Annotated in this window: 49 protein-coding genes and 6 tRNA genes (1 of these 55 running past the window's edge); 28 read left to right on the forward strand and 27 right to left on the reverse strand. The window is 37.9% G+C overall.

The features are described 5' to 3' along the window. From rsmH to ACE3RB_RS06720, 16 genes are all read left to right on the forward strand, one after another. Nucleotides 1–892: 16S rRNA (cytosine(1402)-N(4))-methyltransferase RsmH (gene rsmH, locus ACE3RB_RS06645; protein WP_374463516.1), on the forward strand; the 892-nt coding region annotated here is incomplete at its 5' end. A 98-nt stretch (nucleotides 893–990) separates the two neighbouring features. Next, complete coding sequence (locus ACE3RB_RS06650) at nucleotides 991–1,356, forward strand: FtsL-like putative cell division protein (RefSeq protein ID WP_002981890.1); 366 nt, start codon at nucleotides 991–993, stop codon at nucleotides 1,354–1,356. Then, nucleotides 1,340–3,331, forward strand: coding sequence for a penicillin-binding transpeptidase domain-containing protein (locus tag ACE3RB_RS06655; RefSeq protein ID WP_374463517.1), 1,992 nt, complete (start codon nucleotides 1,340–1,342; stop codon nucleotides 3,329–3,331). The genes ACE3RB_RS06650 and ACE3RB_RS06655 overlap by 17 nt, the downstream gene beginning before the upstream one ends. 57 nt (nucleotides 3,332–3,388) lie before the next feature. After that, nucleotides 3,389–4,849 carry a UDP-N-acetylmuramoyl-L-alanyl-D-glutamate--2,6-diaminopimelate ligase gene (locus ACE3RB_RS06660; RefSeq protein WP_374463518.1) on the forward strand — a complete coding sequence of 487 codons (1,461 nt, stop codon included), beginning with the start codon at nucleotides 3,389–3,391 and terminating at the stop codon, nucleotides 4,847–4,849. 67 nt (nucleotides 4,850–4,916) lie between these two features. Next, complete coding sequence (gene mraY, locus ACE3RB_RS06665; RefSeq protein ID WP_002981893.1) at nucleotides 4,917–6,158, forward strand: phospho-N-acetylmuramoyl-pentapeptide-transferase; 1,242 nt, start codon at nucleotides 4,917–4,919, stop codon at nucleotides 6,156–6,158. Between the two features lie 86 nt (nucleotides 6,159–6,244). Continuing rightward, nucleotides 6,245–7,570: a UDP-N-acetylmuramoyl-L-alanine--D-glutamate ligase gene (gene murD, locus ACE3RB_RS06670; protein WP_374463519.1), complete on the forward strand. Its 1,326-nt coding sequence runs from the start codon at nucleotides 6,245–6,247 to the stop codon at nucleotides 7,568–7,570. Nucleotides 7,571–7,639: 69 nt separating this feature from the next. After that, entirely contained in the window at nucleotides 7,640–8,893 is a 1,254-nt protein-coding gene (locus ACE3RB_RS06675; protein ID WP_374463520.1) for an FtsW/RodA/SpoVE family cell cycle protein, read from the forward strand. 1 nt (nucleotide 8,894) lies between these two features. Beyond that, complete coding sequence (gene murG / locus ACE3RB_RS06680; protein ID WP_374463521.1) at nucleotides 8,895–9,989, forward strand: undecaprenyldiphospho-muramoylpentapeptide beta-N-acetylglucosaminyltransferase; 1,095 nt, start codon at nucleotides 8,895–8,897, stop codon at nucleotides 9,987–9,989. A 102-nt stretch (nucleotides 9,990–10,091) separates the two neighbouring features. After that, nucleotides 10,092–10,385, forward strand: coding sequence for a GIY-YIG nuclease family protein (locus ACE3RB_RS06685; protein ID WP_374463522.1), 294 nt, complete (start codon nucleotides 10,092–10,094; stop codon nucleotides 10,383–10,385). A 199-nt stretch (nucleotides 10,386–10,584) separates the two neighbouring features. Then, nucleotides 10,585–11,943, forward strand: coding sequence for a UDP-N-acetylmuramate--L-alanine ligase (gene murC / locus ACE3RB_RS06690; RefSeq protein ID WP_374463523.1), 1,359 nt, complete (start codon nucleotides 10,585–10,587; stop codon nucleotides 11,941–11,943). A 28-nt stretch (nucleotides 11,944–11,971) separates the two neighbouring features. Further along, nucleotides 11,972–12,970, forward strand: coding sequence for a cell division protein FtsQ/DivIB (locus ACE3RB_RS06695; protein ID WP_374463524.1), 999 nt, complete (start codon nucleotides 11,972–11,974; stop codon nucleotides 12,968–12,970). Between the two features lie 38 nt (nucleotides 12,971–13,008). Further along, nucleotides 13,009–14,391 (forward strand): cell division protein FtsA, encoded by a 1,383-nt coding sequence (gene ftsA / locus ACE3RB_RS06700; protein ID WP_374463525.1) that lies wholly within the window; start codon nucleotides 13,009–13,011, stop codon nucleotides 14,389–14,391. A gap of 90 nt (nucleotides 14,392–14,481) precedes the next feature. After that, complete coding sequence (gene ftsZ, locus ACE3RB_RS06705) at nucleotides 14,482–16,389, forward strand: cell division protein FtsZ (RefSeq protein WP_374463526.1); 1,908 nt, start codon at nucleotides 14,482–14,484, stop codon at nucleotides 16,387–16,389. Between the two features lie 172 nt (nucleotides 16,390–16,561). Then, nucleotides 16,562–17,008: a GatB/YqeY domain-containing protein gene (locus ACE3RB_RS06710; RefSeq protein ID WP_374463527.1), complete on the forward strand. Its 447-nt coding sequence runs from the start codon at nucleotides 16,562–16,564 to the stop codon at nucleotides 17,006–17,008. Nucleotides 17,009–17,462: 454 nt separating this feature from the next. Next, entirely contained in the window at nucleotides 17,463–17,873 is a 411-nt protein-coding gene (locus ACE3RB_RS06715) for a BrxA/BrxB family bacilliredoxin (RefSeq protein ID WP_002981903.1), read from the forward strand. A 105-nt stretch (nucleotides 17,874–17,978) separates the two neighbouring features. Further along, nucleotides 17,979–19,493: a GH3 auxin-responsive promoter family protein gene (locus ACE3RB_RS06720; RefSeq protein ID WP_374463528.1), complete on the forward strand. Its 1,515-nt coding sequence runs from the start codon at nucleotides 17,979–17,981 to the stop codon at nucleotides 19,491–19,493. Nucleotides 19,494–19,558: 65 nt separating this feature from the next. On the opposite strand, the gene ACE3RB_RS06725 is transcribed toward ACE3RB_RS06720, so the two are convergent. From ACE3RB_RS06725 to ACE3RB_RS06770, 10 genes are all read right to left on the reverse strand, one after another. Beyond that, a complete protein-coding gene (locus ACE3RB_RS06725) occupies nucleotides 19,559–19,969 on the reverse strand; it encodes a hypothetical protein (RefSeq protein WP_374463529.1) in 411 nt (136 codons plus the stop codon). Nucleotides 19,970–19,998: 29 nt separating this feature from the next. Continuing rightward, nucleotides 19,999–20,361, reverse strand: a complete 363-nt coding sequence (locus tag ACE3RB_RS06730) for a hypothetical protein (protein ID WP_233333263.1) — start codon at nucleotides 20,359–20,361, stop codon at nucleotides 19,999–20,001. Nucleotides 20,362–20,365: 4 nt separating this feature from the next. Further along, nucleotides 20,366–21,337: an endonuclease/exonuclease/phosphatase family protein gene (locus ACE3RB_RS06735; RefSeq protein WP_374463530.1), complete on the reverse strand. Its 972-nt coding sequence runs from the start codon at nucleotides 21,335–21,337 to the stop codon at nucleotides 20,366–20,368. 75 nt (nucleotides 21,338–21,412) lie between these two features. Beyond that, nucleotides 21,413–22,402: an endonuclease/exonuclease/phosphatase family protein gene (locus ACE3RB_RS06740; RefSeq protein WP_374463531.1), complete on the reverse strand. Its 990-nt coding sequence runs from the start codon at nucleotides 22,400–22,402 to the stop codon at nucleotides 21,413–21,415. Between the two features lie 9 nt (nucleotides 22,403–22,411). After that, nucleotides 22,412–23,140 (reverse strand): rhomboid family intramembrane serine protease, encoded by a 729-nt coding sequence (locus ACE3RB_RS06745; RefSeq protein ID WP_002981910.1) that lies wholly within the window; start codon nucleotides 23,138–23,140, stop codon nucleotides 22,412–22,414. A 5-nt stretch (nucleotides 23,141–23,145) separates the two neighbouring features. After that, the gene (gene mutL, locus ACE3RB_RS06750; protein WP_374463532.1) at nucleotides 23,146–24,939 is read right to left on the reverse strand and encodes a DNA mismatch repair endonuclease MutL; all 1,794 of its coding nucleotides are present in this window, start codon (nucleotides 24,937–24,939) and stop codon (nucleotides 23,146–23,148) included. 317 nt (nucleotides 24,940–25,256) lie between these two features. Continuing rightward, nucleotides 25,257–26,084: a YoaK family protein gene (locus ACE3RB_RS06755; protein ID WP_374463533.1), complete on the reverse strand. Its 828-nt coding sequence runs from the start codon at nucleotides 26,082–26,084 to the stop codon at nucleotides 25,257–25,259. A gap of 34 nt (nucleotides 26,085–26,118) precedes the next feature. Next, nucleotides 26,119–26,613, reverse strand: a complete 495-nt coding sequence (locus tag ACE3RB_RS06760; RefSeq protein ID WP_374463534.1) for a hypothetical protein — start codon at nucleotides 26,611–26,613, stop codon at nucleotides 26,119–26,121. Nucleotides 26,614–26,835: 222 nt separating this feature from the next. Next, on the reverse strand, nucleotides 26,836–28,248 hold the full coding sequence (locus ACE3RB_RS06765) for a sensor histidine kinase (RefSeq protein ID WP_374463535.1): 1,413 nt from the start codon (nucleotides 28,246–28,248) through the stop codon (nucleotides 26,836–26,838). Between the two features lie 3 nt (nucleotides 28,249–28,251). Next, complete coding sequence (locus tag ACE3RB_RS06770) at nucleotides 28,252–28,959, reverse strand: response regulator transcription factor (RefSeq protein WP_374463536.1); 708 nt, start codon at nucleotides 28,957–28,959, stop codon at nucleotides 28,252–28,254. 237 nt (nucleotides 28,960–29,196) lie between these two features. On the opposite strand from ACE3RB_RS06770, the gene ACE3RB_RS06775 reads away from it, so the two are divergent. The 6 genes from ACE3RB_RS06775 to ACE3RB_RS06800 all read left to right on the forward strand — a co-directional run bounded on the left by ACE3RB_RS06775 (nucleotide 29,197) and on the right by ACE3RB_RS06800 (nucleotide 38,546). Next, entirely contained in the window at nucleotides 29,197–29,766 is a 570-nt protein-coding gene (locus ACE3RB_RS06775; protein ID WP_232722720.1) for a helix-turn-helix domain-containing protein, read from the forward strand. A gap of 542 nt (nucleotides 29,767–30,308) precedes the next feature. Continuing rightward, on the forward strand, nucleotides 30,309–33,134 hold the full coding sequence (locus ACE3RB_RS06780; RefSeq protein WP_374463537.1) for a TonB-dependent receptor: 2,826 nt from the start codon (nucleotides 30,309–30,311) through the stop codon (nucleotides 33,132–33,134). A gap of 9 nt (nucleotides 33,135–33,143) precedes the next feature. Continuing rightward, nucleotides 33,144–34,448, forward strand: coding sequence for a DUF5690 family protein (locus ACE3RB_RS06785; protein ID WP_374463538.1), 1,305 nt, complete (start codon nucleotides 33,144–33,146; stop codon nucleotides 34,446–34,448). An 11-nt stretch (nucleotides 34,449–34,459) separates the two neighbouring features. Then, nucleotides 34,460–35,614, forward strand: coding sequence for a TIGR03364 family FAD-dependent oxidoreductase (locus ACE3RB_RS06790; RefSeq protein ID WP_374463539.1), 1,155 nt, complete (start codon nucleotides 34,460–34,462; stop codon nucleotides 35,612–35,614). Nucleotides 35,615–35,621: 7 nt separating this feature from the next. Continuing rightward, the gene (locus ACE3RB_RS06795) at nucleotides 35,622–36,290 is read left to right on the forward strand and encodes an HAD-IA family hydrolase (protein ID WP_374463540.1); all 669 of its coding nucleotides are present in this window, start codon (nucleotides 35,622–35,624) and stop codon (nucleotides 36,288–36,290) included. A gap of 402 nt (nucleotides 36,291–36,692) precedes the next feature. Further along, nucleotides 36,693–38,546, forward strand: coding sequence for an alkaline phosphatase family protein (locus ACE3RB_RS06800; protein WP_374463541.1), 1,854 nt, complete (start codon nucleotides 36,693–36,695; stop codon nucleotides 38,544–38,546). A gap of 72 nt (nucleotides 38,547–38,618) precedes the next feature. Here the strand turns inward: ACE3RB_RS06800 and ACE3RB_RS06805 are convergent, their stop codons facing one another. Next, nucleotides 38,619–39,104: a GNAT family N-acetyltransferase gene (locus ACE3RB_RS06805; RefSeq protein ID WP_374463542.1), complete on the reverse strand. Its 486-nt coding sequence runs from the start codon at nucleotides 39,102–39,104 to the stop codon at nucleotides 38,619–38,621. A 14-nt stretch (nucleotides 39,105–39,118) separates the two neighbouring features. Beyond that, entirely contained in the window at nucleotides 39,119–40,384 is a 1,266-nt protein-coding gene (locus tag ACE3RB_RS06810) for a PLP-dependent aminotransferase family protein (protein ID WP_374463543.1), read from the reverse strand. A gap of 19 nt (nucleotides 40,385–40,403) precedes the next feature. Here ACE3RB_RS06810 and ACE3RB_RS06815 point away from each other — a divergent pair, with 19 nt between their 5' ends. Then, nucleotides 40,404–40,976, forward strand: a complete 573-nt coding sequence (locus ACE3RB_RS06815) for a helix-turn-helix domain-containing protein (protein WP_374463544.1) — start codon at nucleotides 40,404–40,406, stop codon at nucleotides 40,974–40,976. A gap of 89 nt (nucleotides 40,977–41,065) precedes the next feature. Here ACE3RB_RS06815 and ACE3RB_RS06820 read toward each other — a convergent pair. From ACE3RB_RS06820 to ACE3RB_RS06845, 6 genes are all read right to left on the reverse strand, one after another. Then, a tRNA-Leu gene (locus ACE3RB_RS06820) sits at nucleotides 41,066–41,149 on the reverse strand. Between the two features lie 6 nt (nucleotides 41,150–41,155). Beyond that, nucleotides 41,156–41,231 (reverse strand) — tRNA-Gly (locus tag ACE3RB_RS06825). A 4-nt stretch (nucleotides 41,232–41,235) separates the two neighbouring features. Continuing rightward, nucleotides 41,236–41,317: transfer RNA gene (locus tag ACE3RB_RS06830), tRNA-Leu, on the reverse strand. A gap of 120 nt (nucleotides 41,318–41,437) precedes the next feature. Next, a tRNA-Leu gene (locus ACE3RB_RS06835) sits at nucleotides 41,438–41,521 on the reverse strand. Nucleotides 41,522–41,527: 6 nt separating this feature from the next. Beyond that, nucleotides 41,528–41,603: transfer RNA gene (locus ACE3RB_RS06840), tRNA-Gly, on the reverse strand. Nucleotides 41,604–41,607: 4 nt separating this feature from the next. Further along, a tRNA-Leu gene (locus ACE3RB_RS06845) sits at nucleotides 41,608–41,689 on the reverse strand. A gap of 180 nt (nucleotides 41,690–41,869) precedes the next feature. Here ACE3RB_RS06845 and ACE3RB_RS06850 point away from each other — a divergent pair. From ACE3RB_RS06850 to ACE3RB_RS06865, 4 genes are read left to right on the forward strand one after another with little or no spacing between them, the layout of a single operon-like run. After that, nucleotides 41,870–42,247 (forward strand): DUF3127 domain-containing protein, encoded by a 378-nt coding sequence (locus ACE3RB_RS06850; protein ID WP_041461994.1) that lies wholly within the window; start codon nucleotides 41,870–41,872, stop codon nucleotides 42,245–42,247. Nucleotides 42,248–42,305: 58 nt separating this feature from the next. After that, entirely contained in the window at nucleotides 42,306–42,959 is a 654-nt protein-coding gene (gene aat / locus ACE3RB_RS06855; RefSeq protein WP_374463545.1) for a leucyl/phenylalanyl-tRNA--protein transferase, read from the forward strand. Further along, nucleotides 42,946–43,824, forward strand: coding sequence for a DMT family transporter (locus ACE3RB_RS06860; protein ID WP_374463546.1), 879 nt, complete (start codon nucleotides 42,946–42,948; stop codon nucleotides 43,822–43,824). The genes aat and ACE3RB_RS06860 overlap by 14 nt, the downstream gene beginning before the upstream one ends. Before the next feature lie 48 nt (nucleotides 43,825–43,872). Further along, nucleotides 43,873–44,736, forward strand: coding sequence for a hypothetical protein (locus tag ACE3RB_RS06865; protein ID WP_374463547.1), 864 nt, complete (start codon nucleotides 43,873–43,875; stop codon nucleotides 44,734–44,736). Nucleotides 44,737–44,782: 46 nt separating this feature from the next. On the opposite strand, the gene ACE3RB_RS06870 is transcribed toward ACE3RB_RS06865, so the two are convergent. From ACE3RB_RS06870 to ACE3RB_RS06905, 8 genes are all read right to left on the reverse strand, one after another. Continuing rightward, on the reverse strand, nucleotides 44,783–46,165 hold the full coding sequence (locus ACE3RB_RS06870) for a tetratricopeptide repeat protein (RefSeq protein ID WP_002981950.1): 1,383 nt from the start codon (nucleotides 46,163–46,165) through the stop codon (nucleotides 44,783–44,785). Between the two features lie 207 nt (nucleotides 46,166–46,372). Then, the gene (locus tag ACE3RB_RS06875) at nucleotides 46,373–47,341 is read right to left on the reverse strand and encodes a zinc-binding alcohol dehydrogenase family protein (protein ID WP_374463548.1); all 969 of its coding nucleotides are present in this window, start codon (nucleotides 47,339–47,341) and stop codon (nucleotides 46,373–46,375) included. A gap of 327 nt (nucleotides 47,342–47,668) precedes the next feature. Further along, the gene (locus tag ACE3RB_RS06880; protein ID WP_374463549.1) at nucleotides 47,669–48,277 is read right to left on the reverse strand and encodes a Crp/Fnr family transcriptional regulator; all 609 of its coding nucleotides are present in this window, start codon (nucleotides 48,275–48,277) and stop codon (nucleotides 47,669–47,671) included. A 19-nt stretch (nucleotides 48,278–48,296) separates the two neighbouring features. Further along, a complete protein-coding gene (gene glmM / locus ACE3RB_RS06885) occupies nucleotides 48,297–49,679 on the reverse strand; it encodes a phosphoglucosamine mutase (protein ID WP_374463550.1) in 1,383 nt (460 codons plus the stop codon). A 63-nt stretch (nucleotides 49,680–49,742) separates the two neighbouring features. Further along, nucleotides 49,743–50,759 (reverse strand): DUF4421 family protein, encoded by a 1,017-nt coding sequence (locus ACE3RB_RS06890; RefSeq protein ID WP_374463551.1) that lies wholly within the window; start codon nucleotides 50,757–50,759, stop codon nucleotides 49,743–49,745. A gap of 217 nt (nucleotides 50,760–50,976) precedes the next feature. Beyond that, nucleotides 50,977–53,010, reverse strand: coding sequence for a ferrous iron transport protein B (feoB, locus tag ACE3RB_RS06895; protein WP_374463552.1), 2,034 nt, complete (start codon nucleotides 53,008–53,010; stop codon nucleotides 50,977–50,979). Next, complete coding sequence (locus ACE3RB_RS06900; protein WP_332388798.1) at nucleotides 53,010–53,264, reverse strand: FeoA family protein; 255 nt, start codon at nucleotides 53,262–53,264, stop codon at nucleotides 53,010–53,012. The genes feoB and ACE3RB_RS06900 overlap by 1 nt, the downstream gene beginning before the upstream one ends. A gap of 132 nt (nucleotides 53,265–53,396) precedes the next feature. After that, nucleotides 53,397–54,296 carry a GLPGLI family protein gene (locus ACE3RB_RS06905; RefSeq protein ID WP_374463553.1) on the reverse strand — a complete coding sequence of 300 codons (900 nt, stop codon included), beginning with the start codon at nucleotides 54,294–54,296 and terminating at the stop codon, nucleotides 53,397–53,399. Between the two features lie 181 nt (nucleotides 54,297–54,477). Between ACE3RB_RS06905 and ACE3RB_RS06910 the strand changes: the two genes are divergently transcribed. Further along, complete coding sequence (locus ACE3RB_RS06910; protein ID WP_374463554.1) at nucleotides 54,478–54,975, forward strand: DinB family protein; 498 nt, start codon at nucleotides 54,478–54,480, stop codon at nucleotides 54,973–54,975. Nucleotides 54,976–55,030: 55 nt separating this feature from the next. On the opposite strand, the gene ACE3RB_RS06915 is transcribed toward ACE3RB_RS06910, so the two are convergent. After that, nucleotides 55,031–57,671, reverse strand: the 3' portion of a protein-coding gene (locus ACE3RB_RS06915) for a hypothetical protein (protein ID WP_374463555.1). The gene runs 71 nt beyond the window's last position; the window shows 2,641 of its 2,712 coding nt (coding positions 72–2,712); the start codon falls outside the window, past its right edge; the stop codon is at nucleotides 55,031–55,033.

Genomic DNA, 57,671 nt, shown 5'->3' on the forward strand with positions numbered 1-57,671 from the left:
GTATCATAACCCCGTTTTGTTGAAGCAGAGTGTTGATGATTTGGTGACGAATCCTGACGGAATATACGTGGACTGCACCTTTGGAGGAGGAGGCCATTCAAGAGAAATCCTGAGCCGGCTTTCCGATAAAGGAAGATTGTTCAGTTTTGATCAGGATCTGGATGCACTTAAAAATACAATTGATGATCCGCGTTTTACATTGGTTAATCAGAATTTCAGATTCCTGGAAAACTCATTGCTGATGTATGGTGTATCACAGGTAGACGGTGTTCTGGCAGACTTAGGGGTGTCTTCCCATCAGTTTGATGAGGCAGACAGAGGCTTCTCAACAAGAAGTAATGCTCCTTTGGACATGAGAATGAATGTAATGCAGAATCTTGATGCCAAAAGAGTAATCAATGAATATGAAGAAGAAGAGCTTGCCGATCTTTTTTATCACTATGGAGAATTAAGAGAAGCAAGAAAGCTGGCGAGAGAAATTGTTCATCACAGAAAAACAAAAAGTATAGAAACTACGGAAGATCTGAAAAAATTGTTCAGCTACATTCCGCCTCACAAGGTTAATAAATTCTATGCACAGCTTTTTCAGGCGATAAGAATTGAGGTGAACCAGGAGCTTGAAGTATTGAAAGAAATGCTGGTTCAGGCTTACAATGTTTTGAAACCTGAAGGAAGATTAGTCGTTATTTCCTACCACTCTCTGGAAGACCGCCTGGTGAAAAGATTCCTGAAAAACGGAATGTTCGAGGGAGAGCCGGAAAGAGATATCTACGGAAATTATAAAAAGGCATTCGAATTGGTCAAGAGTAAAGCGATCATCCCTGATGACAAAGAGATCGAAGAAAACTCAAGAGCCAGAAGCGCCAAGATGAGAACAGGAATTAAAGTATAAAATGTGAATGAGTGAATCGTCAATAGTGAATCATTAAGCAAATAAAATTAACTATTGATACAAAGTAAATTCACTGCAAAGCAAATTGACATAATAAATTGGCAAAGAGAACAACAAATCGCCCCCAGAAAAGACTCACTTTTATAGACATTATAAAAGGAAACTTTCTGAACCGTGATGAGATCAAAATACATTACAAGTATTTTCTCCTGCTGTTTGTTCTGATGATGGCCATGATTTATACCAACCATCTCGTCAATAAAAAAATTAAAATTGTAAACGCCTTAAAGGAAGAAACAGAAGAATATAAATCGAGAAATGCTTACGCTCAAAGTAAGCTGATCAAAGTAAAAATGGAATCAGAGCTGGGGAAAGAGGTTGCACGGGATTCATTAATGACCCTGGAAAATCACCCTCACAAATTGCTAATAAAACTGGATAGTACAGATGCAAAAGCAAAATGAATACGACAATAAACGTAAAAAAACGTTACGATGGGGCTACCTCTTTGCAGTGGTAGCTTTGTGCGTGTTTGTTATGTTCTTGGCAAGGATTGTGATCCTTCAGAATACCAATGTCCAGGAAATTAAAGATGATTACATTAATAAAAACTATCGTGAAGCCACTTTAAAGGCTGCCCGCGGTAATCTTTTTGCTTCCGACGGTTCTATCCTCGCTACAACTGTAATGCGTTATGACATTTATCTTGACTTCAAGACGATGAAAGATACAGTGTACTCCAACAACATCGGAGCATTGACTGATTCCCTGAGTAAAATGTTCGGGAAACCGAGAAGTGAATTCAGACAGAAGTTTGACGAGCAGAAGAAAAAGAAAAACCAGTACTACACTTTGGTAAAAGGGCTTGATTTTGACCAGTATGACAGAATCAGAAAGTTCCCGATCTTCAAAAGAGGTAAAAATAAAGGAGGATTTATCGTTGACCGGAACTATAAAAGAGAACTGGCTACTTCAGAAATCGGAGCCGGCACCATCGGTATGGATAACGGCGAGCTTAAATCCGGACTGGAAGGTGCTTTTTCAAAATATCTGACAGGTACTGACGGAAAAAGACTGGAACAAAGAATTAACTCTTCCCAGTGGAAACCGATTGATTTCTGGAAAGTTCAGGAACCGGTAGATGGTGAAGATGTTTACACCACTTTAGACCTTAGAATTCAGGACATTGCACACTCGGCTCTTGAGAAGCAGTTAATTAATTTTGAAGCAAAACACGGTACCGTTATCGTCATGGAAGTTGAAACCGGAAAAGTACGTGCTCTTGTTAATTTAAGAAGAACTGAGTCTGGTGATTATGAAGATTCTTACAACTATGCCCTGAAAGATAATATTGAACCCGGATCTACCTTTAAAACCATTTCCCTGCTGGCAGCAATGGATGACGGATTTATTGATGAAAATACCACTGTAAATGTAGGAAACGGAGTATGGGTGTATGCAAAGCAGAGAATTTCTGACGGTCATGGTGGAGGAACATATGATATCAGTGATGTTTTAGCCAAATCAAGCAACGTAGGAACTTCGAAGCTGATCACAAAATATTATGCGGATAAACCACAGATTTTCCTTGATCACCTGAAACGCTGGAAATTATTCGACAAAATGGACATCGAACTTCCCGGTATTACAAAACCAAAAATTGTTACTCCGGAAAACAAAAGATGGAACGCAGCAACCCTTGCCTCTATTTCGTACGGATATTCTTCCAATATCAACCTGCTTCAATTAACAACATTCTACAATGGGGTTGCTAACGGAGGAAAAATGCTTAAGCCTCTATTCATTGATAAAATCATGAAAGACGGAAAAGTGATGTATCAGGCAAAACCGGAAGTAATGGTCAACAAAATGGCCTCTGAAAAAGCCATTAAAATGATGACCAGTGCTTTAACCAAAGCTGTAGAAAAAGGAACAGGACGAAGCATTTTTACACCTAACCTGAAAATGGCAGGGAAAACAGGAACGGCAAGATTTGAGTACTGGCTGCCCGGCCCTATGAAATACCGTGCATCATTCGCAGGCTTCTATCCGGCAGACGCACCCAAATACACCTGTTATGTAATGATCAGTGAACCGAATACGGCAAAAGGGTTTTACGGAGGTTCTGTTTCAGCACCGGTGTTTAAAGAAATTGCGGGAAAAACATTCCTGAAGACGCCGCAGAATATTGAAAAAGAAATGCTGGTAGACAAAAAGGTAAACCTGAGCAAAATGGTGGAACCTAATGTCAAAATAGCAGTAAACGATAAACAGATGCCTAATGTAGTAGGATTAATAGGGAAAAATGTGATCCCGCAATTGGAAAACTTAGGCTACCGTGTCGACTATAAAGGAGTAGGAAGAATTAAAGAACAATTCCCTCTGGAAGGCACAACGATCAGTAAAAACCAGAGAATTTATTTATCTCTGCAGAATTAAGAAACAAGCCCGAAAGGGCAATTTAAAACAAAATAAGGCAAAGCCTTATTGATAAAGATGATTATAACAGAAATAGTAAACAGAATCCCAGTACTGGAAATTCACGGAGATAACACCCGTGAAGTTACTGAATTGGTGATCGACAGCAGAAAAGTTACAGAAGGCTCTCTATATGTTGCAATGAGAGGAACAGTAGTGGATGGCCACTCATTCATCACATCTGCTATTGAAAAAGGAGCTGCAGCAGTTGTTTGCGAAGAACTCCCTGAAACATTGGCAGAAAATGTAACATATATCCTGGTAAAAGATTCATCTAAAGCCTTAGGACACCTCGCTTCCAATTACTATGGAAACCCTTCTCAGAAACTGAAACTGATAGGAGTTACGGGAACTAACGGAAAAACTTCTGTTTCTACCCTTCTTTTTGATGTTTTCAAAAACCTGGGCTATCCTGCTGCCTTACTTTCTACTGTTGAAATCAGAATCGGTGAAGAAATTATACCGGCAACCCACACTACGCCTGATGTGATTACCATCAACAGGATTTTAGCTGAAGCCGTAGAAAAAGGATGTGAATTTGCTTTCATGGAAGTAAGCTCACACGGGATTGCCCAGAACAGGATTGAAGGATTGCACTTCAAAGTGGCTGGTTTCACCAACCTTACTCATGATCATTTAGATTATCATAAAACATTCGAAGAATATTTAAAAACGAAAAAAAGATTCTTTGACGAATTAGAAGATACAGCTATTGCTATCACCAATGTGGATGATAAGAATGGCAATGTCATGCTTCAGAATACAAAGGCTAAAAAGAAGTCTTATGCTCTGAAAACCATGGCAGATTATCACGGAAAACTTTTAGAAGTGGATTTCAACGGAATGCTGCTGAATTTCAACGGAAAAGAATTCTGGACGACATTAACCGGGAAATTCAATGTATACAACTTGCTTCTTGTCTTTGGAATTGCTGCTGAACTAGGTTTTGAACAGGATGAAATTCTTCAGGCCATCAGTAAGTTAAAAAGAGTTTCCGGAAGATTTGAAACCTTCAAATCTGATGGGGGAATATTCTTTATCGTAGATTATGCGCATACTCCGGATGCATTGGAAAACATCCTGGACAGCATCAACGATATCAGAACGAAAAATGAAAGATTAATCACCGTGTTCGGCTGCGGAGGAGACAGAGATCATTCCAAAAGGCCTGAGATGGGAAATATTGCCACTAAAAAATCCACCTTGGCAATCATCACTTCAGACAATCCGAGAACGGAAGATCCGGCACAGATCATCAAAGAAATTGAAGCAGGCGTGGAACCACAGAACTTCAGCAAATACACTTCAATTCCGGACAGAAAAGAAGCCATAAAAATGGCGATAAAATTTGCAGAACCTAAAGATATCGTTTTGGTTGCCGGGAAAGGCCACGAAACCTATCAGGAGATCAATGGTGTGAAACATCATTTTGATGACAAAGAAGTAATTAATGAGCTCTGGAAATTAATGAGCAAATAAATTACAAATGATAATTGGTACGTAACGCTCATCAATTATCAATGATTATTTATTAACAATTGAAACTATGCTATACTATCTATACGAATATCTAACCAACCATGGAATTCACGTTCCGGGATTAGGAATGCTGAAATACATTTCCTTCCGTGCCGGAATGGCTGTACTATTCTCTCTGATTATTGCTCTTGTCTACGGAAAAAGAGTCATTAATTACCTGAGAACAAAACAAATGGGTGAATTGGTACGTGATCTTGGACTGGATGGGCAGAAACAGAAAGAAGGCACTCCTACCATGGGAGGGCTTATCATTATTCTGGCAACCATTATTCCGGTATTGCTGTTTACAAGGATTACCAATGTTTATATTGTCCTTCTGCTGGTTTCAATGTTATGGATGGGAGCAATCGGTTTCCTTGATGATTATTTAAAGAAAATCAAAAAAAATAAAGACGGCTTAAGTGGTAAATTTAAAATTGTAGGCCAGGTCGGATTAGGGCTAATTGTCGGAATTACAATGTACTTCCACCCGGACATCACCGTTAAAAGAAAATATGCAGATGCCAAGGTGGTTAACAGAAACAATGTAGAGCAAAACTTTATGCCTACAGAGAAAATTACCGTTTCCACCGTTCCTTTTGCAAAAAATAATGAATTCGACTACAGCGGAATTTTATTTTGGATGAATGACAAAGATGCCCATGAGTGGGCATGGGTTGTCTTTATTCCTATCGTAATCTTCATTGTAACAGCCGTTTCGAACGGAGCCAATATTACAGACGGGATTGATGGCCTTGCTGCAGGGACAAGTACCATTATACTGCTTACGCTGGCTCTTTTCGCTTACCTTTCCGGGAATATCATCTTTGCAGATTACCTCAATATCATGTTCCTGCCGAACATGGGGGAAACCACCATTTTTGCCGTGGCAATGGTAGGGGCTGTAATTGGCTTCTTCTGGTACAATACCTATCCTGCACAGGTTTTCATGGGAGATACGGGAAGCTTGATGCTTGGAGGAGTCATTGCCGTTTTGGCCATTATTTTAAGAAAAGAATTATTGATTCCGGTATTATGCGGAATATTCTTAATTGAAAACCTTTCTGTAATGCTTCAGGTAGTTGTTTTCAAATACAGAAAAAGAAAATACGGGCTGGAATACGCCCAAAATAACAGACTCTTCAAGATGTCACCGTTACACCATCATTATCAGAAAGAAGGATTCCACGAAAGCAAAATCGTGAACCGGATGATCATCATCGGAGTAATATTGGCTATTGTATGTCTGATCACATTAAAAATGAGATAAATTTTGTAAAAAGTAAAAAGTATTAATGTAAAGAGACACCAGATACATTGTACGTTTTACATTTTACATTTTACAAAAGAATGAATATGAAAATAGTTGTTTTAGGAGGTGGAGAAAGCGGATGCGGCGCTGCTTATTTGGCTAAAAAGAAAGGTCTGGAAGTATTTCTTTCAGATAAAGGAGCCATTAAGGATAACTATAAGCAGTTCCTTACCGATAATGAAATTGAATTTGAAGAAGGAAATCACGATGAAGAAAGAATTTTAAATGCTGACTGGATCGTAAAAAGCCCGGGAATTCCGAAAAAGGCAGAGATTATTAATAAAATTCATGAAAAAGGAATCAGACTTTCCTCTGAAATTGAATTTGCTTCTGAATTTACAGATGCAAAAATTATTGCCATTACCGGAAGCAACGGAAAAACAACTACAACTTCCCTGATCTATTATATCCTTAAAAATGACGGATTAAATGTAGGTTTAGGAGGAAATATCGGCTATAGCTTTGCCAAGCAGGTTGCAGATGAAAACCATGAATATTATGTACTGGAAGTAAGCTCTTTCCAGCTGGATGATATTCAGAATTTCAGACCTTATATCTCTTTATTGCTGAATCTGTCCCAGGATCACCTGGATCAGTACAACTACAACTATGAAGAGTATGCACTGGCAAAATTCAGAATCACTGAAAATCAGGAAAATGATAATTTCTTCATCTATAACAAAGATGATGAAATGAGTAAAAATCTCCTTGAAAAGCTTGAGATAAAGGCAAAAATGATTCCTTTCTCAACAAAAGAGAAATTACAGGAAGGAGGTTTTGTGAATGAAGATGAAATTGTGGTAAAAATGAAAGACGAATTCTCAATGAAAGTTGATGAATTGTCTTTGTTAGGAAATCATAACGTAGCCAACAGTTTAGCCGCATCAATTGCCGGTAAGATATTGGAAATCAACAATGAAAGCATCAGACATTCATTGATGACCTTTCAGGCCGTTGAACACAGATTAGAATTTGTTACTGAAATTGATGGAGTAAAATACATCAACGACAGTAAGGCTACCAACGTGAACGCTACCTACTATGCCTTGGAAAGCATGAAAACACCAACCGTATGGATTGTCGGTGGATTAGATAAAGGAAATGACTACACCGAAATTGAGGATTTAGTTAAAAGAAAAGTAAAGGCAATTGTCTGCCTTGGAGTTGATAATAAGAAGATCATAGATTTCTTTAAAGATAAAAAAGAATTTATTTATGACACTTCAAGCATGGAAGAAGCAGTGAGAATTTCAAAATCACTGGCTAAAAAAGGTGATACCGTTTTACTGTCTCCATGCTGTGCAAGCTTTGACCTGTTCAAAAGCTACGAAGACAGAGGACGCCAGTTTAAACAACAGGTATTAAAGTAAAAATGTAAAAGTATTAATGTATTAACGTATTAATTCATCAATTTCATCAATACATTTTTACATCAGTACATGAATACAATAATTATGGACGAACAGAACACAGAAAGCAGATTTGAATTTCTAAAGGGCGATAAAGTACTTTGGATGGTCATCCTTGTGATTTCCATCTTCTCTATTTTCCCTGTATACTCTGCGAGTTCAAATCTCGAATACATTGTCAATAACGGGACCACAACAGGCCACGTTATCAAACATATGTTCTTTGTAGTCTTAGGTTTGGGTATTATGAGACTGGTAGGAACCGTAAAATATGAATACATCGGAAAGCTCAGCAGCATTCTGCTCGGCCTGATGATTGTCCTATTAGTGGTTACGATGTTTACAGGCCAGACCATTGACGGAGCCAGTGCTTCCAGATGGCTGAAAATTCCCGGAACACCGATCTCCTTCCAGCCTTCATCATTTGCCTTTTTAATGTTAATCATCTATCTGTGCAGATATTTAACCAAAAAAATTACAAGAGAAAGACTTCCGATAGAGAATATCATGTATATCTTCGGACCTATCCTGCTTGTTTTTGTGTTGGTAGCCAAAGATAACGGTTCCACGGCGTTAATGATTTTAATGGTTTCTGTGATTGTTCTTGTGATAGGACAGCTTCACTGGAAATACATTGCAGGATTTATTTCCGCATCATTTGTAGCCATCGTATTCTTCTTATTGATTGCTTTAAATACCAACCTTATTGGAGGAAATCGTGTCCACACATGGATGAGCCGTATTGAAACATTTACATCCAGCAAAGCCAAAACAGCCGATGTGGACGATGAAAGTGTAAAAGCGAAAAATTACCAGGTAATGCAGGCCAAAGCAGCCATTGTGCATGGCGGAATTACCGGAATGGGACCAGGAAAAAGTGCATTGAAACAAATGCTTCCGCAATCTGCTTCTGACTTTATTTTCGCAGTCATTGTAGAAGAATATGGGCTGATAGGCGCAGCCTTTCTGATCAGTTTATACCTGATTATGATGATCAGGATCGTCATGATCGCCAGCAAGATGCCGGCATTTTTCGGATCGTTGCTCGTGCTCAGTCTCGGGGTAATGATCTTTATTCAGCTTTCGGTAAACATAGCCGTTGCAGTAAACCTGATTCCTGTAACAGGACAGCCGCTGCCTTTGATCAGTTATGGGGGAACCTCAATGCTGGTAACCTATTTACAGTTAGGTATTATTTTAAATATAAGCTCAAGGATCCAGATTTATGACGAAGAAGGAATGGGCAAAAAACAAAGTATAGCAGAAATAAACGATATCGCTTAAAATGGACAAAAAATTAAGAATATTATTATCAGGCGGAGGAACGGGAGGACATATCTTTCCTGCCATCGCTATTGCAGATGAGATCCGAAAAAGATTTCCTGATGCAGAATTTTTGTTCATTGGTGCCAACGGGAAAATGGAAATGGAAAAAGTTCCCCAGGCAGGCTATAAAATTGAGGGAATTGATATTGCCGGAATCGATAGAGGAAATCTGCTATCCAACCTGGGACTCCCTTTCAAGATTCTGAAAAGCTTATCAAAATCTAAAAGGATTATCAAAAACTTCGCGCCTGACTTTGCTGTAGGAACTGGAGGATTTGCCAGCGGACCCGCTCTTTATGAAGCCAGTAAAATGGGAATTCCGATTTTCATTCAGGAACAAAATGCTCACGCAGGAGTTACCAATAAAATCCTCAGCAAGAAAGCTAAAGCAGTCTTCACTGCTTATCCTAAAGTAGACGGCTTTCCCGCAGAGAAAATAAAATTCCTGGGAAATCCGATTCGTTCAACTATTATTTCAGGAATGCAGGAAACCGCTCAGGCAAAAGAGAAAATGGGACTGGATAAAGACAAACTTACCATTCTTTCAGTAGGTGGTTCTTTAGGATCCAGAACATTAAATAATGCATGGAAAGAAAACCTTGAAAATCTGAAAGAAAAAGGGTATCAGTTAATTTGGCAAACAGGAAAACTGGATTACAACGAATTATCATCCAGCCTTCAGCTCCCAGCTTCAATTCATCTGAAAGAATTTATTAAAGACATGGAACTGGCTTATTCTGCCGCTGATATTATTGTTTCCAGAGCCGGAGCTATTGCCATTTCAGAGCTGGCTGTAGCACAGAAACCGGTGCTTTTGGTACCTTTCCCTTTTGCAGCGGAAGACCATCAAACCAAAAACGCCATGAATCTGGTAGAAAAGAACGCAGCCAGAATGGTAAAAGACTCTGAAATGCAGGAAAAATTCTGGAATACATTATCAGAAATCTGCGAAAATGAAAATATGAGAAAAGAAATGTCTGACAATCTGAAATATTTTGCCAAGCCAAATGCGGCGAAAGAGATTGTAGATGAAATATTTAATGTGATAAAATAGAAAGGCTTCGACAAGCTCAGCCTGACATTAGTAAAATAAAACAGCTAGTATTAGAACTGTCACCCTGAGCTTGTCGAAGGGCCAGTAAGCAAACACAAATGAATGAAAATATATTATGTATACATTGTAAAATGTTCCGATAATTCTTACTATACAGGCTTTACCAATGATTTGGAAAGAAGAATTAACGAACATAATGACGGATTAAATCCTGAAAGTTACACGTATACAAGAAAACCTGTAGAACTTGTTTTCTACCATGAGTTTAATGATGTTAATCAAGCTATAAGCTTTGAAAAACAAGTTAAAGGCTGGAGTAGGAAAAAGAAGGAAGCAATAATAAATAATAACTGGGATTTATTACCCTTGTTATCAAAAAATAGGATGAAAGATTAGGGCTTCGACAAGCTCAGCCTGACATGAGTAAAATAAAACAGTTAGTATTAGAGCTGTCACCCTGAGCTTGTCGAAGGGGGTCACACCGCTAAAATATAATTTATTAACGGGGCATGGATGTTAGTTGATTAATGCCTTTATAAAATATTAGTAATAAAACTCTGAGCTGTTTCAGAAGTTATTAAAGATTAAAATATAAATGAACATTTTACAAACATATCAGACTTTTTACTTCGTCGGGATCGGAGGTATCGGGATGAGCGCACTGGCACGTTATTTCAACGCATCCGGAAAAAAAGTATTGGGATATGATAAAACCAATACCAAACTTACTCAGAACCTGATGAATGAAGGCATTGATATTGTTTTTGAAGACCTTATTGATGAAAGGATAACTTCCCTTCAGAAAGAAGATACATTGGTCATCTACACTCCGGCCATCAAAACACTCGGAATATTGGATTACTTCAACCAAAATCAGTTTGAAGTATTGAAACGAGCTAAGGTTTTAGGATTAATTACAGAAAATACAGACTGTATTGCCATTGCAGGCACTCATGGAAAGACAACAACGTCTACCCTTGTTGCCCATTTATGCAAAGAAGCAAACCTTCCTTTCTCATGCTTTTTAGGGGGCATTTCTGAAAACTTTAAATCCAACTTTCTGTACAATGGTTCCACTTATTCAGTAGTTGAAGCAGATGAATACGACAGAAGCTTCCTGAACCTTTCTCCGGACTGGGCAGTGGTTACCTCTACAGATGCCGACCACCTGGATATCTATGGAGATAAAAACCACATTGAAGAAGGATTCAGACAGTTTGCAGCCTTAGTACCTCAAGACCGTCAGCTTTTTGTAAGAAAAGGACTGGAAATCGGCAGAGGACATCAGACTTATGCAGTCAATGAGCCTGCAGATTATTACTCAGACAACCTACGTATGGATCATGATAAAATCTATTTTGATTTCCATACCCCAACTGAAACAGTAAAAGATTTTGTCTGGGAAATTCCTGGTATCCATAATGTGGAAAATGCTACTGCAGCACTGGCTATTCTGCATAATTTAGGAGCAGATTTTGATACGCTGAAAAAAGCAATTGCCAATTTTAAGGGAATTAAAAGAAGATATACCAAACATATTTATCAGAACGGTAAAATTTATATTGATGATTACGCTCACCATCCTACAGAAATCAATGCTGTAATGAGCTCAATCAGAACATTTTACCCTGACAAAAAACTTCTGGTAGCCTTCCAGCCACACCTTTTCAGCAGAACAAGAGATTTCGCAGACGGCTTTGCGGAAAGCTTAAGCAAGGCAGATGAACTTATCCTTCTTGATATTTATCCTGCAAGAGAACTGCAGGAAAATTTTGAAGGAATTACTTCAGACTGGCTGTTGGAAAAAGTAACATTAGATAAAAAAGAGGTATCGGCTTTATCCGATGCTTTTGAAAAAATAAAAGAAAAAGATTTTGATATCCTCCTTACGGTAGGGGCAGGAAATATAGATACCCTGTATGATCCTATTTGTGAATGGATACAAAAAGTTTGATGTAAGCGCTGCGTTCGCGAAGAAAAATATGAAAAATAAATACAGAATATTAAAAATTGTTGTCACTGTAATTATCTTAGGATTTTTACTGAGCTTCTCATTGAGGAGATTCAGCCGTGAGCAGATTACAGACAATAAGATTTCTGTAAAGATGAGTGAAAAAACACCGGTGTATTTTGTGGATGAAAAAGACATCAGGGAGATTGTAAAAAAAGAAAACCCGTCAGGAAAAGTTGGAGATCTTAATATTCCTGCTTTAGAAAAAAAGATTAATTCCTTACCGGCGGTAGACAGTGCCAATGTTTATCTGAACCTGAACGGAAAACTGAACCTGGATATCAAACAGAGAGTTCCGGTTTTCAGATTGAATAAAGATGGAAAAGACTTCTATGTGGATGAAAAAGGTATTGAATTCCCGATCTCAAGAACCTATTCGCATCCTTGTATGCTGGTCACAGGAAATGTACAACCGGATGAATATGAAAAGCTGGCGGAGCTGGTAGAAAAGATTGACAAAGATGATTTCAGTAAGAAATATTTTATCGGAATCTCAAAAAATAAAGACAGCTACAGCCTGCTTACAAGTGAAGGCAACTACAGAGTAGAAATCGGAGATCTTGATAATATTGATTTTAAAGTAAAAGGATTCAAAACCTTTGTGGAGAAATACCTGGTGTATCAGGATCCTCAGAAGTACAGCATGGTTTCTGTGAAATACCAGAATCAGATTGTCACCACTTTAAACCCGTATTTTAAAGAAAATGACAGTATTTTAAAAGCTGGAAAAATGGAACTGGCAAAAGCGCCTACCGTAGCTGCAGCCAAAAAGACGGAGGTTAAGCCCAAAACAGCGGAAGCAAAAAAGACCAGCTCACCCCCGGTAAGACCGCAAGAGAGTACAAAACCGAAAACACATACAAAGGAAACGAAAAAAGCAGAAAAAAAGCCCCCCGTCAAGGCACACAAAAGTAAAAATAGAATAAATCCGAAAGGACAATTATACACAAATAGGAGAATATCCTTATAGAAAAAAGGGAAAAGTAGAAAAAATCAAATCGATATAAAATGGAAAATCAAGAGTATTCAGTAGGTCTGGACATCGGGACAACGAAGATAGTCGCGATTGTCGGAAGAAGGAATGCACACGGGAAAATAGAAGTTCTCGGTGTAGGAAAAGCTAAAAGTCTTGGTGTTCATAAAGGTATTGTGAATAATATTTCACAGACCATTAATTCAATCAAGGCTGCAGTATCCGAAGCACAATCCAGTGCCGGAGTTCCTATCCGCAAAGTCACGGTAGGTATTGCAGGAAAACACATCCGTTCTCTGCAGCACTCCGATTATATTATGCGTGAACATCCTGATAAATTTATTACAGACGACGACATTGAAGCATTAAAAGATCAGGTAAAAAAGCTGGTTATGCTTCCCGGAGAAGAAATTATCCACGTACTTCCTCAAGAATATAAAGTGGATTCCGAGGGGGAAATTCAGGAACCTGTCGGAATGCATGGTAAGCGTTTAGAAGCCAACTTCCACGTTGTAGTGGGTCAGATGGGAAGCATCAGAAACATTGCAAGATGCGTTCGTGAAGCCGGATTAGAAATGGAAGCCCTTACTTTAGAGCCATTGGCCTCTTCAGAAGCGGTCCTTACAAAAGAAGAAAAAGAAGCCGGTGTGGCAATTGTTGACATTGGTGGTGGTACAACCGATATTGCGATCTTCAAAGATAATATCATCCGCCATACCTGCGTAATTCCATACGGGGGCGGAATTATTACCGAAGATATCAAAGAAGGATGCTCCATCATAGAGAAACATGCAGAACAACTGAAAGTAAAATTTGGTTCGGCTGTTCCCGAATTGGAAAAAGACAGTACTTTTGTAACAATTCCGGGTCTTCACGGAAGACCGGACAAAGAAATTTCTTTAAAAACTCTGGCGCAGATCATCAATGCAAGAGTAGAAGAAGTTCTTGAAATGGTAAATACGGAGCTGAAAGCATATGGTGCTTTTGAGCAAAAGAAAAAGCTTATTGCAGGAATCGTGCTTACCGGCGGGGGATCAAATTTAAAACACCTTCGTCAGCTTGCCAATTATACCACAGGTTTTGACAGCAGAATCGGTTTTGCGAATGAATATATCGCCAACGATAAAAATCAGTATCTGAAAGGCCCTGAATTTGCTACATCTATCGGATTGCTGATGGAAAGCTTAAAGATCAGGGACAAAAAGCAGAATATTGATGAAATAACAGAAGTTGTCACTGAACAGCCAAAACCGGAAGTTACTGCAGCACAGACAGAAGCCGTTCAACCTGTTCAGCAGGCAGCCCCGGTCATGGAGCAGCATTCTGAAAATGAAAGACAGGAAAACAGAAAAGCGAAGTTAACCTTCGGGCAGTCGCTTATGGAAAAAGTAAAAAAATTCTTTGAAGAAGTAGAGTAAATTATAAATGATGAGTGATAAGCGATAAACGATCTTTCCTTATCCATTATCATTAATCAATGACCAATTATAATTGTAAAAAGTATAGTTATGGAAAATATAGGTTCACAAGGATTTTCATTTGATTTACCAAAAGGAAATTCATCCATTATAAAAGTAATCGGTGTAGGGGGCGGTGGAAACAACGCTCTGAAGCATATGTACGAGAAAGGTATTCACGGTGTTGATTTCGTGATCTGTAATACAGATGCCCAGACTTTAGATAATAACCCGGTAGCCAATAAAGTTCAGTTGGGAACTTCTATCACAGAAGGTCTTGGAGCAGGTGCCGATCCTGAAGTTGGTGAGAAATCAGCCATCGAAAGTATTGAAGATATCAAAGCCGCTATGGGGCAGAACACAAAAATGGTGTTCATCACTGCCGGAATGGGTGGTGGTACAGGTACCGGAGCTGCTCCTGTCATTGCTAAAGTAGCAAAAGACATGGGTATTCTGACCGTAGGTATTGTTACCGTTCCTTTCAGTTTTGAAGGGAAAAGAAGACTAGAGCAGGCAGAAAACGGGCTTGATAAATTAAGAAACAATGTTGACTCGCTTATTGTGATCAACAATGATAAACTGAGACAGCAGTTCGGAAACCTTGGATTCAAACAGGGATTCTCAAAAGCCGATGAAGTATTAACCAATGCTGCCAAAGGGATGGCAGAAGTTATTACAGGTTACTTTGATGTAAACATTGACTTCAGAGACGCTAAATCTGTACTTCAGAATTCAGGTACGGCATTGATGTCTACAGGGATTGCTTCAGGTGAAAATAAAGCGGAAGAAGCAGTAAGAAAGGCATTAGACTCTCCGTTGCTGAACGACAATAAGATCACAGGAGCGAAAAACGTTCTTTTATTGATCAGAAGTGGTGCTGAAGAAGTTACCATGGATGAAATCGGTGTGATCATGGACCATATCCAGAAAGAGGCAGGAAACACAGCTGATATTATTTTCGGGGTAGGTGCTGATGAAGAATTGGGAGATGCGGTAAGTGTTCTTGTTATCGCAACAGGATTCTCTAACGATAATAAAAAATTTGCTGGTCCTACAGAGAAAATCAGAATCAGTCTTAATGACAGTTTAGAGGCTCCGAAAAATTCTCCTTTCAAAACAAGAGAAGAAAGAGAGTCTGCAACAGAAACGACACACGATTTTGGAGGAAAAAACCTTTTCAGGCTGGATGACGAAGACCACGACATCTCTTTCAATGTGAAGTCTACTGAAAAAAAAATGATCATTGAAGAAGAACAGCCAAGAACTGAAATAAAATTCTTTGATAAAGAAGAAGATACGGTAAATACTCCGGAGCAGAACTGGAGAAATGAAGAAGGCGGAGAAGAAGAATACAGCTTATTTTCCATTGATGAAGAGCATGATGACCCTAACGATCTTGAGATCCAGTCTTTCTCATTTGATTTTGAAAACAAAAAAGATGAGCCACAATCCGGAGCTCCCCTTACAAGCTCTTTTTCAGAGGAAAAACCAGTTGAATTCAGTTTCTTTGTAAATGAGCCTGTCAGAAACGAACCAAATACGGATTTCGGACAGCCAAAAGCGGAATTTAATACTCCAACAAACGCTGCTGTAGCTGAACCTGCTCAAAAGATTGAAACATTCTATCAGAAACAGGAAGAGCCTAAGGCTGAAACAAAACCAGCTTTTGAAAACAAAACTGAAACTCCGAAAACTGAAGAATCAGAATTCACTTTTGTGAATAAAACGATCGATCAGGAAAGAGTTATCGAAAGAAGAAATAAATTAAAAGAATTCAACTCCCGCTATCAAAGCTTTGACAGCACCAGTGAATTTGAATCTATCCCTGCTTTCAAAAGAAAAAATATTTCGATCGACGGAAACAATGCATCGGACCAGAATATCAATACATACCTGTCTGATAACAACGGTTCCATGCAGATCAGAGAAAACAGGTTTTTGAATAAAGACGTAGACTAAATTAACTTGAGAATGAAATAATTTGAGAATTTGAAAATTAACCAATTGTTAGAAATTAGGAATTCGGTGTATTGGCTGATTATTTTAATTAATATTATAAAGCTCAATCATTTACCATTACCTTTATCATTTTCAAATTATTTCATTTTAAAATTTTCAAATCATAATAACGATGAGTTTAGAAAATACAATAAACGAAGCTATAAAAACAGCAATGAGGGCTAAAGACAAAGTGGCTTTAGATTCTCTGCGTGCTGTAAAATCTCAGATATTACTGCTTAAAACTGAGGCCGTAGGAGCTGAAGTAACAGCAGAACAGGAAATTGCTATTCTTCAGAGAATGGTAAAACAGCGTAAGGATTCTTACGACCAGTTTACGGCACAGGGAAGAAATGACCTTGCTGAAGTGGAAGATGCTCAAATGAAAGTTATTGAGCAGTTTTTACCGAAACAGCTTTCTGCTGAAGAACTGGAAACAGAAATGAGAAACATTATTTCTGAAACCGGAGCTGAATCTGTCAAAGATTTAGGGAAGGTAATGGGAGTGGCATCAAAAGCGCTAGCCGGAAAATCTGACGGAAAAAGTATTTCCGAGATGGCTAAAAAGCTCCTTTCTTAATCGTGATGTGCGTTTGATTCAGAGTTTATTCTGAAGCCAGACAGTATACTTCACACCATAACTATAGGATATACAACCTTTGCATATCGATTTGATTAAAGAAGCCCTGAACTGTTCGGTTCAGGGCTTCATTTCTTTGGATATTAAAGTTTATCAGTCAGTTTGATTCTAAACTGAAAAAAGTGTTAAAATACTACCATATTTCAGACAGTGTTTAAGTGGTTGATTGCTTGAGGGAAAGCTTCTAAATGTTTTTTCACGGTCGTTTGTTTTTCAGAATCATTTCAAATTTAATAATAATATTTCATTATTCCTAGTCTTAATTCACTTTTTTTTGAATATTATTACATTATTAATATTTCATTAATTTTATATGACTAAACGACTGATAGTTTTTATATATTGAACAAACGCAAAGAATTGCTTAACTTTGTAGAGATAAAAAACAAAATATATGTATCCAACAGATTTAGTAATGCCTATGAAGGCAGAGCTTACAGATAAAGGTTTCCAGGATTTAACAACTCCGGCTCAGGTAGAAGAAGCTTTGAAGCAATCCGGAACCACATTATTGGTAATCAACTCCGTATGTGGTTGTGCTGCAGGTGCGGCAAGACCAGGAGTAGTATACTCTTTAACTGGAGATAAAAAACCAGATCATTTAACAACCGTATTCGCAGGATATGATACTGAGGCTGTGGTGGAAGCAAGAAAACACCTTGCACCATTCCCTCCAAGTTCTCCATGTGTAGCGCTTTTCAAAGATGGTGAATTGGTCCACATGTTAGAAAGACATCACATTGAAGGAAACCCTGCAGGTGCTATTGCTGCTAACCTTCAGGCTGCATACGATGAGTATTGTTAATAAACAATAAACTAAATATCAAACCGTTACAAATTTTGTAACGGTTTTTTTATTTAATCACGTAAAAAATTTTCTGAAAATTCAAATATCATTATATTTGTTGGAATGGCAACCAAAGCACTTTTCAATACCGTAGTCAACTGGTTTATCCGTCAAAGGATTGATCAGATACAGAATTTCATGGACCATCCCATTGAAACACAAAAAGGGATACTCTTCTCCCAGCTGTTTCATGCAGAGGACACGGAATATGGTAAATTATACGGATTCAATTCTATATCGAGCTATCAGGATTTTAAAAATAAAGTTCCCATTGTCACTTATGAAGAAATGGAACCTTATATTGAAAAAGCAAGACAAGGACATAAGGACGTAAGCTGGCCAGGCCTCATCAAGCATTTTGCCAAGTCATCCGGCACAACAAATGCCAGGAGCAAGTTTATTCCCATCTCTGCTGAAAGCCTTGAGTACTGCCACATGAAGGCAGGAAAGGACATGGTTTCCATTTATGCCAACAATCATCCGGAAAACCAGCTTTTTAACTATAAAAATTTACGTTTAGGCGGCAGCTCTGAGCTGTATGCAGATTTCAACACCAAATTTGGAGATTTATCTGCTATTTTAATTGATAACCTTCCGTTCTGGGTAGAGATTACCACAACTCCCAGCAAGAAGGTTTCTCTGATGGGAGAATGGGAAAGCAAGCTGAAAGCGATCACTTCCGAAGTTAAAAATGAAGACGTTGGAAGTATCCTTGGCGTACCAAGCTGGATGATGGTTCTTCTGCAAAGAGTATTGAAGGAAACCAATGTAGGAAGTATTTCCGAGCTATGGCCTAATCTGGAGGTGTTTTTTCACGGCGGAATCAGCTTCAAGCCCTACAGGGAGCAATACAGGCAGATCATCGGAAAAAACATCAATTACTACGAAATTTACAATGCTTCTGAAGGGTTCTTCGGGATCCAGGACAGATCAGACAGTGATGAGATGCTTCTGATGCTGGATTATGGTATATTTTATGAATTTATCCCGATGGATCAGTTCCATTTTTCAAATCCGAAGGTCGTAAGCCTGGAAGACGTGGAAGTAGGGAAAAATTATGCCATGGTCATTACCACCAACGGAGGGCTTTGGAGATACCTGATTGGTGACACCGTAGTCTTTACTTCAACCAACCCTTTCAGAATAAAAATAACAGGAAGAACAAAGCACTACATCAATGCTTTTGGAGAGGAACTCATGATTACCAATGTAGAATCTGCTCTTTCAAAGGCCTGTGAAGCTACAGGTGCACAAATCACCGATTTCACTGGAGCTCCTGTCTTTATGAAAGGAAATGAAGGCGGCGCCCATGAGTGGATTTTTGAATTCAGCCAGCATCCGGATAATCTGGACAACTTTATAGATGCCTTTGACAAGCATCTGAAAGCTATTAATTCAGATTATGAGGCAAAAAGGTACAATAACATGACTTTAAAAAGACCTATTGTACATATCGCCAAAGAAAACCTTTTCTATCAGTGGCTGGAGGCTAAAGGAAAGCTTGGCGGACAAAATAAGGTACCACGACTGAGCAATGACAGAGAATATATTGATCCGTTGCTGGAAATGAATAAATAAAGGAGAATGTTCATTTCATCCTTTCCATAATAAAAAAGCCGTCACTCACTGACGGCTTTCATTTTTTATTTGCTTAAGTCTTCTTTCACTTTCTTCGCTGCTTCCTCTACCTTTGAAGCTCCTTTTTTTGCTGCTTCTTTTGCATCTTTTCCTACTTTATCAGCTTCAGCCTTAATGTCCTGACCTGCTTTGTTAAGATCCTGTTTGGTCTTATCTGCAGTGGCATCAATTTTATCTTTCGCCTTTTGAGCAGCCTCGTCAATTTTATTCCCTGCTGCATCTACTTTAGTCTTTACATCTTCTTTAGCATTGTTGATCTTTGCTGTATCCACACCATTAGGGGTTTCTGTAACCGTAGTGGTTGTGGTTGTAACTGAACCGTCAGGATTTTCTACCTGTTCTGTTTTTGTTGTTGATTTTGTACATGCTACCGTGAATACTGAGATCACTACTGCAGCGAAAATTTGTTTTTTCATATTATTTATTTGTTTAATGTTTTTTGAATTTATTCTGATTTAGTCTCCTGGGCAGCCGGTTTTTCAGTTGCCTTCTGCTTCTTTTCTGCCTCTGCCTTTTTCTTTTCCTCCTCCAGCTTTGCTTTGTTTTCTTTTTCCAGTTCGGCTTTAATTTTATTTTCTTCGTCCTGAAGTTTTTTAGCCTGTTTTACTGAATCAATATACTGTGGGGAAGACATTCTTATTTTGCGTGCAATATCCACTGAAACTGCTCCCGTAGAAAAGGAGTCAACAGCAGTGGTATCATAACTTATTTTAACTTCCTGCTCAGCCCCGAATCCCGGTGATTCTTTCTTGGAGCAAGCGGTAAAAAAAAGAGTAGAAATAAAAATTGCAGCCAGTAAATTTTTCATGGAACTAATTTAACAGAAATTCTGCAATTACAGGATAATGATCCGATAATTTCACAGACTGATCTACTTTATAGCTTAGCGGAATAATTGATTTCGAACTGAAAATATAATCAATTCTCAAAGGCACCTTATAATCATGGAAACTGCTGGCACTACCCTTTCCGGCTACCAAGAATGCGTCCTGAAGGTCTTTCCCAAGGTTATAATATTCATATGAATTGGGAACTGAATTAAAATCTCCCGCCAGAATAACAGGATACGGCGACAAGTCAACCATTTTTCTGATTCTTTTCACCTGATCTTCATGAGCCTGAAACGTAGGAGTCATATGAGAAAGTAATGTTGAAACATTTCCAAGGCCTAATGCATCCAGTTTTGTAAACATCGATTTATTAAGTCTGAATGGCTCAAGGTACACATTAATAATTCTGACAACTTTCCCATTGATATCTATATCAGCATAAAATGAATTTCCGCGCGCTTTCTCATCAATTAATTCTGCCTGTCTTACAATTTTATGTTTCGTTTTAAGAATAACTGACGGATATTTTATAAGATCACGTTTTATAACACGGTTTGTATCTTTTTCCTGCACAAGAATAATATCGGCATCCTGCGCCTTGATATAGTCTTTTACTTTATCCCAGCCATATTCTCCGTATTTCACATTAAAAGTCAACACCTTGATATCCCGTATTGTTTTTAAATTCTCTGTTTTTGGAGAAAAGTTGATCCATCGTCTGATTGGGTTATAGAAAATAAGTGTCCCTAAAGCAAAAGCTATTGCAATTTTTTCTTTTTTAAAGATCCAGATCAGGGTAAGAATCACATGGGCGAGAATCAGATAGGGAAAACCAAGAGACAGAAGATTCAGGTTGCCCAGAATATTGGGTGGAATCCATGCATTCCCCAATGTGCATAAGAGCAAAACAGCAACAACGATATGTATAAATAGTAATATCTGATTCGACTTCATGAAAAAAACGGTCTTGGTACGGTTTTCTTTCAACAAAAATCCTACCAAGCATAAAAATTTTAACTATTTTTATGATTATTTATTTCCCGAAGAAAATTTTACAATGACAGGATAATGATCTGAAATACTTACAGAACGGTCAACTTTGTAAGATATTGCCTTTAAAGATTTTGAAGAAAAAACATAGTCGATCCTGATTGGAAATTTATAGTCATGAAAACTTGTTGCACTTCCTTTTCCAGCCGTTAAAAATGTATCTTCAAGCCCGTCTGATAAATGATAATATTCATAAGAATTAGGTACAGAATTGAAATCACCTGCAAGAATAACAGGGTAAGGTGAATTTTCAATAGCTTCATGAATCAAATCAACCTGTTCCTGATGCTTTTTAAAAGTGGGAATCAGCCTTTTAATAACATCTTTTATTTTTTGTTCGTTGGCATCGGTATTTCCATTAAGTTTCACCATCTCTTTGTCAAAGCGAAAAGGATTGAGATAGACATCAATAAACCTATACGTTCTGCCTTTAATTTGTATATCTGCGAGCAAACCGGGAATTCTTACCTCTTCATCCTGTGGATCTATAATCTGCTGTTTAATGATTTTATGTCTGGTCAGAATGGTTAACCCTCCTCCGGGATTTGCTTTCTGATAACCTTCAAACTGATATTCATTACCTACATCCTCCTGCAGAAGAAAAACATCTGCGTGCTGAGATTTCAGGTATGGTGCAATCTCTTTGTTTCCTCTGCCGCCTGCTCTTGTATTGAAAGAAACAACCTTTATCTCCGTGGTTCCTTTCTGATCAGAATAATTAACCCATCTTTTTACGGGATTTATAAACGCCAAACCAGCAAACATAAATACAAACGCTCTTTTTTTCCAGCTGAATATCCAGAATATGGTCAGAATGAGATACAAGATAATAAGTACCGGAAACCCTAAAGAAAGCAGATTAAACCAGGGAAAAATCTTTGGTGGCACATAGGCATTCAACAAGGTACCCAACAATAGAAATAAAATTCCCAGGTGGATAATCAATACTATGAGTCGGAAAATCTTCACAACATTATTTTAATTGAATCGGTACAGGTGTTTTTTCCAGTTGAGTGCCAAGAGCCATCCTACCAGAGCGCCACCTACGTGAGCCAGATGGGCAATTCCTCCGCCGTTTCCTGAAACCCCAAGATATATTGAAATCACAACAATAACAGGTAACAGGTACTTTACTTTCATAGGAACAGGGATAAACATAATCCCGATTTTTGCATCCGGATATAATGTGGCAAAAGCGGCGACCACTCCGAAAATAGCACCGGAAGCGCCTACCATTGGTGTAGCAACAATAGCTTTTAAGCTTTCCAGTAATTCTTTCTGTTTAAGAACAGAGCTCGTATTTCCTGCAAATTCAACACTTGCTCCGGACAAATAAGCATTTACATTGAACCCTAACTGCTCCAGTTCACGGGAAAGTTGTTGAACCTCAACAAAATTCCATGCATTAAAAAGGAAAAATGCACCTAAGCCACTTGCAAAATATAAAAGCAAATATTTTTTGTCTCCTAATGTCTGTTCCAGAATTGGCCCAAAACTAAAGAGTGTCATCATATTGAATAAAATATGCATAATACTTCCATGCATGAACATGTGGGTAATAATTTGCCATGAATGGAAAAATGGTGAGAAAGGATAAAAGCCCGCAAGGTAGCCAATCATCTGGTTTCCCATGAAGTAAGTCAAAATAAACACTACAACATTGATGATAATAATATTCCTTGTAATGGGCGGTATATTGTTAAACATAATTTTTAAAATTTGTTTTTAAAGTCATTAAACGGAACTTCATAAAAGCATCTTTTGCCATCCGGTAAAAATTCCGGGAAGCCTAATGCTGTAAAATCTTTAATAAGCTGTTCCGCATCTTTTTTATAGATAAAATCAAATCTTGACTTCGACTGCATTTTGTTCCACTGGTTGTGGTAATACTGCATGAACTCCTCTTCTGTCTTGTATTCCAGGATCTCAAAAAGGTTTTCCAGGAACTTCATCGCCTGGGTTTCCTTTAACCCTTCAGGAAGTGAATCTATACGAAGTACACTTTCATGAGCAATTTTCATGTCAAACCCTAATTCCGGAAGATATTTTTTTATCGCATTGTATTTTGTCTTCTCAATCTCATTCATATGATACTCCAGAGAGAAAAGAAGGGCGTGGCTGTTTGTGCTTGATTTTCTGACAGATTTATTGCTTTCAGATATCAATAGCCTGTGCATTCTTCCAAGATCAAGCATAAGTGTCACATCTCCTTTGTTAAAGAGCCAATAGCCGTTTGGCAGCCTCATAAGATCTTCATCAAAATCTTCATCTTCAAATAAATTGATTTTTGAAGGTTCTGCTGTAATATTCTGATGATACATTTCCGTAAGGTTCTGAATCTCTTCCGGATGTACTACATTTTTTTCTTCCAGGAACGGATTATAATCCTTATCTACAATAATTTCAGGCATTTTAATAACGCCTCTGCTTCCGCCGCTGTTGCTTTTGCTGGGAATCGGTTTATTCATCATTTCATCCAGTTCCGGATCTCTGTCGAAATCAAGACTTGGAGAAACATTGTAAATTCCCAGAGATCTTTTGATCGTTGAACGGAGCAAGGCAAAGATAAGATGCTCATCTTCAAACTTCACTTCTGTTTTCTGCGGATGGATATTGACATCAATTTTTTCCGGATCCAGTTCCAGGAAAAGGAAAAACGAAGGTACATATCCGGGCTGCAGAAGTCCTTCAAAAGCCTCCTGTACCGCTTTATTAAAGTACGGACTTCTGAAATATCTTCCATTGACAAAAAGGAATTGCTCACCCCTTGCTTTCTTGGCACCTTCAGGCTTGGCAACAAATCCATGAAGCTTACACCAGATAATATCTTCTTTAATAGGAATCAGTAGCGGCTGAAGCTTTCTGCCGAAAACATCCACAATACGCTGCATCTGGCTTCCTTTTCTGAGCCTGAAAACAGCTTCATCATCATGGAACAGGGAAAACTCCAGATTCTCATGAGCTAATGCAACCCGCTGAAATTCATCAATAACATGTCTGAATTCAATATTATTATTTTTCAAAAACTTCCTTCTTGCAGGAACGTTGTAGAAAAGGTTTTTCACTAAAAAATTTGATCCGTCTGCTGTCTGAACAGGATCCTGAAACTGGAAAACTCCTCCTTCAATATAAATATTGGTTCCAATGGAAGTATCTTTCTGTTTCGTTCTCAGCTCCACCTGTGAAACCGCTGCAATAGAGGCCAGCGCTTCACCACGGAATCCTTTTGTGGCAATCCTGAAGATATCTTCTGTCCCTTTGATTTTGGAGGTTGCATGTCTTTCAAAAGCCATACGGGCATCTGTCTCAGACATTCCTTTTCCATCATCTACCACCTGAATAAGGTTTTTCCCGGCATCTCTGATGATCAGTTCAATTTTCGTTGCATCTGCATCAATAGCGTTTTCCAAAAGTTCCTTCACGATGGATGCAGGCCTCTGCACCACCTCTCCTGCTGCAATCTGGTTGGCTACATGATCCGGTAAAAGCTGAATAATATCTGACATAAAAACGTAAATCAACTTACAAAAATAGTCAATGAAAACGGGAATTAAAATACCAAAAACGTGATTTAATATTTAATTATCAACATTTTTCCCTATTTATCCCCAACTGATTTTTTTAATGTTTGTAATGAAGGGCGTTAGCAAGTTCATTGATTTGATTCCATAATTTTTATTTGAACAACCATGAAAAACAAGACAAGAAACAATCAAATTATAGATATTGGAGTTAATTTTTAAGAAAAATGCCCCTATTCTATAATAAAATAAGGGCACTTACAGCTAGTTTATACAAAAAATTAATAGTGTGTTTTTATATTTCAATCCTCAAAGACAAGTTTTCTTTTCTTCTCTTTTTTAGGAGCTCCATGGATTTTTTCATACAGGTAAGCAAAAATATTGGGCTTTCTGTAGATTCTGTTGTATCTGTATTTTGTATTGAAGTGACGAATGTGAATTTTATAAGCATCATATCCGATGACAATCAGCAGACATATACTGATCACATAAAACACCCTGAATTCCAGATAGTAATAGGTAAGTCCAGAGAATACAGCTCCCATGACATAGGCAAGCATAATACTCATCAGAAGTTTAGCCCTGCCGATAAGCTCACCGTTTTTTCTGTATTTTTTCTGTGTAAACATTGATACCAGGATTCCCAGATCGGTGGTTGTTCCGGTAAGGTGGGTGGTTTTTACAGAGAAATTAGAGATACTTGCCGTCAAACCGTTTTGCAGTCCGGTTGCAAAAAGCATCAACGCTACCAGATACTCTGTTTCCTCTAAAGTTTTCTGATAATAAAACTGTCCGTAAACACCTACAAAAAGCAAACATATGATTTCCAGCACAATCGGCATGGCATGAGCAAAATATTTGCTTTTCTTATTAAAATTGATGACAATAAAGTTGGATACAAAGCTTCCAAAGAAGAACAGGAAGATCCATCCTCCCACTACAGCTACCTGTGTCCAGTTCCCTTTACTGATCTCTGCTGCCAAAATAGCATAATGTCCCGTTACATTCGATGTAAAAGAGAGAAATATCAACAGGGAAGCAATATTTATAGTACCTGCGGTGAAGGCAGTCAGCGTCCCCAACCTGATATTGTCTCCCAGTGTCCTGCTGTTACTATAATTTCTTAACATTTTTATTTTTTTTAAATTGTGTTTACTGTTACGTTTAGACTTCTACAAAGATCTCTGCCAGCCTGCCTCTTTCCGGAAGTCTTTCTCTTGCTTCAATGATAATTTCATGAGACTGAAGCTCTTTGCATTTTCTGATATAAGGAATCAGATCAAACTTTCCGTTCCCTTTGCTTCTGATAGATGGAGAATAATAAGCTTCTTCAATATTTTCCGCCTTTACATATTGGTTGAATGTTCTCTGGAAGCTCCCTGTAAAAATGTCACAAATGATTTTATTAACCAGATGGGGGTATTTATTACTAATGATTCCATAGGCATCGCAGAACTCTTTCGGCCTTATTTTATTGAAAACTGATGTTTTGGTGCTGAATAAGAGTTCCCTGATAGAATCTCCGGAATCATATCCTGAAGTCAGAAGAATATTATACTGGTTCTGATCTTCTGCTGCTTCTTTCTCTTTAAGTACTTTTTTCAATATATTCAATGACTCAAGAGAATAATCTGTTGCAATTAAAATTGTTTTAGCCATGTTCTTTATTATTTTGTATTGCGTTTATCTTTTTTGATGATACAAAACTAGAACGATGATATTAGAAGATCTTTGGAACGGAATTAAAATGTGATTAAAGAGATTAAAATGAGATTAGAAAATTGTTAAGAGGAGTTAATATGGGGAAAAAGTGAAATAGCAAAAAGGTAAAAGAGCCTTTCGCAAATTTGCCATTTTGCGATTTTACCTATTGTTTCCGGCTTACCCTTTGACTTCTTCGTCTTTCTGCATACTATAGAAATTCGGGAAACGCATCTGTACGGTTGTTCCCTGATTTTCGTGTGAACTGACGATCAGCTCGCCGTGATGCATTCTCACAATATTTCTGGCCAGCGGAAGCCCGATGCCGTAACCTTCGTAGTTGTTTGTATTGGACGCTCTGAAGAACGGATCGTAGATTTTATTCATTTCCTCCTCAGGAATTCCGATACCGTTGTCTTTTACAATGATATAAACATCGGTATTGGTGGCTCCCAAAGAAACTTTAACCTGCTGGAAATTAGAATATTTACAGCCATTGCTGATGATATTAGCTACTGCAAGATGTAATAGCTGCTCGTTTCCCTGGACCTTCAGTTTTTTCGGATTATCAGGAAGCATGCTGATGTCCAGATAGATATTATTTCTGGAATCAATTCTTCGCAGGGTTTCAATGACATCCCAAAGAAGCTGATCTATTCTCACCTTATCCATTTTCTGGATCTTTCCGTCGAATCCGGTTTGGGCAATCATTAGCAAAGCTTTGATCTTTTTATCAAGCTTTTCGGCTTCGTCCAGAATAATTCCGAGGGTTTCTTTGTATTCATCGGCTGTTCTGCTGATCGATAGCGCAACATCTGCTTCTCCCATAATAGAAGTAAGAGGTGTTCTCAGTTCGTGGGAAACATTTCCAATAAGATGATTCTGGGTTTCAAAGGAAGTTTCAATACGGTTGAGCATATCATTGAAGGTATCCACCAGTTCATTAAGCTCTTTATTATCAGGCTGTGATTCCAGTCTTAAATGAAGGTTTTCAGAACTTATTTCCTTTACCTTTCCTGTGATTTTTAAGATGGGTCTGAATAAGGTTTTAGACAGATAAAAGGAAAAGATCATACTGAAAAACAGGGAAAGTACGATACACGTAATCAGCGTTCTTTTTAAAAAGCCAAGATAATAGACAACATAATGGTTTTTTGCAGAAGCAATCGCTATATAGTCCTTATCATCATACTTGAAACTCTGGCCGATATAGTAAAATTCTTTATCATTATAGTTGGATTCTCCTTCTCTGATGATATTTTTGAAAAAATAATCGGGGATATGAACTTCCTGAGATATTTTTTTGAAATTGGAATCAGTGGGAACGGCAAAAACGTAGTCTTTTTCCATCGGAAGTTCCTCATCGTTCAGGCTGTTAAGGACATAATTTTCCGGAAGATCAAGATGATCTTTACTTTTTTCAATCTGGATAATGGTTGCCGTCCTGATCTTCAGCAGCTCATAAAATCTCTGATGGGAAAAATTAACGATAGAAAAGTACACCAAACCACTGAACAGCAAAATGATGGCTGTAAAAACCAACATTAAAAGCACCATTGTTTTGGTTTGATTTGTAATGACTTTATTAAACATTCATTATGTTTTTTTCAATACATAGCCCATTCCTATCACGGTATGAATCAGTTTATTATCATCCTGGTTATCCAGCTTTTTCCTTAAATAGTTAACGTACACATCTACCACATTGGTTCCCAGTTCATAGTTTACTCCCCATACTGCATCAAGAATTTCAGCTCTGGAAATTACTTTTTCAGGGTTATTCAAAAAATACAGCAGTAATTTATATTCTGTGGAAGTGAGTGAAATCTCTTCTCCTCCGCGTGTTACTTTCTTTGTATAATCATTCACTATCAGATCCGAAAACTGAAATACATGTTCATTATCCGGCTCTGGTTCAGCGATTTCCTGTGGTCCGTTGTTGTTGCTTCTCCTCAGCAAAGACTTCACGCGCGCTACCAGCTCAATAAATTTGAAAGGTTTTACCAGATAATCGTCTCCGCCACTTTCCAGCCCCAGAACTATATTTTCAGAAGTCCCCAAAGCGGTCAGAAACAGAATAGGAACACTCTGATTGGTTTTTCTTATCTCTTTACAAACATCCAGGCCGTTCATTTCCGGAAGCATGATGTCTAAAATGACCAGATCAAAATCGTTAGCCTGCACCAGCTGCACTCCTGTACGGCCGTCAAAAGCTACAGAAATTTCATATCCGTTTTCCTGAAGTCCTTTTTTAATGAAAGAGACTACACTGGTCTCGTCTTCGATAAGAATAATTTTTTTCATAAATAAAATAAGGAGTTTTACAAAAATAGGGAAATTTTCCTGGTGAGAAAAAGAAAGCGTAAAGCGCAGAAAGATGAAACGGTAAAGAGACTGCCGGCTATTTGCAATGATGTACTTCTACCTCCAATAATAATTTTCAATGAATTGATTCCCTTCTTTATCCAAACTCTATAGAATAATATTACCTTTGCTTTATTATAATGACGAAAAAATAATCCAGGTTAAATTGCACACAGTATGAATGACTTTTTAATAGGTATCGGCAAAAGATTAAAAGATATTAGAAAAAAGAATAATTTAACCATCAACGAACTGGCTTTTAAAGCGAATGTAAGCAACGGACTTGTTTCCAGAATTGAAAACGGAAGAACCATTCCTTCACTTCCTGTGCTATTGGATCTCATTCAGTCTCTTGAAATTGATGCCAGCTATTTTTTCGAAGGAGTAGAAAAAAAATCCAATGCCAAATTCATCTACGTTCCTAAAGAGAGCCAGCAAGTCATTGAAAAAGAAGTAGAAGCTGAAGGATTCAGGTATATGCACATCTTCAGCAAAAGTCTTCATTCTTTAGGATTTGAGGCCGTTCTGCTGACTCTTGAGCCCAATTCTAAAAGGGAAAAGGTCATTACGGATGCCTGGGAATTCAAATATATCCTGAAAGGAGAAGTGAAATATGTGATTGATAATGAAGAAGTCATTTTAAAAGAAGGAGATTCTTTGTATTTCAACGGAAAGTTTCCTCACGTTCCGGTAAGCATCAGTAATGAGAGCTGTGTGATGCTTGTTCTTTATTTTTATACTGCATAACAGCATATTTTTTTAACGCAAAGTTCTTTATTGCTAAACCTTATATTTTTAAGGGAGCAAAGATTGGAATCAATTTTATTGATTCTTTCTAAGCACACACATAATAATAAAGCTTCATCAGCGACAAAGCCGTAGCTTTTGCTTCCTTAAAAATATACTTTTCAATCATAAAACTTTGCGTTTAAATCATATTCCAATTTTTACAGCATTCTTCAATTTTGATTTCCGAAACATACAAAAGTTTACAAATATGCAACTTTTGTTTTTCTGCTTTCTTCCAAGATGAACGAAATATGAATCAAAATACGGCTGTTTTCATTAGGTTTCTATTCCTGATATTTTTGAAAAACATTTACTAAAAACCTTGAAACAGCAACTTTAAACCTCATTTTATTGAATTTTCAAACGATAACTTCAATTCGTTTTAAAGTAAAATAATCGTAACAAACAGCGTCTATTTGTTAACCAATACTTAATACAAAATATTTATATATATTAAAATCATTAGCGTGATTTGCATAAAAAATTTAATATATGTAAAAATGAAAACAACTTTAGAGAAATTACTTACCCTTGTTTTTGTCTGTATTATCATCTTTGTTACCGCGCAGAAACAGTTAATTATAGGAACTGTCCTTGATGACAGTCAGCCTCTCCCCGGGGCAACAGTCAAAATAAAAGGCTTATCTAAAAACACAACAACTGATACTGAAGGAAAATTTATCATCAATGATATTAAAGAAGGCCAATACACTTTACAGATCAGCTATATAGGATATGAATCTGCAGAGATCAACGTAGACCTGAAGCCTGAACAAACTGTTGATCTGGGAATGATCAAACTTTCACAGCCACGTAAAAATATTGATGAAATTGTAGTAACCGGAACGTTGAAAAATACGGAAGCAAGAGCTTTGAACCTTCAGAAGAATGCAATCAATATTACCAATGTCATTGCTTCGGACGGAATCGGAAAGCTGCCGGACAGAAATGCAGCTGAAACCGTACAGCGTGTACAGGGGGTTTCTATCGAAAGAGACCAGGGAGAAGGAAGGTTTGTTTCCCTGAGAGGGCTTCCGCCATTCTGGGCTTCTACAACCATCAACGGAAACAGGCTTCCCACTGCTGAAGAGGAAACAACATCCAGGGCCACAGCCTTCGACTTCTTTCCTACTGAACTGATCTCATATGTACATGTAAACAAGTCTTTTACCCCGGATATGGAAGCAGACGGAATAGGCGGTGGTGTCAACTTTATTACCAAAACTCCGCCCATGAAAACAGAATTCAAAGCAACGATTGGAAGCGGTTATAATGCAAAAGCTGATAAAGGGGTTTACAATCTTGGATTTTTGTATGGAGGAAGAACAAAGGATAAGAAATTCGGGTATTTATTAAACTTTGCCCATTTCATAAGAAACTGGTCTACCGATAATTTCGAGGCAAGAAGAAGTGGTGATGAAGGTGTTTTCAGGCTGGAACTCCGCGATTATAACGGGGTAAGAAAGACAACAGGAATTAATACGGCTTTTGAATATGTACTGTCTCCCAAAACCACTTTCTATTTAAAAGGAATGTACGGTACCTTATCAGACGATGAAACCCATTATAAACACAGAATCCGGTTTGATAAATTCAGCAGCACCAATAATACAGCGAGGGTTGAGCTTCAGAATATTCACAATTTACTGATTACACAGCTTACCTCTGTTTCTTTGGGAGCAGTTCATCAGTTAAACAAAGGAAAAATCGATTGGGACTTATCTTATTATGACAACAGATTCAAGTATGGAAATATCCCTGACAAGCAGAACAATTCCTACTATGTCATCAAGTATACTCAATCTGGTGTAGGGATCAATCCTGACTATATTTCAGATCATGGAAACGGTCCGAGAGCTTATTGGAAAGCAGATGGCGGGAAGTTAGACTATAAAAACCCGGATGCCTTGTTTGGTTTTTACAGTGATCCGGACTTTAAGATGGATGCATCCCGGATGAGATTCACAGATCTTGAATTCTATAAGGTTTTTGTGGAGGAAAAGGATAAAATCGTAGCAGCTTTCAACCATGAAATCAATGCTTCAGATAAACTGACATTAAAGTATGGTTTTAAGTACAGAGATAAAGAACGTAATGCAAGGTTCTCTGATATTTTTTACAACTGGAGCAACGGAACCGCTCCTCTTCTATCGGATTTTTCACAATATATCACAACGCAACCTAACGGCCCCCAATATTTAAGTGAAATGAATACCCATATCGGCAACACTTTTGGACCGGTACTTTCAACCAATGGAATGAATCAGTTCTGGTTCCAGAATCAGGGAAACCTGAAGATCAACACTGCCGATTCCGAAGCACTGGAGTACAATAAGGCATTAGGAAGAAACTTTGATGTCTTTGAAAAACATGCAGATGCTTACGGGATGGCAACCTATAAACTGAATGATAAGATTACGATTTTGGGAGGAATCAGATTATCAAACACCAATACTAAAGTAAGAGGATATAGTGTAAATGATAATGTTCTTACCCCTGTAGAAAACACTAAAAATTATCTGGCTGTTCTTCCGATGATTCACCTTAAATATACATTAAACGACAAAGCCAATCTTCGTTTTGCTGCTACCAGAACTTTCTCAAGACCTAATTTCGGAGATCTTACGCCTGGAGGAACTTATATTGAAGCTGACAACGAATTTAAGGGGGGAAATCCCAACCTTAATCCTACCTATTCTTTAAATTTTGATCTGATGGGAGAATATTATTTTTCCAATGTAGGAATTCTGAGTGGAGGCGTTTTCTATAAATCCATTACAGATCCTATTTTTCAGGACTCTTTTATCGGAAACTACAACGGGATCAACGGAGTACAGTTCACCGCTCCCAACAACGGAAATGCTGCATGGTTAGGAGGTGTTGAGCTGGGACTAAATAAAAGATTTGATTTTCTTCCAGGATTTTTACAGTACTTCGGTGTACAGCTGAATGCTACATTCATGACTTCTGAAATGGAAAAACCGGGCGGAAGAAAAGTAGCCCTTCCTTACCAGGCAAAGGAATTGTATAACGCACAGCTTTTCTTTGAGAAAAAAGGATTCAATGCAAGGCTGGCTTACAATTATAAAGGTAAATACGCCGTAGAATATGCTGAAGAAGATATCAATGATTCTTATTATGGTAAATACAGCAATCTGGACTTCGGAGGTTCTTATCAGTTTACCAGATACCTGACTTTATATGCGGACGTTAACAATATTCTGAACAAGCCATTAATCTATCACTTCGGAAAAAGCGAAGACCGCCCTGAGCAGGTAGAATATTATGGAGTACGATTCAACCTTGGAATAAAACTGAACTTCTAAACCATCATCATGGCCAGAACAATCAATAAAAAAACATTAGTAACACTGAAAGCCGCTTTTGCTGCTTTTGGTGTTTACTTCTGCATGTACGGTTTCAGAAAACCCTTTACCGTTGCATCTTTCGAGGGACTTTCCTATTTCGGAGTAGATTATAAGATTCTGATTATCATTGCACAGGCCGTAGGTTATTTCATTTCAAAATTCATCGGGATCAAATTTATTTCCGAGCTGAAACCTAAGAAAAGGCTAACTTATCTTTTTGCTTTCATTGCCATTGCAGAACTTGCTTTGTTGGGATTTGCAGCCGTTCCCGCTCCTTACAATATATTATTTATGTTTATTAATGGGATTCCGCTGGGAATGATCTGGGGAATTGTTTTTTCTTATATCGAAGGGCGAAAAGCCACAGAAATTATCGGATTGTTTTTATGTTCAAGCTTTGTGGTTTCTTCAGGATTTACAAAATCAACAGGAAAATTTTTAATGGATACGTTCCCAATTTCCGAATTCTGGATGCCTTTTTCAGCAGGACTTATTTTTATTATTCCCCTGATTTTTTTCGGGCTGTTACTTGAAAGGATTCCCAACCCTTCAGAAGAAGATATTTTACTTAAAAACAAAAGACAACCGTTAAACAGTGCAGAAAGAAAAGCATTGGTACAGCAGTTTTTTGTGCCGATCGTTTGTATCATATTTTTATATATCAGCTTAACAATTTTAAGGGATTTCAGAGATAATTTCAACCGGGAAATATGGGACGGGCTGAATTTCAGTTTCGACAGTTCTATTTTCACCTTAACGGAGATTCCTATTGCGGTGATGGTTCTCGTGATTTTAAGCTTTATAGTAAGAGTAAAAAACAACAAAAAGGCATTTGTCTATTACCATTACATTCTTTTTGCAGGAATCCTTATCGTGGGGCTTTCTACTTACCTCTTCCAGCAGGGGTCATTATCTCCGTTTTTATGGATGACGATTTCCGGCTTCGGAATGTATATCTGCTATATTCCTTTTAACGGAATTTATTTTGACCGGATGATAGCCGCTTTTGAGATCAAGGGAAATGTTGGTTTTTTGATCTATATTGTAGATTCATTCGGGTATCTGGGAAGTGTTCTGATTCTTTTGTATAAAAACTTTGGCTCGGCCCAGACTTCATGGTTACATTTTTATATCAACTTAAATTATATCATCACCGTTACGGTTTTCATTCTTTCGGTGATTGCTTTTCTGGCTTTCAGAAACAAATCAAAGCCGAAATCAAACTCAAACTCTAATCAATTCATCAATTTCGATACGTCGAAAATCTTATAAATATTTGTAAAATGACAACAAAATTTGATTTAATCGTTGTAGGAGGCGGAATTTTAGGAACATTCCATGCTTATCATGCGCTGAAGAAAAATCTTAAGGTGGCTCTACTGAAAAGAAACTCTGTTCCTCAAGGTGCTACCGTAAGGAATTTCGGACAGGTAGTACCCTCCGGAATGGATCTGAAATGGCAGAATTTCGGAAGAGAAAGTCTTGCAATCTATCAGGAACTTCATACCCATGCAGACCTTACCATCAGACAAAACGGATCTGTATATATTGCTTCCAATGACGAAGAGCTTCAGCTGATTGAAGAACTTTATGAAATCAACAGAAACAATGATTATGACTCTGTTTTATTATCAAAAAATGACTGCATCAAAAAATTTGATGGTCTCCGTTCGGATTACTGCAAAGGAGGCTTGTTTTTCCCGCAGGAACTTTCAGTAGATCCGGCAGATATGATTGTAAAGCTTCATAAGCTGCTTCAGGAAAAAATGGGACTGCAGATTTTCTATAATACTACAGTGCTGGAAACCCATGAAGATGATCAGAAATGTACAGCCATAGCTGCCGACGGAACAGCATTCAACGCATCTAAAATCATTATCTGCGGAGGACATGAGTTCAAAACTTTATATCCTAAAGTATTTAATGACAGTGATCTGGAAGTGAGCAAGCTACAGATGCTACAGACCAAACCTCAGGGGATTTATTCGCTTCAGGGAAATATTCTTACCGGGCTTTCTGTCAGAAGATATGAATCATTCGGTGAATGTCCTTCTTACCAGAAAATCAAGGCAGCAGAAGACCCAAATTCTTTCGAAAAGAAATACGGAATTCATATTTTATTCAAACAGGCTCTTGATGGTTCTGTAATCATAGGAGATTCTCATGAATATGCAGATGCTAAAAATGCAGATGATCTTGGGTATGACCTAAATATGGAGATTGATGAATTCATGATCCATGAGGCTAAAAAAATTATTGATCTTCCCACCTATGAAATTCAGAGAAGATGGTTTGGCATTTATTCCCAATGTAAAACCAAAGATATTTTCGAGCACAGCCCATCTGCAAACATTCATATTGTAACAGGTATCGGAGGAAAAGGAATGACGGGAAGCGGCGGATTCTCTAAGTTTAATATTGAAAAAATTTACGCATAAAACTGAAATGAAAAATATAGAATTATTAGTTCTGGATATGGCCGGAACAACAATTGATGAGGATAATGTAGTATATAAAACACTTACCAGCGCTGTGAATGATTACGGCTATTCCGTAAGCCTTGAAAAAGTATTATCCACCTGTGCCGGAATGGAAAAACTGGAAGCCATTACAAGTCTTTTAAAGGAAATTAATGGTAAAGAAGAAGATGCTCCTGCAATTTTTGAGAAATTTTCTGAACAGCTAAAGGAATCATATAAAAATCTTGATGTAAAACCTATCAACGGGACTGAAGATTTCCTCCTCAGCATGAAGTCTCAAAACAAAAAAATTGTTTTGAATACAGGTTATACCTCTGAAATTGCTCATCAGCTTTTGAATAAACTCAACTGGAAAGAAAGTATTCATTTTGATGCTTTGATTACCGCGGATGATGTTTCTGAAAGCCGTCCAAGCCCGGAGATGATCCATCTTGCGATGAAGAAATTCAATATCACTGAAGCTCATAAAGTTTTAAAGGCAGGTGACTCTGTTATTGATATCGAAGAAGGTAAAAACGCAGGCTGCGGATTAACAGTAGCCGTTCTTTCCGGAGCTCAAACACAATCAGAGCTGGAAAAGGCTGCCCCGGATTATATTCTGAATACCATTTCTGAAGCTAAAGATATTCTTTAACGGTTTCTTTTTCAACATATTTTTAAATACTTCTTGACACAAATGTTTTCATGGATATTTCTATTGAAAATGTTTGTGTTTTTTACCACCCCGTCAAAAATTCTTTGAATTTTCGACACCCCTCCGGAGGAGGGGAATATCGTACGTTTGATTGAAGATTTGTAAAAATTGAAGATGTTCGGATACTATTGTGAGCTTATATTCATTAAGACATTTAGCTTTAGATAAAGGCATTCGCTTTTGTGACTTTTGTGGTTCAACAATCCTTCTTTTTCGGAACTTTTTAATTATCAATTAATTAATTTTCAGTTCATACATGTTTACAAATAGTAAATTAATTTTACAATATTTAAAAATAAATCACTATTTGTAAACTTTTCTATTTCAAAAACTCTTTTCCCTATGAAAACAAAACTATTCTCAGTGGCTGTTGTGATGAGCTGCTTTCTTGGAGCTCAGACAAAAAAAGTACTTTTTATCGGAATTGACGGATGTCGTACAGATGTAATGATGTCTACTCCTACGCCGAACATCCAAAATCTTATCAGCCAGTCGATTTACTCTGTTGACGGGCTTTGCGCTGCCACTACCTGGAGCGGAAACGGCTGGAGTACCATGCTCACCGGTGTATGGCACACCAAACACAATGTTCAGGACAATAATTTCACCAATCCGAACTTTGCCGGTTATCCTGATTTTTTAACAAGAGCTGAAACCTTCAATCCGAACCTGAAAACCATTTCTCTGGCTCATTGGTCACCCATCAACGATAAAATTATCCAGAATGCTGATATTAAAAGCAATCTTGCAACAGATCTTGCTGTAAAGAATGCTGCAGTAACCGCTTTGCAAAGTGACAATCCTGATATCCTCTTTGTGGATTTTGATGATGTGGACCATGCAGGGCATTCTTACGCGTTTTCATCAGCTGTTCCTCAGTATGTATCTTCTATTAAGACAACAGACACTTATATCGGAGAGATTGTTGCAGCAATGAAAAACAGACCATCCTACAATAATGAAGACTGGCTGGTAGTACTGACTACTGATCACGGAGCAGTAGACAGCTCTCATGGAGGCGGAAATCTTTCTGAAAGAAATATTTTTACAGTGTATTCAAATCCCGGATTTACTCCACAACAGATCAGCAAAACCGTTCTGGAGTCCAATAAAACATTTAATCAGTTGAGTTTCCCTGCAGGAACATATGCAAAACCAGGTAACCAGGCTCCATTCAATTTCGGAGCCAATCAGGATTTCACCATTGAATTTTGGGTAAAGCCTAATGCTGCTTATTCCAGTGATCCGGTAATGATCAGTAATAAAAACTGGGCTAACGGAAAAAACAAAGGATTTGTTTTTTCAGGATATTCCGGGCAGACATTCAAAATGAATATTGGTGACGGAACCAACAGAATCGACCTTGTAGGAGGAAAAGCAGAAACAAATAAGTGGAAACATATTGCTGCGAGTTTTGACAGAGACGGGCTGGTGACCCTTTATGAGGATGGTGTTCCGGTAACTTTTGCTAAAATGAATATCATCGGAAATATTGACTCCGGACTTCCTTTAACTTTGAACCAGGATGGAACAAATGCATATGGAATCAATCTTTCGGCTTCCTATAAAGATATAAGGATATGGAAATCGGCCCTTCCAAATGATGTGATTGTTAATTGGGCCCATCAGGATATTACCCCATCACATCCTTATTATTCTCAGCTGGTGGCTAATTGGAAATGCAACGGAACTTCAGGAAATACCCTGACAGATTCAAGCTTGAATGCCAATAATATGACTATAACAGGATCTCCAGCTTATAATATTAATACAGTTAACAACTTTAAAGTGTATGATTATACTTCCACAACAAGAGAGACGGATCATTTTCCAACCGTTTTAAACTGGCTCTGTATTCCGGTACAGCCTTCATGGGGAATAGACGGAGTGAACAGAATCCCTGCATGTTCCAAAGAAATATTATCAGCCAGAGAAACGATACAGACGGCAGATGATTTTAAAGTGTATCCCAATCCTGCTTCTGCATATATTTCTATCCGGTATAATTCTGAAGATAAGGAGATTAAATCAGAAATCCTCGACAATAATGGAACTGTTGTCTCCACATCCTTACTACATTCTCTGGGAGGATATTATGATGAGAACATCAATATCGCAAATCTTCAGGCGGGAGTATATTTTATTAAAATTTCCGGGAGCAAAAAATCTGTGACAAAAACTTTTATCAAGAAATAAACAGTAAAGCAATTAGATTTAAATTTGATATTAGAACAAGGATATTCCTATCCTTGTTCTAATATTTTTTTGTTATATATTCAGATTCAGCTCCATCTGCACATCTACACGGTCATATCCGGCATTGTTAACAGGAGTATGGATAAAGCCCAGTTTTTCATAGAGCTTAATCGCCGGAACAAGTATAGAATTCGTTACTAAAAAGACTTTCTCTGCATGTAATTCTTTCGCTTTTTCCACCAAAGTTTTTCCCAGCAGATACCCTAACTTTTTCCCCTGGGCCTTTGGGCTTACCGCCATCTTTGACAGCTCAAAAGTAAGGGGATAATCCTGGGTTTTTACCAATGCGCAGGTTCCTACAGGCTCATCATTTAACAGAGCAAAAACAATATGTCCTCCTTTATTCAAAATATGCTCTTCAGGATTTTCCAGCAGTTTATAATCACCGGCTTCCATGACAAAGAATGTTTTAATCCATTCTTCATTTAAAGCTTTGAAAGCTTCTTTATACTCAGGTTTATACGCTACGATTTTTACTTCATTATTGTTATCATTCATCGCTATAATGTTTATTAAATTCTGTTTTTTATCATTTTACCCAGCTTATCAAGATCGCTTTCCACTCTGTCGGTCCATTCCAAAGCGTAATTCAACCGCATGCAGTTCTGATACTGGTTATACTGTGAAAACATTCTTCCCGGAGCAAAGTTAATTTTCTGCTCAAAAGCCACATCATAAAGATCTTCGGTACAAATTCTTTTGTCCAGTTCCAGCCACAGCATAAAACCTCCTTTGGGCTCTGAAATCTTAGTATTGTCAGGAAAGTATTCAGCTACCGATTTCTGGATCTGAAGATAATTGGCATATAGCTTTTTCCGGAACATTCTCAAATGATGATCATACCTTCCATGGGCCAGAAAATCCGCAATTACATCTGAGAACAGCGATGGGCTGGAAACCGTCTGAACCAGCTTCTGGCGGATAATTTTTTCTTTAAATTTTCCGGGAGCCACCCATCCTGTCCTGAAACCGGGAGCAAGGGTTTTGGAAACCGATCCCACCCACATCACAATTCCGGCTTCATCATAAAATTTGCAGGGTTTTGGCCTTCCTGCTCCGAAATAGATGTTTCCGTAGACATCATCTTCAATAAGGGGTACATTTTGTTCAGTAAGCATTTTCACCAGTTCCTTTTTATGTTCATCAGGCATCTGAAACCCTAGCGGATTGTTGTAATTCACCACAAAACAGCAGGCGGAAAGCTTTGGAAGCACTTTTTTCAGGGCATCCAGATCAACCCCTGTAATAGGATGGGTTGGAATTTCCACAGCCTTGAGCCCCAACAGATGGATAGCCTGCAGGATTCCAAAATATACGGGGCTTTCTACTGCCACACAATCTCCCGGTTTCGTAACCGCCATCAGACCGTGATAAACTCCATTCATAGCACCTGAAGTAATCACCAGATCATCTTCTGTAATTTTTCCTTCCATCACGATGGACCATTTGGCAATTTCACGCCGAAGCAGCTCGCTGCCCTGCACCGATTCATAATTGACACCGCTGTCATTTTTCCTCTTTACCACATCAATCATACATTTCTTCATTTTGGCTACCGGAAGAAGGCTCTTTCCGGGAATTCCCAAAGCAAACTGTGTCACATCCGTACCGGCAATAGTTCCGAATACCTTGTCAAAAAGATCCTGAGGCGTATTTTCCCCTTCTGAATGTTTCATCTGAGCTACAGAAGGCAGGGCCAGTTTCCGTTGGGAAGACTGGCTTACATAATACCCATATTTAGGTCGTGATTCTACCAGAGAACGGCTTTCAAGCTCCATATAGGCCTGTTTTATCGGATTGAGCCAAAAGGCTTTTGCCGATCTGTTCGATCTCAACAGGGGCGTGATAAGTTCTTATGAGGAAGGGCGTGCTGAGCCTAAAATTGAAACTATACTGAAGGTTGCCAATTATTTTAACCTTACCCTTGATCAACTACTGACCGAACCTGTCCAGGAAAACCAATTGAAAAGTGTTTCTGATACAGACCAACCTGTACTTTTTCCTGAATCAGTGATCCAAAGCAGCTCAGAAACAGAGAAAGATCCTTACAATCCTATATTGCAAAAAATATTAGCATCTGTTGATCTGATATATGAGTTTACGCCGGAAAAAGTATTGCTTCCACAATATCAACACGGCGATATATTATTCCTGAATAAAGCAGACCTGAAGACAGAGCCTGTAAGCAATTTATTGGTCTACACCAATAAAACCCTCCAATATATCACTGATAACCAATCAACAAGACTACATAATCAGGAGTATTACAAGATCATTGGCTATGTTTCTATTGCTGAGAAAAATATTTTTACCCGGATTTTTGAAAGACTGGAAAATCTGGAAAAGAAAACGGGTCGGATCATCTGCTAAGGAACATCAGTTAATAGAATCACTTGAATGAAAATCCTCCAAATGTCATAAAACAAAAAGCCCTCCGTACTATCATACAGAGGGCTTTGTACCCCAGACGGGACTTGAACCCGTACGTCCTTGCGGACACAGGATTTTAAGTCCTGCGTGTCTACCAGTTCCACCACCAGGGCATGGTGTGGAGCGAAAAACGGGATTCGAACCCGCGACCCCAACCTTGGCAAGGTTGTGCTCTACCAGCTGAGCTATTTTCGCATAGTGCGGATGAAGGGACTCGAACCCCCACGCCTCACGGCACCAGATCCTAAGTCTGGCGTGGCTACCAATTACACCACATCCGCTGGTTTACTGATCTGAATTTACAGATTCAGGTTATATTTCTTACAAATATAAAAATTTTATTTAAAGAACACTCTCTATTAAAACAAAAAACCCTCCGTAAGATATTACAGAGGGTCTTGTACCCCAGACGGGACTTGAACCCGTACGTCCTTGCGGACACAGGATTTTAAGTCCTGCGTGTCTACCAGTTCCACCACCAGGGCATGGTGTGGAGCGAAAAACGGGATTCGAACCCGCGACCCCAACCTTGGCAAGGTTGTGCTCTACCAGCTGAGCTATTTTCGCATAGTGCGGATGAAGGGACTCGAACCCCCACGCCTCACGGCACCAGATCCTAAGTCTGGCGTGGCTACCAATTACACCACATCCGCTGGTTTTTTTAATATTGTAAGTTTTAAAGAGCTTGCTTCGTTTTTGTGAGTGCAAATATAGGACAATTTCCTTTAGTACCAAACTTTTCAGGAAAAAAAATTAAAATTTCCACATTTTTTTTTCACGGCACCTTTTATTACATTTCATTTTCTTACTTTTACAACGTTAATATTTACGATATGGAATTACAAGGAACGGTAAAGAAACTTTTTGATGCTCAAACATTTGCGAGCGGGTTTCAAAAAAGAGAAATGGTTATTTTGACCCAGGAACAGTATCCACAGCCGATAAACATAGAATTTTTATCTGATAAAATCAGCTTATTAGATAACCTTAAGGAAGGAGAAAATGTAAAAGTAGGAATCAACATCAGAGGTAGAGAATGGGTTTCTCCTCAGGGTGAGACTAAATATTTCAACTCTATTACAGGATGGAGAGTAGAGAAAGTATTTGATAATGCTTCAGAACCTACTCAGGCAATGCCTCAGCAATCTGCTTCTCCAGTTTCAAATGAGAACCCATTTGCTGGTGATGACGATGATGATTTACCTTTTTAATTAAAGAATAAAGATCAATATAAATCCTGCTTTTTGAAGTGGGATTTTTTTTCTAAAAATGGTCCGATTAGACGAGAACGAGATTTCATTTCCAGACCCTGAACTGTATGACGGTCATGAGGGAGTGGTTGCCTTTGGAGGTGACCTCTCCGTAGAACGTATTTGGTTTGCCTATCAATTAGGAATTTTCCCCTGGTACAATCCCGGGGAGGAGATTCTTTGGTGGTGTCCGGATCCAAGATTCGTGCTGATTCCTGCAGAACTGAGGGTTTCAAAATCCATGAGAAAAATCCTGAACAGGAATGTTTTTACTTTTTCTGAGAATAAGAATTTCAGGGAGGTGATCAGAAACTGCCAGCAGGCAACCCGGAAGGGACAGTCAGGTACATGGCTTTCCGATGAGCTGATGGATTCTTTTATCCAGCTTCATGAGTATGGGCTGGCCAAAAGCGTGGAAGTATGGCAGGATGGCGAGCTTGTAGGGGGTTTTTACGGATTGCAGATCGGGAATGTGTTCTGTGGAGAAAGCATGTTTGCAAAGGTGAGCAATGCTTCCAAAGCCGGGTTTATCCATTTTGTAGAAAGTAATAAAAATACAATTGAATTAATTGATTGTCAATCTCATACAGAGCACCTTGAGAGCTTAGGGGCAAAAATGATTCCTAAAAAAGAATTTCTAAAAATCTTACACGAAAATAATGAACGCAGATAAAGAAAAGTGGGTTCTTCTGATTGTCCTGAGTATTATCTGGGGATCATCCTTTATTTTAATCAAAAAATCATTGGAACATTTCAATCCTTTTCAGGTAGGGTCCTTACGAGTGCTTATTGCCGGGATAATTTTACTTCCGGTTGCCATTTCCAATTACAAGCTTTTCCCTAAAAAGCATCTGAAGTGGTTAATTCTGGCAGCTTTTACCGGAAATTTCATTCCAATGTTCCTGTTTCCGATTGCTGAAACTGAAATTAGCAGCAGCATTGCAGGAATTATCAACTCCATGATGCCTATTTTCGTGATCATTGTCGGTGCACTGGTATGGAAGTTTGAAACAACCAAAAAACAGATCATCGGAACGTTAATAAGCTTCACAGGAGTCTGCATCCTGGCATTTGGAGGCGGTGACAGCGGAGAGTTTAAAATGATTCCGATTCTTCTGCTCTTATTGGCAACTTTATGCTACGCTCTGAGTACAACAACTGTAAAATCAAAACTTATGGAAGTCTCCTCTACTGTTTTGTCTGCTTTTGTTTTCTCGTTTGTTTTGATATTTCCTTCTGTTATTGCATTGACATGTACAGGATTTTTTTCTGAATTCAGTTTTTCGAAGGATAACCTGCTGGGGCTGATGTTCGTCAGTCTTTTATCTATTTTCGGAACAGGCCTGGCAATGATGATGAATTACCGTTTACTGAAAGTTTCCAGCCCTCTTTTTGCTTCAACTGTAACTTTGGTAATGCCTATTGTAGCTATTATCTGGGGAATTATTGATGGTGAAAAGCTGACTTATTTACAATTTATAGGAGCAGGAATCATCATAGGCGGACTGATATTTTTAAGAACAAATCCTAAAAAGTAACATTATGTTATAAATTAAATTATATTTGGGCTGATTTAACTTATAACTATGAAAAAACTTTTACTTTATGGCTCCATAGCCTTGTTCACTCTATCCTGTTCTGATTCAGACGATATTCCTTTTGACAACAGTGACCCTTCCGCTCAGAATGTAATACTTCCTACTAAAATGACAATAGATGGTATTGTTATGAAGGTCAATTATAACGGAACGAAGATCATCAGCATGATCAATAATATTAATCATGGACAGAGAGTAGAGTTTACCTATACTGATGATTACATTACAGGTATCAAAAATTACGAAAATAACATTCTAGAAAGTACTGTTGAGTATGGCTATTCCAGTGGACGTATGTCGTCTGCAGTCATTAAGGAATATTCTACTACCGGAACATTACAAAACACTGTTTCATTTACCTACACCTACACCAGTAATACAGAAATCAACGTAAAAAGACAGACGAATTCAGGAACTGCCGGTACTTCGACCATCAACAGTGTGTTTACCTACAGCAACGGAAATATGGTAAGCAATATAGGTTCAGGGACAGGAACCGTAAATGGAAATACGGTTAATTATACAGAAAAAGAAACCTATACTTACACAGATAAAAATTATCCTTTTAAAAATGTGAAAGGTTTTGACAAGATCATATTCAATGGAAATGAGAGCGATGGTGTCAACATGCTGTTTTCAAATATAAAAAACAGCTTAAGCAGTTACAAAGGCGAGTTTACCAGCACCACTGCCGGAGGAGGAACAGCAACCGGAACAACTCAGCATAAGTATACAACAACTTTTAATACTGCCGGTTATCCATCTGAAGAAAGCAGACAGTCTCTTGATGCGAACGGAAACCCGAACAGCAGTACTCCGGATAAGTTTTTTTACGAATATAATTATCAATAAAAAAACCTGCAGTTTTGCAGGTTTTTTCATTATTTTTCAGATAAATCTAGTTCTTTTTCTTCACTTTACCGGCCTTAACCTTTTTTACCTCATCTTTAATGAAAGGATATTTTTTCTGCATATCCTTAACCAAAGACGGATCAAGATCCAGTGCTTTCTGAAGTGATTCCATTCCTTTATCCTGCTCTTTCAGATTGAAATAACAGTTGCTTAACTGATAAAACAGTTCAGCTCTGTGATGCCTTTTAATAGCTTTATTCAAAACTGTCACTGCATCTTCATATTCTCCTACCAACATCAGAACTTCTGAATAAGCATACCAGTTGTAAAACCTTGAAGGTTCTGCATCTACCAGCTTTTTAAGACATGAAAGGCTTTCTTCAAACTTCCCGGAATCGATGAATAAAAACGCCAGTCTCTTCTGATAATCAAGGTTGTTTTCATTCAGCTGGGTAGCTTCTTTGGCAAAATGCAATGCTTCGGACATTCCGCCCATTTCTTCGTAAAGATAAGACTGTTCCATCATGGCAAGATAAAACTGAGGGTCTTCTCTCAATGATTTCTGGAATGCGTTCAAAGCCAGGATAGGCTGTTTTAAAGCCTTATTGCATAATCCGATCTTATAGAAGGTAAATGCCTTTGTATATTCCAGCTCCAGCATTTCTTCATACGTTTCGATTGCCTTCTGGTATTGTCCCAAAGCTTCATAACAGGCTGCTTTATTGGCATATACACCAACTGAATTGGAGTTGATTGCCAATAAATAATCATAACCTCTTATGGCTTCATCATAATTTTTTCTGTTGAAGTAGAATTGTCCGTATTCAAACCAGGCGGTTTCAGAATAAGGGAATTCATCTAAATATTCATTAAGAAAGGCAATTGCCTCCTCACTCTTATTCAGGTCACTGAAGCATACCATACAGTTTTCCAGCGCATATTCATCCGCCGGATCTTCTTTCAGTGCTTTCCTGTAATGCTTAAGAGCGTTAAAAGGATCTCCGAGATTCACATATTCATCCGCAATAAAGTTGTGGAGAAAGTTTTCTTCTTCCTCTAATGTCAAAGCTTTTTTGCAGATTTCAATGGATTTTCTGGGATTTCCTAAGTTCGAATAATACTTTGCGTAGCAAACCAAAAAGTCTGTATTCTCCATAGAAGCGCCTTTCAGTTCGTCAATAAGTTCTTTCGCCGTATTATACTCTTCCCACTCCAGAAGGATCTCAAGTCTTTTGATCTTAATATCCAACGAATTAGGGTGAAGCTTTAGCCCATAATTAACCGCCATATCTGCGTAATTAAAATCACCAAGCTCCAAATAATAAACAATAATGTCTTCCAGTTCTTCGGTATCGAAGTAGAATTCGTCATTGTTTTCCATCATTTCCTCGAACTTTTTTACAAGTTCATTTCCAAAATACTCTTCCAATAGTGTCCTCTTTGTCGGCCTGATGTCTGAATTTGCTTACAGACCTCGGCAAACGTTTAGTTAATAATACATCTGAAACTGATATTCAAATATTTATGCAAAGTTGCAACTTTTTTTTGAATTTTCCATTTCATAAATTTCTATTATAAAAATAGTAAAAAAAGAAAACCGATAAAAGGATTGTGGATAAAAAAACGGAAATTGGGGTTAAATTCTTATGACCAGGCGTTTTCCGCTTTGTATCTCAGTGTTCCATACGGTTTCGATATTTTTAATATCAATGTCCTGTGTTTCCATTTTTATTTTTCCGTCTACGGCGGCCTGAAACATTCCGGGAATAATTTCTGAGAACAAAAGTACTGTTTCTTCTTTCGTCCAGCTTCCCAATCCTGATCCGGAAATCTGAATATCAGTGCCCCGCAGAACCTGTGAAGACAGCTGAATGGTATCTCCGCTCATTCCTCCTACGTTTACCAGCCTTGTTTTATGGGAAAAGTTGCCGTCTCCTTTAAGGGCAGATAATATCATTTCTACGGAATGCCCCCAGATATAATCCAGAATAACATCTATAGGCTTTTCCCTGTGAATCTCTTTTATTTTTTGCTTAAAATCATGTTCCTCCAGTTTGAGAGAAACCACCTCATCGGCACCTAATTCACGTAAAGCCAAAAGCGATTCTTCATTTCTTCCGGTAACGATAATCTTACCTGCTCCGTATAGTCTGGCAACCTGAACTGCAATTTTACCTGTAATTCCTGTTGCCCCGTTGATCAGAACAGTATTACCCTGTTGTAATCCTGCCTTGAATTTTAATGCCATTGCAGAGCCCATCACCGCATTGGGCAACGCAGCTGCTATAGAGAAATCCAGTTTTTCAGGAATCGGAATGATCATTTTTTTATCTGCTGCTGCTTTTTCTGCTACGGTTCCTTTTTTACTGAAAAAATAGACTTTATTTCCGTTTTCCAGATATCCTGCCCCGTCTGTCCCGATAATCGTTGACTGGTGCTCCTGATTATCTGTTGAATAGTGACTTCCACCAGCTCTGGCCCTGTCAAGGTTTTTAATAGACGCGGCTTTCACTGTAACTATAATTTCATTTTCCTGTGCTTCAGGTTCAGGAAAATCTGTGTATTGAGGAATATTTCCTTTTTCAAATACTACTGCTGCTTTCATTCTTTTAATTTTTAAACAAAATTATGAGGAGTGAATGCTATGGAACGATAACATTTGTTATCAGTTTTAAGAAAGGAAGCCGGAAGCTTGAAGTTTATAAGCGGGCAATAGATTAAAACGCAGAGGACGCCAGGAAATAGAAGAGTAAGTATTAATTTGTTCGCAGGGGCACTTCGTTCAGCAAATAACAATGAACATTGCTGAGTGGAACGCCTTTGCGAACATTTTCAACAATATAAATTATTCTTTGTGAACATTGCTTTAAGATGAGTCAGAATTTATTCAGTTTCTTTTTAAACTTCCGGGTTCCGGGTTCCACCTTCCTGCTTATTCCAATCTTTCTTTCAATATTTTGCTTTTGATTCTGCTGAGATGTACGGTGGTAATACCGAGATAGGAGGCAATATAATGCTGCGGAACTCTTTTGATAATCTCCGGTTTTTCCTTAACCAGATTCAAATATCGTTGCTGCGGTGTGTCTTTAATGAATGAAAAGAAATGCTTCATATAATCAAATATTCTTTCAAAAAGAGCATCCATAAAGAGATTTCTGAGTTCGGGGTTTTCATAAACTTCTTCCAGGAAGGCTTCCACATCAGATCTGTTGATTTTATATAAAATACAGGGTTCTATCGTCTCAAAAGACACCATACTTGGCAAGCCTTTTTTAAAGCTTTCAAGGGAAGAAAACATCGTGTTTTCAAGAAAAAACTGGAATGTTACGTCTTTTCCGTCATTATTATACCAGGCCCTTGCCATTCCTTTTTCTATGTAATAGGCATTACAGGAAATCTCACCTTCCTGTAATAGCAAAGTTTTGGCAGGAACTTCCATACGTTCGAAGCCGCTTACAAATTTTCTCCATTTTTCTTTGGGGAAAGGAAACCTGTTTTTGATATGTTCAAACATTACTGATATAAAAAAGAACGGACGCATTGTCCGTTCTTCGTATATTTTAGATTAAACTCTTGATTTTAGCAATGATATCATCTCCCAACTGATCTGCTTCCTCCTGAGATTTAGCTTCAGTATAAATTCTGATGATCGGCTCTGTATTGGATTTTCTAAGGTGAACCCAGTTGTTTTCAAAGTCTATTTTAACACCATCCACGGTAGAAACTTCTTCATTCTGATATTCCTGTTCCATTTTGCTTAAGATAGCGTCTACATCTATCTCCGGCGTAAGTTCTATTTTCTTTTTACCCATGAAATAACTTGGATAGCCTGCTCTTAATTCAGAAACGGTTTTGTTTTCTTTGGCTAGATGAGTCAGGAATAGGGCAACTCCTACTAAAGAGTCTCTTCCGTAATGTAAATCAGGATAGATAATTCCTCCGTTTCCTTCTCCTCCGATCACAGCATTTTTCTCTTTCATCAGAGTAACTACATTTACTTCTCCTACTGCGCTTGCAAAATATTCTGAGTTGTGTGCATGTGCCACATCTCTCAAAGCTCGGCTTGAAGAAAGGTTGGAAACAGCCACTCCGTTTTTATGTTTCAATAAGTAATCAGCAACGGCTACCAACGTGTATTCTTCTCCGAACATTTCTCCTTTTTCATCAATAAGGGCTAATCTGTCCACATCAGGATCTACCACCACTCCTAAGTCTGCATTTTCTTTTTTTACCAGCTCGCAGATATCTCCCAAATGTTCTTTCAAAGGTTCAGGATTATGTGGAAAGTGTCCGGTTGGTTCACAGTACAATCTGATGGTTTCACAGCCTAATTTATCCAAAAGCATAGGAATCGCGATTCCTCCTGTAGAGTTTACAGCATCCAGAACCACCTTAAATTTCTTCGCTTTGATTGCTTCTACATCTACCATCGGTAAATCCAGAATCTGCTGGATATGAATATCAAAAGCATCATCTCTTGTTTCATATTTCCCAAGATCATCTACTTCTGCATAGTTGAAGTCTTCACTTTCTGCCAAAGCCAGTACTTCTGCTCCATTTTCCCCACTGATGAATTCTCCTTTTTCGTTTAATAATTTAAGGGCATTCCATTGTTTTGGATTATGGGAAGCGGTAAGGATGATTCCTCCGTCTGCATTCAGCTCAGGAACTATTACTTCAACAGTTGGCGTAGTAGAAAGGCCAAGATCTATTACATTAATTCCCAACCCCTGCAAAGTAGCAGTAACCAGGGAAGAAACCATCTGACCAGAAATTCTGGCATCTCTTCCAATGATAAGGGTAAGATCTTTCTTGTTTTTATTATTCTGAAGCCATGTTCCGAAGGCGGATGCAAATTTTACCACATCCAGCGGTGTCAGGTTATCATTTACTCTTCCTCCAATGGTTCCGCGAATTCCGGAAATAGATTTTATTAATGACATGATGTTTTTTTATTTTGTTTTTCTAAATTTTCCATCGCAAAGATACTTAAAAGACCTTTGAACTTATAGAACGGGAATCTTTTTTTGAATTTTATCGTAGGTATTTTTTACAACTTTCGGTGGTGCAAAGCGATAACCTATATATAACAGTCCATAAAGGTTATTATTTTCCACAGTCTGGTTATCTTTCTGGTCGTACGCATAGCTTTTAAAATTCATTTTACCTCCGAATAAAAACCGGTCAGTATTATAACCTATATGAAGGCCTCCCTGCATTCTTATGGTTGCATACTGCGCATTTTTCTTAGTATTTCCGTTCTCAATATCCGTGAAGCTGGAGAATTTTCCTCCGATCCCGACGGTCAGATAAGGTGAAATATTAACCTTATCTCCAATTACCCAATTATAGAAATACCCGATATTTCCTCCGATATTATATTGTATTTCCTTGCTTTTGACGCCATCAATTGTATTTCTGAAAATGGTAAGATCATAATCCACAAACGGAATCCAGCTGCCACTGCTTTTCTTCTGCCATTCTCCCTGGGTGTAGATACTTCTTGCTGAAAAATTTTTGTTAAGAATATAGGATGTAGATCCACCAAAGGTTTGCACCCGTAAATCCGGAAACTGAATGTAGGGATCTCTTCCTTCCTGCCATTCGGGGGAAAGGTCTTTCATATTTTCTACATAAAAGCCTTTTACATTTTTATAATAAACATTCTGGATGAATCTCCCGGGAAAAAACCTGAAGCTTAGATCGGTATAAGAACTTTTTCCTTTCATTTCATCATCATTATTTCCATCCAAAAATCTGGGGGCAAATGATACTGTAGCACTTATGATTCTATAATCGACTGAAAGGGATGTTTTTGTTTTATTGTTGATTGACAGGTCCATCTTGAAAGCATCCTTACCTTCTCCTGCTGAAAAAACATAGCTCTCAATATTGGTATCAAGATTGGCACGAATCATGACCTGATCCGCATAAGACTTGATGTTGACAGTATCTGACTGTCCCTTTACCTGAAGGGTAAATAAAGAAAATAATACCAGTAATCCTGTCTTTAAGAAATTCAAATTAATAATTTACATTAGAAAAATGAAATTACTACATTTTTTTCAATTATCCGATGAACCCAATATTAAGAACAGCCGCAATCTTTATCGCAGTTGGTTCTTTTGGAACTGAATTTCTTAGGAGCAAAATTCTTTTTAAGTACTTTAAACAGAGAGTAACAGGCGAATGCTACAATGAGTATAATAAGTACATACTGAATGATTAATGATGAATCCATTACTTTAAAATCTGATATACTATCATCGACACAAAATATGCCAAACCTGTCATCATGATCACCTGAAAGCCGGTCCATTTCCAGCTTTTGGTTTCTCTGTAGACTACTGCCAGTGTAGAAACACACTGCATTGCAAATGCGTAGAAAAGAAGAACCGAGATTCCCGTTGCAAAGCTGAAAACTTTTTCTCCGTTGGGCTTTACATCTCTTCTCATTTTATCAATTACTTTTACTTCAGGAGCATCATCTTCCAGACTGTATAATGTAGACATTGTCCCTACGAAAACTTCTCTTGCCACAAAGCTGGTAAGGATTCCTACCCCCATTTTCCAGTCGTAGCCGAGCGGAGCAATAACAGGCTCTATTCCTTTACCCATTTTCGCAAGGTAAGAATGATCAAGGTGAACATCGGTAGCTACGAACTGATCTGCTTTCTGGCTTGGCCCGAAATAACTCAGGAACCAGATGATGATACTGACAATGAAGATTATTTTTCCGGCTCCGGTAATGAAATCCCAAACTTTTCCTAAAACCATTTTAAAGTCATAGCCGAAAAGTGGTTTCTTATAGGCAGGAAGGTCCATTACCAAATAGGTTTTTCCTTTACTTTTGATAAATCTTTTAAGAATTGATGCTGAGAATAAAGCAACCAGGAAGCCAAGAAGGTACATTCCCATCAAGACCAGTGCTTTATATTTTATTCCCAAAAATGTTCCTTCTGAAATAATCAGTCCGATGATGATACTGTATACCGGAAGTCTTGCCGAGCACGTCATAAATGGCGTAACCAATATCGTCAGCAGTCTTTCTTTTACATTCTCAATGTTTCTGGTAGAAATCACTGCCGGGATAGCACAGGCAGTACCTGATACAAGCGGAACGATACTTTTACCGTTTAGCCCGAAAGGACGCAGCAGTCTGTCCATCAGAAATACAACCCTTGCCATATATCCGGAATCTTCCAGCAGGTAAAGGAAGTACAGCAGGATTCCGATCTGTGGTGCAAAAACTACGATTCCTCCTATTCCGGGAACGATTCCATTTGAAATCAATGAATTAATTGGTCCTTCGGGAAGGTGCTCGCTTGTAAATGCGGCCAGCCAGGAGAAAGTATCTTCAATCCAGCTCATCGGATATTCTGCGAGGAAGAAAACACTTTGGAAAATAATCAGAAGAATCGCTAAAAAGACTACGTATCCCCAGAATTTATGAACTAAAACTTTGTCCAGCTTTTCAGTAAGTAATTCTTTGAACTGAGCTTTTTTAGAAATAACATCAGCCAGAATTTTGTCTACATTCTGATATCTTCTGACGGTTTCCTGAACCTGTAATCTTTTAGGAACCAAACTTTTGGAATCAGGCTCATTGAGCAGTTCCATTACCGAGCCTATTCTTCCGAGATCTGTCCCCAATGAGAGGCTCATCCAGGCTTTATATTCATTGTCAAAACCTTTATGGGCTGCCAACTTCTGAATAAAATCCCTATGTTCGTTTGGTGTCTCAAAGGAAACTTTATCTGTTTTTACAAATTCATTGCTGTAAACGGCTTCTCTTACTGCATCAATCCCGATCTGCTCTTTGGCATTGGTCTGAATAATTTTAATGCCCAGTGCTTCTGAAAACTTTTGAATATCTATAGTAATGCCTCTTCTTTCTGCCTGATCAATCTGATTGACAATCAGAATCATCGGAATTCCAAGGTCCTGAATCTGCTGAAACAGAAGCAGACCCCTTTTTAAACTTAATGCTTCAAGAATATAAACAACTCCCGCATAGTTTTCCTGCTCATCAATAAGGTATTTGGAAAAAATAGCTTCATCTTCTGAGCTGGGGTATACGCTGTACGAACCCGGAAGGTCTATCACCTCCACTTCTTCGTTTTTATAAACATAGTTCCCCGAATGACTGGCAACGGTAACGCCGGCGTAGTTTCCGGTTTTCTGCTTTTTGTTGCAAAGTGTATTGAAAACCGTTGACTTTCCTACATTAGGATTCCCGACTAAAAGTATCTGTTTTTTCTTGTTTTCCTGCATTAATTCAATTCTTCAACAATGATGTAATCTCCTTCTTCCTCACGAAGAGCAATCCGGCTTTTTTCAGCTCCAAACTCTACATACATTGGCCCGCTGAACGGAGCCTGATACAAAATCCTGAAAGTGGTTTCCGGAAGAAGTCCCATTTCAATAATTTTATTGGGCATTTTAAGATGGTCGTTATCATATCCCAATATCTTCCCCATTTTGTTTTTAGGGAATCCACTTAATTTATGTAATCCGTTCTCTTTCAAAGCCTAATTTTTAGTCCTGCAAATATACGCTATTTAAATTTAATCTAAATAACGTTTTATCATAAAAGAAATCACCCCAAATACATTACTGTATCTGGGGTGATTCAAAATATAATTTAGTTGATATGAAGTCTATTTTTTCTTCTTGTCAGAAGGCTGTTCTTTTTCTATTGGATTATCATTGGATCCGAAGAAATCTTTCACCTGCTTTTCAAGTCTTTTCATAAAGTCTCCTACTGTTCCATCTGTTCCAGGCATTGGCCTGCTCATATTCTCTGCTGTCATATATGGACGAGATTCAGCGAAAGGATCTGCTTTGTATCCTTCATAAGATTTCAAGAACTTTTCTTTAGACGTAGGAGTTATTGTATTGCTCACCATTCCCATTTTAGCATTAATCTTGTCTGCGTATGACAATTCATCATAGTTTTCGATCTTCTTATTTCCGCTCAGTTGCCAAGAATAGTTTTTATCAGCATCTTCAATTTTTACAATCAGACCTGGAAGACCTTTAAATTTATACGGTCCATCCTGAAAAGGAATATCTGAGCTGAACCATGCTGTCCATTTTCTGCCACCAAATTCAGTAGTTGCTTTCTGAGCATTATATTCTCCTACTTTTTGTTTATCTGGCAAAATGTTCCATTGTAATTTCGGATCATCCTCGTATGAGAACAGGTTTCTGCTGATTCTGTCTACATACTGAACCTTCATGTCCGGATAACTTTTAATAATCTTATAAGAGAATTTCGGCCATTTTATCAGCTTAGTCATGTCTTTAAAAGACTTGGTCTTCTCCATTTCTTCTATCTGTACTTTAATGATAGAATCCTGAGCCGGCATAGTATAATCCTGATAAATTGATTTTTTGGGAGTGATATCAAGAATTGTAATAATCTTATCCAGTTTCGCTGAATCTTTCTTAGGCTTAAAAGTCAGTTCATAAAAGAAACGGTTGGCTGTTTCTTTAGATTCCTGAGCTCCTGCAAAAGCAAAAAGTGCAATAAGAAATATGGAGAATAGCTTTTTCATTGTAGCAAGTTTATATAATTAGTAATCATATATCTTCTTTTGTTACATTTTTTTTGAAATTTATTTTTTTAAAGATTAACCGGCGTCTTTCAATAGTAGACACAGACAAAAAATTATGATTCTCTTAAAACATTTTCATTTTTAAAACGCTTACCTTTAAGTTTCTAAAAAACAAAATATTATGGATACTTTATCTCAATTAAAATCCGAACTGGAGGGAGAATTCCAAACCACAAAAAAATTTATTGAACGATTCCCTGAGGGAAAAAATGATTATGCTCCCCATGAAAAAAGCATGAAAATGATGCCTCTTGCCACACACCTTGTAGAAGTTTTTGAATGGCCGAATACTATTTTAAAGACCTCCGAACTTGATTTTGCCAAAGGAGACTACAAACCAACAGTTCTTTCCACCAAAGATGATCTTATGAAAAAGCTGGAGGAAGACTATCAGTCGGCAAAAACAGCATTGGAAAACAGTACTGAAGAGGATCTGAAGCCAAGCTGGACCATTAAAAATGACGGCCATGAACTGGCAAGCTGGAGTAAATATGGGGCCATACGTCACGCTTTAAACCAGATTACCCATCACAGGGCTCAGCTGGGCGTATATTACAGACTGAACAATATTCCTTTGCCGGGAAGCTATGGGCCTTCAGCAGACCAGCAAAGTTTTTAATGACTATCTAAGTATATCTCAACAAAAAACCAATCCGCATGGATTGGTTTTTATTTTATTTAAAGTTGAATTTTACGGTTAGCATTACCTGGCTTGGGCGGAGTTGCATAGTTGTCTGGGCAATAGTTGCATCCCCAACACTTATTTTTTCAAATACTTTTCTATCTGCAATATTCATCCATTTTAATTCAAAATCAACTTTTTTCTTAGACCAGCTGAATTGGTATGAAACATCAAAAAAACCATTGTTTAATTTTGTTTGCCCTAATTTTGAATTGATTTGATCCCAGTAAAAACCAATAGTATGATTTTCCAAAGGATAGAAGAATACATTTAAATTATGGGTATATCCCTCCGTTTTACCAAGATCATTCTGGATGATTCCATTACTTTGTTTATTCCATGATTTAGTCATATTGAAATCAACACTCATCCAGGAGAAATAGGTATTATTGAATTTAAATCCTAATGTATTACCATTAGTTTTAGTATCAATAAGATCTGTGTTTCTTATAGATTGAGATTTTGAGATGCTATTATTATAGCTGAATGATGCATTCGTTTTAAACTTTGGAAAATATTTTCCAATTTCTGCATATAAACTATTGTTTGTTCTTTTGTTTTCTTTTTCTATATATTCAATTTCACTAAATCCTGATTCGTTAACTATGCTTGAAGCCAAAAGGTTATTTTTTGTATCACTTAGCCTATAGCCTACATTAAAAAATAGATTATTCAGCGGATTTCTGTACTCCAATCGTAATCCTCCATTTTTTGTATTGGTTTCAGGTATTGGATTTTTAGGATTCATTTTATTAAATCCACCCGGACTTATTAAGATATATCCGGCATAAGCAGTTTGAATATCTCCAAAATTGTTACTAATCCCTCCATTCACACTGGCTTTGAAGAATGAAGCAAATGAATATTGTGCAAAAATATTAGGAGTAAATGTTACTTTACTAAGAGATTTCGAAACATTTCTGAAAGCGTCTTCAGCTTTGATATTATTAAAATTAACAGGAAAGCTTGAAAATAAGCTCCATGATTCGGACTTATAATTAATTCCCACAGAAGCTGATGGATTAATTCTCGTAAACTTTAAATCATTTTCGTAGTTTAATGTTGCAAAGTCTGGTTTATCATTAACTGTGCTTCCATCGAAATTTGTTATCAGTTTATCTGTTGAAAAGTCGAGTCCTACTTGCGGTGTAAAAGTCCAACCTTTAGAAGAGAAACTGATATTTGCAGAATGCGAAGTATCTAAAGATTTAATTCTGAAATATTGCAAAGCTGTGCTTCCTGGCGTGAATTTAATAGTAGTTAAATCTGTAGTATTTGTTTCTTTGTAAGGAAACTGCAAATAATCGGCTGGAGAAATTTCTAAAATCTGCTTATCATTCTGATAGCTGATATAGGATTTAAAATTTACCATTTTTTCCTTCCAAGGAATAATCGTACTTAAAGAGTTCTGGAAAGATGTTGTGGGCGATTCTAAAGCTTCGTTTCCTATCCTGTAACCATTTTTATCATTTCTTTCGGCAAAAGCTCTATCTGCATTCCAGAATTGAGAGAATGTTGTAGTGTTTTTGAAGAATCCTTTTTTAGCATTTTTTGTAAAGATCAATTCTCCTTTTAGTTTATCCGTATAGAAATTATTCAGGAACCTTGTTGTGTATTGTGTTCCCTGCTGGATATCTCTGGTAACACTATTTGATTCTCTTTCTACTGCGTTATTAGTGTAGTTTGCATTGGCCTTAAGCTCCCATTCTTTCTTTTTATCAATATTGGTAAGGTAATTTGCAGAAAGGTAATGAACACTGTTCATTAAATATCTTTTTACTGGAAGGTTAGGAGTATCTGCATTCTCTACACTCAACCAGTTATTCTGAGAAATATTACTTCTTCTTCCTTCCCATGAGCTTCCGAATGCCAGAATATTCCCTTCATTTTCCACCTGCTCACCCATATTATTGGTTTTGTAGTTGACCACCCACTGGCTTTTCTGCCCGAAAAACATGGGAGTCAGTTTTACATTCCAAAGCCATGGATCTCCGAAACCGGATCCCACTTCTCCTCTACCTGTCATTGTTACAGAGTTTTTAAGCTTGATATTGATGGCTGCCTGATCTGAAGGCACCTTATCCTGCAGAATTTTTACCGGCTGGTGATTTTCCAGAACTTCTACTTTCTGTACCGCATCTTTTGGAAGAGAGTTGTTGATGGTTCCATAACCTCCTTCCATAAGGTCTTTTCCGTTGACATAGAATTTATTGATGGCATTCCCCTGGTACAGGATTGTTCCGTCATTGTTAACTTCAATCCCGGGAATCTTTTTCATTACATCTGCCAGGGTTCTGTCGTTTTTACTGTTGAACGCTTTAAGATCGTAAGAGATGGTGTCTCCTCTTGCGGTGATCATTTTCGTTTTCAGCTGTACTTCTTTAATTTCTGTTGCTTCAGACTGCATTTTGAAATTCAGGGTCTGGTCGCTGTTGCTGATCTGTTTAGTAAGGGGTTTCTGGTTAAAGGCCTTCACTTTAAGATCCACATTGGATTCTGCTGAAGTAAAGGTCACTTTATATTCCCCTTTGGAATTCGTAATTCCGTAAGCCAGAATAGCATCTTTTCCAGGCTCTTCTATCGTCACACTGGCACTTGGTATCGCCACTCCGTCATCATCAGTAATCTTTCCT

Source organism: Chryseobacterium sp. (assembly GCF_041914225.1).
In the GTDB taxonomy this organism is placed as follows: Bacteria; Bacteroidota; Bacteroidia; order Flavobacteriales; family Weeksellaceae; genus Chryseobacterium.

Bases quoted from the DNA above. Each gene is read 5' to 3' on its own strand.
- ACE3RB_RS06685 (WP_374463522.1), top strand. From the start codon at position 10,092: ATGAAAATATATTATGTATACATTGTAAAATGTTCCGATAATTCTTAC.
- ACE3RB_RS06860 (WP_374463546.1), top strand. From the start codon at position 42,946: ATGAACGCAGATAAAGAAAAGTGGGTTCTTCTGATTGTCCTGAGTATT.
- ACE3RB_RS06715 (WP_002981903.1), top strand. From the start codon at position 17,463: ATGTATCCAACAGATTTAGTAATGCCTATGAAGGCAGAGCTTACAGAT.
- aat (WP_374463545.1), top strand. From the start codon at position 42,306: ATGGTCCGATTAGACGAGAACGAGATTTCATTTCCAGACCCTGAACTG.
- ACE3RB_RS06755 (WP_374463533.1), bottom strand. From the start codon at position 26,084: ATGTTAAGAAATTATAGTAACAGCAGGACACTGGGAGACAATATCAGG.
- ACE3RB_RS06770 (WP_374463536.1), bottom strand. From the start codon at position 28,959: ATGAAAAAAATTATTCTTATCGAAGACGAGACCAGTGTAGTCTCTTTC.
- ACE3RB_RS06735 (WP_374463530.1), bottom strand. From the start codon at position 21,337: ATGAAGTCGAATCAGATATTACTATTTATACATATCGTTGTTGCTGTT.
- ACE3RB_RS06655 (WP_374463517.1), top strand. From the start codon at position 1,340: ATGCAAAAGCAAAATGAATACGACAATAAACGTAAAAAAACGTTACGA.
- ftsA (WP_374463525.1), top strand. From the start codon at position 13,009: ATGGAAAATCAAGAGTATTCAGTAGGTCTGGACATCGGGACAACGAAG.
- ACE3RB_RS06725 (WP_374463529.1), bottom strand. From the start codon at position 19,969: ATGAAAAAACAAATTTTCGCTGCAGTAGTGATCTCAGTATTCACGGTA.
- ACE3RB_RS06660 (WP_374463518.1), top strand. From the start codon at position 3,389: ATGATTATAACAGAAATAGTAAACAGAATCCCAGTACTGGAAATTCAC.
- ACE3RB_RS06880 (WP_374463549.1), bottom strand. From the start codon at position 48,277: ATGCGTCCGTTCTTTTTTATATCAGTAATGTTTGAACATATCAAAAAC.
- ACE3RB_RS06790 (WP_374463539.1), top strand. From the start codon at position 34,460: ATGACAACAAAATTTGATTTAATCGTTGTAGGAGGCGGAATTTTAGGA.
- ACE3RB_RS06785 (WP_374463538.1), top strand. From the start codon at position 33,144: ATGGCCAGAACAATCAATAAAAAAACATTAGTAACACTGAAAGCCGCT.
- ACE3RB_RS06875 (WP_374463548.1), bottom strand. From the start codon at position 47,341: ATGAAAGCAGCAGTAGTATTTGAAAAAGGAAATATTCCTCAATACACA.
- ACE3RB_RS06720 (WP_374463528.1), top strand. From the start codon at position 17,979: ATGGCAACCAAAGCACTTTTCAATACCGTAGTCAACTGGTTTATCCGT.
- ACE3RB_RS06910 (WP_374463554.1), top strand. From the start codon at position 54,478: ATGGATACTTTATCTCAATTAAAATCCGAACTGGAGGGAGAATTCCAA.
- ACE3RB_RS06850 (WP_041461994.1), top strand. From the start codon at position 41,870: ATGGAATTACAAGGAACGGTAAAGAAACTTTTTGATGCTCAAACATTT.
- ACE3RB_RS06810 (WP_374463543.1), bottom strand. From the start codon at position 40,384: ATGGAGCTTGAAAGCCGTTCTCTGGTAGAATCACGACCTAAATATGGG.
- ACE3RB_RS06710 (WP_374463527.1), top strand. From the start codon at position 16,562: ATGAGTTTAGAAAATACAATAAACGAAGCTATAAAAACAGCAATGAGG.
- ACE3RB_RS06775 (WP_232722720.1), top strand. From the start codon at position 29,197: ATGAATGACTTTTTAATAGGTATCGGCAAAAGATTAAAAGATATTAGA.
- mraY (WP_002981893.1), top strand. From the start codon at position 4,917: ATGCTATACTATCTATACGAATATCTAACCAACCATGGAATTCACGTT.
- ACE3RB_RS06760 (WP_374463534.1), bottom strand. From the start codon at position 26,613: ATGGCTAAAACAATTTTAATTGCAACAGATTATTCTCTTGAGTCATTG.
- ACE3RB_RS06905 (WP_374463553.1), bottom strand. From the start codon at position 54,296: ATGAAAAAGCTATTCTCCATATTTCTTATTGCACTTTTTGCTTTTGCA.
- ACE3RB_RS06745 (WP_002981910.1), bottom strand. From the start codon at position 23,140: ATGTTTAACAATATACCGCCCATTACAAGGAATATTATTATCATCAAT.
- ACE3RB_RS06865 (WP_374463547.1), top strand. From the start codon at position 43,873: ATGAAAAAACTTTTACTTTATGGCTCCATAGCCTTGTTCACTCTATCC.
- ACE3RB_RS06695 (WP_374463524.1), top strand. From the start codon at position 11,972: ATGAAAAATAAATACAGAATATTAAAAATTGTTGTCACTGTAATTATC.
- glmM (WP_374463550.1), bottom strand. From the start codon at position 49,679: ATGTCATTAATAAAATCTATTTCCGGAATTCGCGGAACCATTGGAGGA.
- ACE3RB_RS06795 (WP_374463540.1), top strand. From the start codon at position 35,622: ATGAAAAATATAGAATTATTAGTTCTGGATATGGCCGGAACAACAATT.
- ACE3RB_RS06675 (WP_374463520.1), top strand. From the start codon at position 7,640: ATGAATACAATAATTATGGACGAACAGAACACAGAAAGCAGATTTGAA.
- ACE3RB_RS06730 (WP_233333263.1), bottom strand. From the start codon at position 20,361: ATGAAAAATTTACTGGCTGCAATTTTTATTTCTACTCTTTTTTTTACC.
- mutL (WP_374463532.1), bottom strand. From the start codon at position 24,939: ATGTCAGATATTATTCAGCTTTTACCGGATCATGTAGCCAACCAGATT.
- ftsZ (WP_374463526.1), top strand. From the start codon at position 14,482: ATGGAAAATATAGGTTCACAAGGATTTTCATTTGATTTACCAAAAGGA.
- ACE3RB_RS06780 (WP_374463537.1), top strand. From the start codon at position 30,309: ATGAAAACAACTTTAGAGAAATTACTTACCCTTGTTTTTGTCTGTATT.
- murC (WP_374463523.1), top strand. From the start codon at position 10,585: ATGAACATTTTACAAACATATCAGACTTTTTACTTCGTCGGGATCGGA.
- ACE3RB_RS06805 (WP_374463542.1), bottom strand. From the start codon at position 39,104: ATGAATGATAACAATAATGAAGTAAAAATCGTAGCGTATAAACCTGAG.
- feoB (WP_374463552.1), bottom strand. From the start codon at position 53,010: ATGCAGGAAAACAAGAAAAAACAGATACTTTTAGTCGGGAATCCTAAT.
- murG (WP_374463521.1), top strand. From the start codon at position 8,895: ATGGACAAAAAATTAAGAATATTATTATCAGGCGGAGGAACGGGAGGA.
- ACE3RB_RS06765 (WP_374463535.1), bottom strand. From the start codon at position 28,248: ATGTTTAATAAAGTCATTACAAATCAAACCAAAACAATGGTGCTTTTA.
- murD (WP_374463519.1), top strand. From the start codon at position 6,245: ATGAAAATAGTTGTTTTAGGAGGTGGAGAAAGCGGATGCGGCGCTGCT.
- ACE3RB_RS06800 (WP_374463541.1), top strand. From the start codon at position 36,693: ATGAAAACAAAACTATTCTCAGTGGCTGTTGTGATGAGCTGCTTTCTT.